Source organism: Herbiconiux sp. 11R-BC (assembly GCF_049472555.1).
In the GTDB taxonomy this organism is placed as follows: Bacteria; Actinomycetota; Actinomycetes; order Actinomycetales; family Microbacteriaceae; genus Herbiconiux.
The window spans coordinates 170,886-226,039 of the sequence record NZ_JBCEBO010000007.1 but is presented as its reverse complement, the minus strand read 5'-3'; the positions used below and the strand labels follow the sequence as shown (position 1 = coordinate 226,039).

Here is a 55,154-nt window from a genome sequence, read left to right as displayed (position 1 = left end):
GCGGCGCGCATGTAGGCGGCCAGGGCCACGGGGTCGTTCACCGCGAAGGCTCCGCGCGTCACCGGGTCGAGCGGGCGCCCGGATGCACGCTCCCACTCGGCGAGGAACGCCGGCATGCCGCCCCGCTCGAGCGCGGCGAGGCTGCCGGGGAAGAACACCCGGTCGAAGGCGCCGTGCCCGGTGCCGGGCGCGCCCGCGATGCTCGTGAGCGAGAGCACGCGCTCCGGATGTGCGGCGGCGAGCGAGAAGGCCACGCGGCCACCGAGGGAGTAGCCGGCCACGTGCGCCGACGCGATGCCGAGGGCGTCGAGCACGGCGAGCACGTCGCCGAGGAACAACGGCATCGAATAGACAGCAGAATCATGCGGCTTGCCGCTGCGCCCGTGTCCACGGAAATCGAGGGTGACCACGGTGTGTTCGGCCTGCAGGGCCTTGACGTAGCCGAACCCGCGCCAGACGGCTTGCGAGAGGGCGGTGCCGTGCAGCAGCACGACGGCGGGGCCGGTGCCGGATGCGCGGAAGGCGATCGGCGTACCGTCGGCGGGGTTGGAGGCGGTGTCCATCTCCTCCACGCTAGCGCGCTCCGTCTAATGCCAGAGCACCGCGATTGGATTCTTGATTGGCCTGCCGATAGCCGTCATGCTGGAGGCTGATCCCAACCAATTACCGATTGGCTCTTTTTCTGAAGGGCCAATGTCGACGCATGGAGGTGCGCTCATGATGATCCTGCTGGTCGTTCTCGGAATCGCGGCTGTGGTCGGCATCGTCGGAACGATCCTCTCCGTGCGCCAGGACGGCTACCGCAAGGTGCCCGAGCGCCCGGCCGAGCGGCGCGATCACACGCCCGGCCGGTAGCCGAGTGATGAGTTACTACGCAAATGCGTGGGACCGAGGCGTATAAGGCTTCGGTCCCACGCATTTGCGTAGTTACTCGGGGCGCTCGGCTAGAGGCCCTGGGCCAGACGGTAATAGGCCTGGTTCCAGCGCACCTCGTTGGCGAAGCCCTTCAGGGTCGTCTCGGCGTCGATCGTGAGCAGCTCGGTCTTCGCGATCGCCGCGAAGTCCTCGAACACCTCGATGCCGACGGCGGTCGACATCACCGTGTGGTGCGCGGCGCCGGCGGTGAGCCAGGCGCCCGCCGACACGGCGAAGGAGGGCTCGGGGCGCCAGACGGCCCGGCCCACCGGGAGCTTGGGCAGCGCGGCGCGCGGCTCGACCACCTCGACCACGTTCGCCACCAGGCGGAAGCGGTCGCGCATGTCGCTGAGCGCGACGACGACGGCGGGGCCGGGGTCGGCCGTGAAGACCAGGCGCACCGGGTCGTCCTTGCCGCCGATGCCGAGCGGGTGCACCTCGAGCGACGCGCGTGCGGTGGTGAGCGAGGGGCTCACCTCGAGCATGTGTGCGCCCAGGATGGTCTCGGCGCCCTCGACGAGGTCGTAGGTGTAGTCCTCCATCAGCGACGCGCCGCCGGGGAGCCCGGCGCCCATCACGTTGGCGGCCCGCACGAGGATGGCGGTCTTCCAGTCGCCCTCGGCGCCGAAGCCGTAGCCCTCGGCCATCAGGCGCTGCACGGCCAGTCCGGGCAGCTGCTTGAGCGTGCCGAGGTCCTCGAAGCTCGTCGTGAAGGCGCCGAAGCCGCCCTCCTCGAGGAAGGAGCGGAGGCCGAGTTCGATCGCCGCGCCGTCGCGCAGCGACTGGTGGCGGTCGCCGCCCTTCCGCAGCTCGGGAACCACGTCGTAGAGCTCCTCGTACTCGGCGACCAGCGCATCCACTGCCGCGGTGTCGCTCTCGAACGCCTCGACGGCCGAGGCCAGTTCGTTGACGCCCCAGGTGTTCACCTGCACTCCGAAGCGCAGCTCGGCCTCGGTCTTGTCGCCCTCGGTCACCGCCACGTACCGCATGTTGTCGCCGAAGCGGGCGAGCTTGAGGGTCTTGACGGCCTGCCAGCCCGCGGCGGCGCGCGCCCAGTCGGCCACGCGGCCCTGCACGACCGGGTTGGAGGCGTGCCCCACCACGGTCTTGCGGGCGACGCCGAGACGGGTCTGGATGTAGCCGAACTCCCGGTCGCCGTGCGCGGCCTGGTTGAGGTTCATGAAGTCGAAGTCGATGTCGGCGTAGGGCAGCTCGACGTTCGCCTGCGTGTGCAGGTGCAGGAGCGGCTTCGTGAGCGCGTCGAGGCCGGCGATCCACATCTTCGCGGGGCTGAAGGTGTGCATCCAGGCGATGACGCCGATCACCTTGTCGTCGGCGTTCACGTCGAGGGCCGCGCGGCGGATCGACTCCGAGTCCTTCAGCACGGGCTTCCAGACGATCTTCACCGGGATGACGGATGCGCCGTCGAGCGTCGCGACGATCTGCTGCGACTGCTCGGCGACCTGCCGGAGGGTCTCCTCGCCGTAGAGGTTCTGGCTGCCGGTGAAGAACCAGATCTCGTAGGGGTCGAGGGAGGTGCTGAGACGGGTCATGCGAGGGATCCTGTCGGGTCTTGTCCGTAGACGTTCTGATAGCGGTTGAAGAGGGAATCGATGGCCGTGGGCTCGATGGGCTGCGGGCCGCCGAGGAGACGCGAGAAGAGCACGGTGCGGGCCACGTCCTCGACCATGACGGCGGCCTTCACGGCGTCGCGCGCATCCTTGCCGATGGTGAACGGGCCGTGGTTCTTCATGAGCACGGCGCGCGAGCGGTGCCCGCTCAGGGTCTCGACGATGCCGCGGCCGATGGAGTCGTCGCCGATGATGGCGAAGGGGCCGAGCGGCACCTCGCCGCCGAACTCGTCGGCCATGGCGGTGGTGACGCAGGGGATCGACTCGCCGCGGGCCGCCCAGGCGACGGCGTAGGGGGAGTGGGTGTGCACCACGCCGCCCACCTCGGGCATGTGCCGGTAGACATAGGCGTGCGCGGCGGTGTCGCTCGAGGGCGAGCGCTCGGAGCCGGGCGTGCCGGCCACCACGGCGCCGTCGAGGGTGCAGAGGATCATGTTCTCGGGCGCCAGCTCGTCGTAGGACACGCCGGAGGGCTTGATCACGAAGAGCTCGGCGCCGGGAACGCGGCCTGAGATGTTGCCGCCCGTCCACACCACGAGGCCGTAGCGCACGAGCTCGGCGTGCAGGGCCGAGACCTCGGCGCGCACGCGGTCGATGGCGGCGGCGAGCTCGGGGGTGGGCTCGAAGGCGGCGATGGATGCGGTGCTCGCGCCGGGCGCGGACGCCGGCGGGGACATCGGTGTGTCGAGATCGTCGTGTGGGGTCACGCGGTGGCTCCTCGGGGTGGTGTCGTTCGGTGGTCGGTTCGTGGTCACTGGGTGCGTCCGGTGCGGAGGCTTCGGCCGCTGGGTGGGTAGCGGGTGGCGGGTGGCGGCTCGCGTGCGAGTCGCGTGCCTCCTACAACGCCTCGACGGCGGCGCGCTCGACGGCGAGTCCGGCGTCGTACCGCTCGAGGTAGGCGGCGAAGCCGGCGACATCGGCCGGGTCAGCCTCGGCGGTCTCGAACCCGGCGTCGCCGAACACGCGGTCACGGAGGTACTCGCCGAGGCCGAGCTCGAGGCCGGCCGCTCGCGAGGCGGTGTAAGACGCCAGCACGGCGACGCCCCACGGTCCGCCTTCGGAGGCGGTCGCCGCGACCGACACCGGGGCGTCGAGAGCCCCGGCGAGAAAGCGCTGGGCCACACCCGCCGTGCGGAACAGGCCGCCGTGGGCGAACATCCGGTCGAGCCGAACGCCCTCGCCGGCGAGCACCCGCATGCCGAGCGCGAGGGTGCCGAACACGCCGTAGAGCTGCGCGCGCATGAAGTTGGCGAGCGTGAAGGAGCTCTCGGGGGTGCGCACGAAGAGCGGACGGCCCTCGGTGAGCCCCGCGATGGGCTCACCGGCCAGGTGGTTGTAGGCCAGCAGGCCGCCGACATCCGCGTCGCCCGCGAGGGCCTCGCGGAAGAGCACGTCGAATACGGCGTCGGTGTTGCCGGCGGTCTCGGCGGCGGCCGTTCTCGGAGCCGACGCGGCCGCGAAACGCCCGAACAGCCCGGCCCACGCGGCGAGCTCGCTCGCGCCGTTGTTGCAGTGCACCATGGCCACCGGGTCGCCGGCGGGGGTCGTGACGAGGTCGAGTTCGTGGTGCACCTGGGCGAGCGGGCCCTCGAGCACCACCATGGCGAAGATGCTCGTGCCGGCGCTCACGTTGCCGGTGCGCGGGGCGACCGAGCAGGTGGCCACCATGCCGGTTCCGGCGTCGCCCTCGGGCGGGCAGAGCACCGTGCCGGGGCGCAGTGCTCCGCTCGGGTCGAGTAGGGCGGCACCCTCGGCGGTGAGCGTGCCCGCCGTCTCGCCCGCCACGAGCACCCGGGGGAGCAGTTCTGCGACGGGGGAGGGGAGCGCGGTCTCGGCGACGAGTGCGTCGTAGCGGGCGAGCATCCCGGCGTCGTAGTCGTTCGTGCCGGAGTCGATCGGGAACATGCCCGAGGCGTCGCCGACGCCCAGCACCTTCTCGCCGGTGAGGCGCCAGTGCACGTAGCCGGCGAGCGTGGTGACGAAGGCGATCGAGGGAACGTGGGGCTCCTGGTCGATCACGGCCTGGTGCAGGTGCGCGATCGACCAGCGGAGCGGGATGTTCACGCCCAGCAGCGCGCTGAGCTCCGCGGCAGCAGGACCGGTGCTGGTGTTGCGCCAGGTGCGGAAGGGTGCGAGCAGTTCGCCGCCCTCGTCGAAGGCGAGGTAGCCGTGCATCATGGCCGAGACGCCGAGGGCGCCGTAGCTCACCGGGCGCACTCCGTGGCGCCGCTCGGCGTCGTCGGCGAGGGCGGCGTGGGCGGCTTGGAGGCCGGTCCAGGCGTCGTCGAGGGAGTAGGTCCAGAGGCGGTCGACGAACTCGTTCTCCCACTCGTGGCTGCCGACGGCGAGAACGATCTCGGGGTGCTCGGCGTCGACGAGGCAGGCTTTGATGCGGGTGGAGCCGAGCTCGATGCCGAGCGCGGTGCGTCCGGCGAGGATGGCCTCCCGCGCGGCGTCGGCACTGGTCGACGGGGCGGGGGCGGCGGTCGGCTCGCTCATGGTGCAGGGACTCCTTCGGCTCTAATGTGATCGCTCACATCGCGGCCGAGTCTACGGCAAACCGCGGCTGCGCGAAAGCGCCCGCTCCCTCGGGGCGCGGCTCAGGAGAACCGCCCGTTCTCAGGAGCCCGCCGACTGACGACGGTCGTCAGGCCCCGAGGATCCGCGGAAGGGGCGCCGCCGTCGAGGCGCGCATCACGAGCACCGGTTCCACCGAGGGGGCCGCATCGGCTCCGTCGAGCAGCAGAGCGAGCGCGCGGCGCCCGGCCTCGGCGAAGTCCTGCCGCACGGTCGTGAGCGGAGGAAGGTAGTGCCGTGCCTCGGGGGTGTCGTCGAAGCCGACCACGCTCAATTCCTCGGGAACCCGGATGCCCGCATCCTGAGCGGCGTGCAGCAGCCCGAGTGCCATCTGGTCGTTGGCGGCGAACACGGCGGTGGCCCCCGCGGCGAACAGCGTGCTCGCGGCGGTGTAGCCGGAGTCGGAGCTCCAGTCGCCCGCGGTGATCTCGACCGGCGACAGCCCGCGCGCGGCGAGCTCGGCCTCGAAGCCGGCGAGGCGCGAGGTGGCGTCGATCCAGTCCGAGGGTCCGGCGAGGTGCCCGATGCGCGTGTGCCCCAGCTCGGCGAGATGCGCGGTGGCCAGGCGCGCCCCGAGGTGCTGGTCGATGGCCACCGCGTCGCCGTCGGTGACCCCGGCCGCACCGGCGTGCTCCAGCGCCTGCAGCGTCACGAACGGAACCCCGAAGGAGTGCGCCGCGAGCGTGGCGAGCACCTGTGGCTGCGGCGCCACGATCACGATGCCCTCCACCGACAGCGCCACGAGATGCTCCACGGCCTCATCGATCGAGGCCTGCTCCACGCCGTCGGCGTTCGCGATGTTCACGCTGTACCCCCGCGCCCGCGCCGCCGCCTCGATGGCCGCCACGCTCGACGCGGGCCCGTACTCGCCGCCAGCCGTCGACAGGATGCCGATGATGCGCGAGCGGCTCGTCACCAGTGCACGGGCGGCCAGGTTGGGCCGGTACTGCAGGGCCTGCATGGCGTCGAGCACCTTCTGCCGGGTCGCCGGGCGGACACTCGGATGGTCGTTCAGCACTCGCGACACCGTCTGGTGCGAGACCCCCGCCGCCTTCGCCACGTCGAACACGCTCGCGGCGCGCGCCTTGCCGGGCTCGGGCATCCGTTCGACCATCACGCTCCGATTATGGCCGCCGCACACGCGAGCGGCCTCCCCGAGCCCAGGTCGGAGGCGCCCCACCGCCGCGCCGAGGGCGCCGGGACCGCCCGGATCGGGCTGCTCGGAGGCACGCACCTCGGCGCCGCCCCCGCAGTCAGAGCGACCGGATGCGCCCCGCCGCCTCCACGAGAACGTCCTCCGACCCGGCGTAGATGCCGTCGCGCCGCGGCCAGTGGCTGATGACGTCGGTGAAGCCGAGGTCGGCGGCGCGCCCGGCCAGGTCTTCGAGGGCGGACGCGCTCTCGAAGGAGAACCGCTGCCCGGAGTCGAGCGAGAGATAGCGGTCGATGGTCGCGGGGTGCCGCCCGGCGGCGACCGCAGCGTCGTCGAGCCGGGACTGCAGGCCGGCCACCGCTCGCCACCAGCTCTCGGCGTCGCTCTCCTCGCCCGCCGTAGTCACCCAGCCTTGGCCCTTCTGTGCCACGAGGGCGAGTCCCTTCGGGCCGTTCGCGGCGATCACGAACGGCATCCGCGGCGACTGGGCCGGCGCGCCCACCATGCGCGCATCCTTGGCCCTGTACCACTCGCCCTCGAAGCCGATGCCTGAGCCTCCGGGTGTCTCGAAGCGCAGCAGCTCGTCGAGCGCCCCCACGAACTCGCTGAACCGCTCGTGCCGCTGCCGCGGCGAGAGCTCCGGCTGCCCCAGCGTGTAGGCGTCGAAGCCGGTGCCCCCGGAGCCGACGCCCAGCAGCATCCGTCCGCCCGAGATCTCGTCGACGGTCGCGAGCTCCTTGGCGAAGGGGACAGGGTGCCGGAAGTTCGGCGACGCCACGAAGGTGCCGAGCCGGATGCGCGAGGTCACGATCGCCGCGGCCGTCAGCGTGGGCACGGTCGCGCCCCACGGCTCGCCGGCGAGCGAGCGCCACGACAGGTGGTCGTAGGTCCACGCGTGGTCGAAGCCGAGTTCCTCGGCGAGCATCCACTTGCGGCGGGCCTCCGGCCAGGGGTCTTGGGGCAGGATGACGACTCCGTAGCGCATGCCGCCAGTCTGCCACCCCCTCCCGCGCGTGCCGAGGAGCAGCGGATGCGCGTCAGGCCCGCCTGGCCTCGGTCTCGTCGAGCGCGAGGTCGTCTTCGAGCTCCTCCTCGCGCTCGGTCGCCGACGCCGGGCCAGGCGACTCCGGCGACTCCAGCGACTCCGGCGAGTCGGGCGACGCCGGGGCGGTCGACTCCGGCGGCGCGGGAGACTCCGCGCCGCGGCCGATTTCCGCGAGCGAGAGCGATCCCGTGAGTGTCTCGGCTCCGGATGCGCCGAACACGAGCCGGGGCCGCAACCGGCCGTGCGCACCCAGCTCGACGCGCATCCCGCGCCAGCGCACGAGGTAGAACACCCCAGCGCCGAACGCCACGAATCCGGCCAGCGCGGCCACCCCCAGGCCCCAGCGCGGCCCGAAGGTGTTCGCGACCGCCCCGAGCAGGGGAGCGCCGATCGGGGTGCCGCCCATGAAGATGGCCATGTAGAGCGCCATCACGCGGCCGCGCATCCGCTGATCGGTGGTGGTCTGCACGGTGCCGTTCGCCGTGGTGATCATCACCTGGCCGGCGAACCCGATGAACACGAGTGCCACCGCGAACAGCGCGAGCGTGGGCGACACCGCGGCCGCGAGTGCGCTCACGCCGAAGCCCGCGCAGGCGAGGAAGATCAGCCGCACCCTCGGCTTGTCCCGGCTCGCCGAGAGCAGGGCGCCCGCCACCGACCCGACCGCCATCACGGAGGTGAGCAGTCCGAAACCGGCCGAGTCGAGCCCGAACACCGAGGTCGACATCGTCGACACGAAGATCTGGTAGTTGAAGCCGAAGGTACCGATGATGAACACGATCACGAAGAGCATCACGAGGTCGGGCCGGCCGCGCACGTACCGGAACCCCGCCAGGAGCTGGCCCTTCGCCCGCGGCGACCGCGCCATCACCACGAGCGCCGACCGCCGGATGAACAGCAGCGACACCACGACCGCCGCGAACGACCCCGCGTTGAGCAGGAACACCCAGCCCGCGCCGATCACGGCCACGAGCAGCCCCGCCACGGCCGGACCGATGGTGCGGGCGGCGTTGAACGAGGCCGAGTTGAGGGCCACGGCGTTCGACACGTTCGCGCCCGACACGAGTTCGGCCACGAAGGTCTGCCGCACCGGCGCGTCGATGGCGGAGGCGATGCCGAGCAGCAGCGCGAAGACGTAGACGATCCAGAGCTGGGCGAGCCCCGAGAGCACGATGACGCCGAGCCCGAGGCCGAGCACGCCCATCGAGATCTGGGTCACGAGCAGGGTGCGGCGCCGGTCGAAGCGATCGGCGATGAGCCCCGACACCGGCACGAGCAGCAGCTGCGGGCCGAGCTGCAGCGCGGTGGTGATGCCGAGCGCCACGGCGTCGTGGTCGCTCAGCTCGGTGAGCACGATCCAGTCCTGAGCCGTGCGCTGCATCCAGGTGCCCACGTTCGAGACCAGGGCGCCGGCGAACCAGATGCGGTAGTTGAGGCTCGAGAGCGAGCGGAACATCGCGCTCACTGGTCGGCCATCCGGCGCAGGATGCCCGCGGCCCCCTCGAGCACGGCGAGCTCGTCGGCATCGAGCGCGGCCAGGCGCTGGTCGAGCCAGGCGTCCCGGCGCCGGCGGGTCTCGAGCACGACGCGGCGGCCGGCATCCGTGAGCTCGACGAGCACGAGCCGGCGGTCGTCCTCGCTCTTCGTGCGCGTGACGTAGCCGGCGGACTCGAGGATGTTCAGGGTGCGGTTCATCGACGGGGGCGTCACGCGCTCGTGGGCGCTCAAGGCGGCCGGCGTGAGGGCGCCGCGCCGCAGCAGCGCGCCGAGCACGCCCGACTGCGCATCGCTCAGCTCGTCGTCGGCCTTCTCCCGCCTCAGGCGCCGGGAGAGGCGGAGAGTGGCCGCGCGCAGTTCAGCGCTGAGGCTGGTTTCGGTTCGCTGATCGGTCACGATAGTTAGCATACGCTCATTAGCTTTGCTAATGAAATGGCGACGTCTCAAAGGCGGCTGCCCCGGGCATCCGCCGCAGCACGCCCGACGCACAGCCCGGTGCGGTTAAACTGGGTGCACGATGGCTACTTTTGGAAACCTCTCGGACAGGCTCGCCGAAACCTTCAAGAACCTCCGCACGAAGGGAAAGCTGAGCCCGGCGGATGTCGACTCGACCGTTCGCGAGATCCGTCGCGCCCTGCTCGACGCCGACGTCGCGCTGGATGTGGTGAAGGACTTCACCGGCAAGGTGCGCGAGCGGGCGCTCGGCGACGAGGTGAACAAGGCGCTCAACCCCGCACAGCAGGTGGTGCAGATCGTCAACGAGGAGCTCGTGCAGATCCTCGGCGGCACCCAGCGCCGGCTCGAGTTCGCGAAGAAGCCGCCGACCGTCATCATGCTCGCCGGCCTCCAGGGAGCCGGTAAGACGACGCTCGCGGGCAAGCTCGCGAAGTGGCTCGCGAAGGACAACCACACCCCGCTGCTCGTGGCGGCCGACCTCCAGCGCCCCAACGCGGTGAACCAGCTGCAGGTCGTGGGCGGCCAGGCCGGCGTCCCGGTCTACGCGCCGGAGCCCGGCAACGGGGTGGGCAACCCCGTCCGCGTGGCGAAGGACAGCATCAAGTACGCCGTCGACAAGCAGTACGACACCGTCATCATCGACACGGCCGGCCGTCTCGGCGTCGACGCCGACATGATGAAGCAGGCCGCCGACATCCGCAAGGCCGTCGACCCCGACGAGGTGCTCTTCGTGATCGACGCGATGATCGGTCAGGATGCCGTGGCCACGGCCCGCGCCTTCCAGGAGGGCGTCGACTTCACCGGTGTCGTGCTCACCAAGCTCGACGGCGACGCCCGCGGTGGTGCGGCGCTCTCGGTGGCCTCGGTCACCGGCCGGCCGATCATCTTCGCCTCGACGGGGGAGACGCTCGACGACTTCGAGCCGTTCTACCCCGACCGCATGGCGTCGCGCATCCTCGACCTCGGTGACATCCTCTCGCTCATCGAGCAGGCCCAGGAGGCCTTCGACGAAGACGAGGCGCGCAAGGTCGCCGAGAAGTTCGCGACCGACAGCTTCACGCTCGACGACTTCCTCAAGCAGATGCAGCAGCTGCGCAACATGGGCTCCATCAAGAAGATGATGGGCATGCTCCCTGGCGCCGGCGGCCTCAAGCAGCAGCTCGACAACTTCGACGAGAAGGAGATCGTGCGCACCGAGGCGATCATCCAGTCGATGACCAAGGCCGAGCGCACCAACCCCAAGCTCCTCAACGGCTCGCGCCGCCTGCGGATCGCCAAGGGTTCCGGAATGACCGTCACCGACGTCAACTCGCTCGTGCAGCGCTTCGAGCAGGCCTCGAAGATGATGAAGACCGTGGCCAAGGGCGGCGTGCCGAACGTGCCCGGCATGGGTCCCATTCCGGGCGCCGGCTTCGGCGGGGGCCGCGGCAAGCCGCAGGCCAAGAAGAAGCAGGGCTCCCGTTCGGGCAACCCGGCCAAGCGCGCGGCCGAGAACGCGGCGCGGGCGAGCGGCGAGAAGCCGGCCGTCACCGCCGGTTCCGGCGGGGGAGCGGGCTTCGGCCTCGGCTCCAAGGCACCGAGCGGGCAGCCGAACCCGAGCCCCGAAGAGCTCGAGGCGTTGCAGCGTTTCCTGCGCTAGAACGGCGCAGCACGTCGAAAAGGCCCGCCCCCGTCCGAGACGGGAGGCGGGCCTTTCCGGTGAGGTCAGCGCATGCGCTCGGCCGATCAGCGCTCGATCTTGTCGAGGTGCAGCATCGCGGCGAGGTTCTTGTCGAGCTCCTCGTCGGTGAAGACTTTCTTCCAGTCCTCCTTGATGATGGCGCCGTGGCCGTAGTCCATCGCGATCAGGCAGGCGTCGCTGAACGGGTTGTCGCCCTTCAGCGTGTTCGCGAGCGCCACCTGGGTGTGCCCGAGCAGGATGGCGCGGGCAGCCGGCTCCGGAACGCCCATGGTGTTCACGGCCTCGTCGAGCGACTCCTTCAGCAGGGCGCCGATCATGCAGGCGATGGTCTCCACGAGGGTGGGCTCGAGCTGCGCGAGCTGCTTGACGGTGGTCCAGTGCACGTCGCCGACGGGGGCGAAGATGGCGCGCACGACCTGCTCGACCTGGGCCTTCTTGGTCTCGTCGTCGCTCTCGATCGCGGCGATCGCATCCTGGAGCGCGGCGATGCCGCCGAAGGTGTCGGCGTACTCTTCGGGCGTGTGACGCTCGACGAACACCGAGGGGTGACAGGGGTGCGTGACGGCTTGGATGACGTCGTCGCGGCGGGTGAGGAGGCCGGCGTAGGCGGCGGCCGGGTCGAGCGTCAGCACGATCGAGCCCGACTTCATCTGCGGCACCACGTCGGCCGACACGGCCTTGAGCGCGAGGTCGGGAACCGCGAGCACCACGACGTCGGCGTCGCGTACGGCGTCGGGCGTCTCGGTGAGGGTGCGGCCGGTGGCGGTCACTCGCTCCTGGCCGGCGGGCGAGTTCTCGCTGTAGTACACGGTGTAGTCGGTCTTGACGAGGTTGTTGGACACGCGCATGCCCATCTTCCCGCCTGCGCCGATGACCGCGATGGTGAGGGTGTCAGTTGACGTCGACATGGTTGCTCCTTAGGTAGTCGAGGTTGTGGGTGTTCCAGTCGTTCTCCAGCCGGATGGTCTCCTCCAGGGAGTCGCCCAGCGGAAGCCAGTGTTCGATCACGAGGTTGATGCCGCGTTCTTCGGGCCGTACGGTCTTCACGAGGTGTTCGAAGTCGAGTAGCCCGGTGCCGAGCGCCGCGCCTTCGAGGGTGAAGCCCACCCAGCCGCCACGACGGGTGAACGCGAAGTCCTTCACGTGCACGTTGGCTGTGTAGGGGGCGCAGCGGTCGATCACGTCGACCGGGTTCTCCAGGGCGGCGACGGTGTTGGCGGGGTCGAGGCAGATGCCGAGCCGCGGATGCGCGAGCTGCTCGACGAGTCCCACCAGCGCCGTCGACGACACCTGCTCGTAGGTCTCGAGGGCGAGTGTGACCCCGGCGTCGTCGAACGCGCCGAGCATCTCGCCGAGCTGCTGCTCGGCCTCGGCGAGGGTGGGCCGGGAGGCGGGGGAGTACAGCATCGAGCGCAGCAGTGGGGCGCCGAGCGCCTCCGCGATGCCGAGGTAACGGCGCAGGTGCTCGGGCGAGACGCCCTTCGTGCCTACTTCGAGCACGATGTCGAGCTCCTCGGCCAGCTCCGCCAGTCGGGCGAGCTCGGCGGCGCTGAACTCCTCGATCGGCGCGTAGTCGCAGATCTGGAACAGCGGCACGCCGAGCTCGTGCGTGCGGCGCAGCATGTCGAAGGCGTCGAGCCGGTGCAGGCCGGGCTGCTCGCCCGCGAGCTCGGAGTGCTGCCAGAAGAAGGCGTAGGTGCTGAGGCCGATCATGCGCGGGCCCCCGCTTCGGCGAGCACACGTTCGAGCGCGGCAGGGTCGTGCGCGAAGCGGCCGAGGAACAGGCCGTCGACCTCGGGGCCGAGCTCGGAGAGGAGGCCGGGGCCGGCGCTGCCGCCGTAGATCACGGCGCTGCCCGGCCGATCGGCCACGGCGGCATGCAGAAGGGCGCACACGGCGGTGACGTAGGCGGGCTCCGCGGGTTCGGCGGCGCCGATCGCCCACACCGGCTCGTAGGCCACGATCACGGGCCCGTCCGCCGCGCCGGCCAGAGCCGATGCGATCTGCCGTCGGCATTCGGCGGCGGCCGCGGCCGGTTCGGTGCGCATCCGCTCGCCCACACAGAGAACGGGAGTCAGCCCGTTACGGAGGGCTGCGGCGGTCTTCAGCGCCACGGTCTCGTCGGTCTCGCCGAACAGTGAGCGGCGCTCGGCATGACCGACCTCGGCCAGGCGCACGCCGATCTCGGCCAGCTCGGGGCCGCCCACTTCGCCGGTGAAGGCGCCCGTGTCGGCGGCTGCGACATCCTGTGCCCCCACGAGCACCCGAGAGCCCTCGAGCGCGCGGACGCTCGAGGCCAGCGAGAGGTAGCCGGGGATGACGAACAGCTGCACCCGGCCCTCGGCCACCGCCGGGGTCGCGTGGGCGATCTCGCCGACCCGCTCGACCCAGGCGGCGGTCTGCGCGTGCCCGAAGTACATCTTCAGGCTCACGCCGACGAGGGTGGGGGAGCTCATCAGCAGGAGCCCGTGGTCTCGTACTCGCTCAGCACGGCGACCTTCTCGGCGCTCGCGCTCTTCTCGTCGAAGCGGTAGCTGAGCCACTCGCGCACGAGGCGGCGGGCGAGCTCGATACCGATCACGCGCTGGCCCATGGTGAGCACCTGCGCGTTGTTGGAGAGGATGAGGCGCTCCACCGAGAAGCTGTCGTGCGCCACTGAGGCGCGGATGCCCGCGACCTTGCCCGCGGCCATCGCCACCCCGATGCCGGTGCCGCAGAACAGCAGCGCGCGGTCGGCGGCACCGGCGGCGATGAGCTCGCCCGCGGTCACTCCGACGCGAGGGTAGGGCGTGTGCCCGTCGGCGTCGACGCCGACGTCGGTGACCGACTCGACGAGGTCGCTGGCGAGGAGGTCCGTCTTCAGGATCTCCTTGTAGTCGTAGCCGGCGTCATCCGATCCGATGACGATGCGGAGCTTGTCCATTCTCTATTCCTCCTCTTCTCCGCCGGTCAGCACCGGCGCGATCGCGTGCGCGATCAGTGCGAACGAGTACGCTCCGGGATCGGGCGTGCCCAGGCTCTTCTCCGCGTGGGGGCGAGCGCGGCCCATCAGCGGCAGCAGTTCGGCGGTGGCCTCCGCGGCGGCGCTCGCGGCGTCCGCGGCGAGCGTCCAGGCTTCGGCGAGCGGATGCCCGGCCGCGACCCCGGCGGCCAGGGTCTCGCCGAAGGGCACGAGGGCGTCGACCATGGTCTTGTCGCCGGGCTGCGCCTTGCCGAAGGCCATGATGGCCTCGACCGCGTCGGTGACGCCGGCGCTCACGGTGGTGCCGGTGGGCGCATCCGTGTCGCCGAGCCGACCGCCGAGAGCGGCGAGAGCAGCGCCCCAGAGCGCGCCCGAGGTACCGCCGGCCTTGTTGGCCCAGGCGTCTCCGGCGAGGCTCAGGGTGGTCTGGATGCCCGCCCCGGCATGCACGGCGGCGCTCGCTGCGGCGGCACCCGCCCGGGCGCCGCGTTGCATGCCGATGCCGTGGTCGCCGTCTCCGGCGATCGCGTCGATGCGGCCGAGCTCCTCGACCTTCTCGTCGACCACGGTCACGATCGCGGCCAGCGCGCGTTCGGCCACCCGTGCGGCGGCCTGCGAGACCTCGCTCGCCTCGGGGATCGGCACCTCGTCGGTGCGCGCGATCTCCGCCGCGTCGAGCTGCTCGGTGGGGGCGACGGAGCCCTTGCGGTAGGCGGGGGTGTCGGCCGGTGCGCGCCAGAAGCCCTCGAGCTCCTCGTCGAGCCAGAACAGCGTGAGCGAGAGTCCCGCCATGTCGAAGCTCGTCACGAGCTCGCCCACCTCGGGGTCGACCACCTCGAGGCCGGCGGCCTCCAGCAGGCGGGCGACGCTGCGGTAGACCACGAAGAGTTCCTCGTACTTCACTGAGCCGAGGCCGTTCAGGATGACGCCCACCCGGTGGCCGGCAGCCTCCTCGACGCCCTCCGGTAGTTCGGCGAGCAGGGCGCTGACGAGCTGGGTGGCCAGCTCGTCGGCGGTCGGAACGCCGGTCTCGTCGATGCCGGGCTCGCCGTGGATACCCATGCCCACCGCCATCCGCCCCTCGGGCACGGAGAACAGCGGATGCTCGGCGCCGGGCAGCGTGCAGCCGCTGAACGCCACGCCGAAGGAGCGGGTGCGCTCGTTCGCGAGGGTCGCCACGCGCACCACCTCGTCGAGCGGGTAGCCCGCCTCGGCGGCCCCGGCGGCGGCCTTGAACACCGTGAAGTCGCCCGCGATGCCGCGGCGCTTGTGCTTCTCGGCCACCGGGGCGCTCGAGATGTCGTCGGTCACCACCACCGTGCGGGTGGGGATGCCGGCGGCGTTCAGCTTCTCCTCGGCGCGGCTGAAGTGCAGCACGTCGCCGGCGTAGTTGCCGTAGCTCAGCAGCACGCCGGCGCCGCGCTCGGCCGCAGTGACCACCGACTCGACCTGCTGCGCCGAGGGCGAGGCGAAGAGGTTGCCCATGGCCGCGCCGTGAGCGAGGCCCGCACCGACGATGCCGCCGAAAGCCGGGTAGTGGCCCGAGCCGCCGCCGATCACCAGGGCGACCTGACCGTCGGGGGTGCGGGTGCTCCGCACCACGCCGCCGGCGACCCGGCGCACATGGTTGCGGTTGGCGGCCACGAAGCCGTCGATCATCTCGTCGGCGAAGTCGGCCGGGTCGTTGTACAAGCGCGTCATGATGGAACTCCTTGGGTCAGTGCAGGACGACGGTGTCCGGGGCGTCGAGGCCGGAGACCCGGCCGCGGCGGGCGAGCAGCACCATGAGCACGGCCGAGAGCAGCATGAAGAAGCCCACGATCGCCATCGGCACGATGTACTGCGGGGTGCCGTCGGCGTTCTTGGTCCAGTCGGCGACGGCGCCCGTGATGTAGGGCGCGCCGAAGCCGGCGATGTTGCCCACGGTGTTGATGAGCGCTACACCGGCCGCTGCGGCGACTCCGGTGAGGAACTGGGTGGGCAGCGTCCAGAAGTTCGGCAGCACCGCGAAGATGGCCATCGCCGTGATCGCGATGATGGCGATCGTCGCGACCGGCGACCCGGCGAGCAGCGCGAACGGGATGGTCAGCGCGGCGACGACCGCGGGGCCCGCGATGTGCCAGGTCTTGAGTCCTCGGCGGCTGACATCCTTCGTCCAGAACCACAGCGCGATGGCCGCGGGGATGTAGGGGATGGCCGTGATGAGGCCCTTCTGGAACACGTCGTACTTCACGCCGTAGAGCTCCTGGAAGCCCGAGATGATGGTGGGAAGGAAGAAGGCGAGCGTGTAGAGGCCGTAGATGAAGCCGAAGTAGATGAACGCGAGCGTCCAGACCCGGCCGCTCGAGAAGGCCTGCTTGAACCCGCCGCGCTTCTTGCCGCCGGAGCTCGTGAGGTTGAGCGACTCGGTCTTCACCTTCTCGTTCTCGAGTTCGGTGGTGAGCCACTGCTGCTCCTCCGGGGTGAGCCACTTCGCGTCGGTGGGCTTGTCCTTGAGGTAGAACCAGGCGACCACGCCGATGACGATCGCGGGGATGCCCACGCCGAGGAACATGACGCGCCAGCCCTCGAGGCCGAACAGGCCGTGTGCCCCGATGAGGAGTCCGGCGAGCGGGGCGCCGACCACGGTGGTGAGGGGCTGCGCCAAGTAGAAGAGGGCGAGGATCTTGCCGCGGTGGCGGGCGGGCACCCAGAGGCTGAGGAAGAGGATGGCGCCGGGGAAGAACCCGGCCTCGGCCACGCCGAGCAGGAAGCGGAGCACTGCCAGCTGCTCGAAGTTGCCCACCCAGGTGAACAGAACCGCGACGATGCCCCAGCTCACCATGATGCGAGCGAGCCAGCGGCGGGCGCCGAAGCGGGCCAGCGCCAGGTTCGAGGGCACCTCGAGCAGGATGTAGCCGATGAAGAACACGCCCGAGGCGAAGCCGACCTGCGTGACGCTGAGCGCCAGATCGTCGTTCATGCCGTTCGGCGCGGCGAAGCCGATGGCCGAACGGTCGAGGTAGTTGATGAAGAACATGAGAGCGACGAACGGCACGAGTCGCCAGGCGACTTTGCGGATCGTCGACTTCTCGACGGCGGAAACGGTGGTTTCCGCGCTGGTGGTGACAGACACGAGAACTCCTTTGTCAGTGTTGGCGGGCGACGCTGATCGACGATCATGACGAGGCGATGACGAGAACCTATCAACCGGTTGACCAATTTACAAGCGGCGCCGGGACATCGCCGAAGTTGATAGCGTGATCGCGTGCCCGCCTATCCCGGATCCGCGTCGCAAGACATGAGCGCCGCCATCGGCAGCGTGCCGATCGGCACGGCCGTGAGCGCCGTCGCGAAGCGGCTGCTCGACTACTTCACGAGCGGCGAGATCGAGCCGGGCACGCGGCTGCCGCCCGAGCGGCAGCTGGCGGCCTCGCTCGGCATCGGCCGCTCGGCGGTGCGCGAGGCGCTCGCCGCCCTCGAGATCCTCGGCATCGTCGACGTGCGACCCGGGTCAGGAACCTACCTGCGCAGCACCGCCTCCGAGCTGCTGCCCGAGACTCTCAACTGGGGACTCATGCTCGCTGCTCCCCGCACCGAGGAGCTCATCGCCGTGCGCGGCGAGCTCGAGGTGTTCGCGGCGCGCACCGCCGCCGTGACCATCACGGAGGAGCAGCTGCGCAAGTTGCACGAGCACCTCGTGGCCATGCGGGAGAACCTCTCCGTGCGCACGCGCTTCATCGAGGCCGACCTCAAGTTCCACCTGCAGATCGCCCAGGCGGCGGGCAACCACGTGCTCGCCGACCTGCTGCAGAGCATCCGCTCACTGTTGCGCATCTGGGTGGAGCGCGGGCTCGAGGCCGACGAGGATGCGCGGCGCGCGTTCGAAGAGCACGAACGCGTCTACGAGGCCTTGCGCACGCGGGATCCGGCGGTGGTCGAGCAGGCGATGCGCCAGCACATGGACACGGCTGGTGAGCGCTTGCGCCGCACGGTCGGAGAGGGCCGCCCCGCGGTCGGCGAGGCCGCCGCAGAAGCTTAGGCTTGGCGTATGACCTTCTCCTCTGCTTCGCGCCCCGTGCGCGTGGGCGTGCAGATCGCGCCCCAGCACTCGTCTTACGGCACCATCCGCGACACCCTCGCCGAGCTCGAAGACCTCGGCGTCGACATCGCCTTCAACTGGGACCACTTCTACCCGCTCTCCGGGGAGCCCGACGGCCTGCACTTCGAGGGCTGGACGATGCTCGCCGCCTGGGCGGAGCAGACCTCCCGCATCCAGTTCGGCCCGCTCGTGACCTGCAACAGCTACCGCAACCCCGACCTGCTCGCCGACATGGCCCGCACCGTCGACCACATCTCCGCCAAGGACGGCGCCGAGGGCCGCCTGGTGTTCGGTATCGGCTCGGGCTGGTTCGAGCGCGACTACGACGAGTACGGCTACGAGTTCGGCACGGCCGGGCAGCGGCTGGATGCGCTCTCCGAGGCCCTGCCCCGCATCGAGGCCCGCTGGGCGAAACTGAACCCGACGCCCACGCGCGACATCCCGGTGCTCATCGGTGGCGGCGGCGAGAAGAAGACGCTGCGCATCGTCGCCGAGCACGCCGACATCTGGCACTCGTTCAGCGACGTCGAGACGCTCACCCGCAAGCTCGCCGTGCTCCGGGAGTGGACCGACAAGGTCGGCCGCGACTTCTCCGAGATCGAGATCTCGACGGGCGTCGCCGGCGCCGACGGCACGCGCCAGCCGGCGCTCGAGCAGCAGCTCGAACTCGGCGTCACCCTCTTCACCCTCGGCGTCACCGGCCCCGACATCGACATGCAGGCCGTCCGCGACCTCGTCAAGTGGCGCGACAGTATCTAGCTGCCTCCGGGGCCGTGCTTCGCGCGGCCCCTCCGGGTCGCGCCGGTCCCTGCCCGGCGCGACGCGACATGTGACGGTTCGGTCGCTGGCGCGGCCGAGCCGTCACCTTGGGTCGGCGAGTACGGCCCGCGGCATGCAATTTCGTGCCGTGCGATGGGGCAGGCGCATGCCTGATCCTTCGCGCCCGGCTAATTGAGCCCGTGCCTCAGCTCCCGGGCCAGCGATGCCACCACCGCCCGCAGGCTCCCGCCGTTGGCCTCGGCCACGCGGAGCTGGCGCTGGTAGCTTGCCCCGTGCTCGAGGATCAGGTTCACCTGGTCGAGTTCGGCCGCGCAGCCCAGCCGCTCGGCGACCGGGGCGAGGCGTTCGAGCTCGCCGGCCACGGCATCCGTCACCAGCTGTTCGTCGCCCGCGGAGTTCAGGATGATCTCGGCGTCCATGCCGTAGCGGGCCGCGCGCCACTTGTTCTCGCGCACGAACCACGGCTGCATCGTGGGCAGCTCCTCGCCGTCGTCGAGGCGCTGCGACATGTCGTCCACCAGGCACTGGATGAGTGCGGCGACCGCCCCGATCTCCTCCGGACTCGAGAGCCCGTCGCACGCCCGCATCTCCACGGTGCCCCACTGCGGGCTCGGCCGGATGTCCCAGCGCACCTCGGTGTGGTCGCTGATGACGCCGGTCTTGAGGAGGTCGTCGACGTACTCCTCGTAGTTCGCCCAGCTGCCGAACTGGTAGGGCAGCCCGGCGGTCGGGAGCTGCTGGAACATCAGCGCCCGGTTGCTCGCATAGCCGGTGTTGACACCGCCCCAGAACGGGCTCGAAGCGCTCAGGGCCTGCAGATGCGGGTAGTAGTTGAGCAGCGAGTTGACGATCGGCAGCGCCTTCTCGCGGTCGTCGATGCCGACGTGCACGTGGATGCCCCAGATCATCATGTTGCGACCCCACCACTGGGTGCGGTCGATGAGCTTGTGGTAGCGCTCCTTGTCGGTCACCTGCTGGTCGAACCATTGCCCGAAGGGGTGCGATCCGGCGCAGATCAGCTCCACGTCGAGCGGGTCGGTGACCGCGCGCACCTCGGCGAGCTGCGCCTGCAGATCGGCGACGGCGTCACCCACGCGATGATGCACGCGTGTGACGAGCTCGACGGTGTTGAGCAGCAGCTCACCGGTGATCTGCGGATGCTCGGAGCCGTCATCCTGCCGCAGAGCGTTCATGACGTCGTCGGCCACCGACACCAGATCACCCGAGCTCTGCTCCACCAGCGCGACCTCCCACTCGATGCCGAGGGTCGAGCGTTCGGAGGGGGCGAAGGAGATCTCCATCGAGTGCCTTTCGGGAAATTACCGCTTTGCCAGCAATATCTGTCAGAATAGCCAGTCGAGTCCTGCCCCGCCCGACCCTCTAATCAGGCGGGCAGATTCCCTTAGAGCTTTTGCCGAGTGTGCCCCCACGCTCACGGCTGTCAGTTCGCCCACCTTTACATCACACAGGAGAATTGTGGCTGTCAAAATCCGTCTGAAGCGTCTCGGCAAGATCCGTGCGCCCTACTACCGCATCGTCGTCGCCGACTCGCGCACCAAGCGCGACGGTCGAGTGATCGAGGAGATCGGTCTCTACCACCCCACCGAGGAGCCCTCGGTCATCAAGGTCGACTCCGAGCGTGCGCAGTACTGGCTCGGCGTCGGCGCGCAACCGACCGAGCAGGTCACCGCGCTCCTGAAGCTCACGGGCGACTGGGGCAAGTTCAAGGGTGACAAGGACGCGGTCTCCACCGTTCGCGTCAAGGGCGAGAAGGAAGCCTTCGTCGCCGACGAGAAGAAGAAGCCGGTGCTCAAGCCCAAGGCCGAGCCGAAGGCCGCTCCGGTCGAGGTCGAAGCTGAAGCCGCTGCCGACGCCGAGGCTGCTGCCGCGACCGACACCGAGGCGAACGAGGCGGCCGTCGAGGCTGCCGAAGACGCCGCCGACAAGGCCTGACGTTGCTCGCTCCTGCTCTTGAACACCTCGTCAAGGGGATTGTCGACAATCCCACCGAGGTTCGTGTCGTCACGAAGAGCTCGCCGCGCGGCGAGGTCCTCGAGGTGCGTGTGCACCCCGATGACCTCGGCCGCGTGATCGGCCGTTCCGGTCGCACCGCCAAGGCGTTGCGCACCCTCGTCTCCGCGCTGGCCGATGGCAAGCGCGTTCGTGTAGACGTGGTGGACACCGATTTCTGAGAACAACAAGACCCAGCTCCGGGTCGGGCGGCTCACGAAGGCCCACGGCCTGAAGGGTGCAATCAAGCTGGAGCTGTTCACCGACGACCCGGAACGACGCTTCGTTCCGGGCGCGGTGTTCACCCTCCAGGTCCCGACCTCCTCGCCGTGGCACGGCAAGTCGCTCGAGCTCTCCGAACTCCGGTGGTACAACGGGCACCCGGTCGGCTTCTTCAAAGACGTCGCCGACCGCTCGGCGGCCGAGACCCTCATCAAGGCGATCCTCTGGATCGACCTCGACGACGAGGCGTCCGACGAAGAAGACGCCTGGTACGACCACCAGCTGGTCGGCATGAAGGTCGTGCGCGACGGCGAGACGGTCGGCACGGTCAAGCTCGTCGAGCACATGCCCGCTCAAGACCTGCTGATCGTCAAGACCGCCGCCGGCGAGGTGATGGTGCCCTTCGTGAAGGAGATCGTCCCCTCGGTCGACATCGCAGCGGGCGTGGTGACAGTGACACCGCCCGCCGGGCTCTTCGAGGAACTCCCCGACGACCCCGACGACGAGCAGCCGCCCATCGCCTCAGAGGCGGCCCCGCCCGCCTCTGCCGCTCCTCCCGCCGAATAACTACGTAAATCAAGAGGACCGACCCCGTATACGGGTCGGTCCTCTTCGTTTCAGTAGTAACTCATCACTTGACTGGTGAGCATGACTCACCTGAACGAGATTCTCGCCTCCCTCGGAGGCATCGCATCGAACGACCAGCTCGCAAGCCGTGGAGTTCCTGCGACTGTGCTGAACAGCGCGGTGGCACGCGGTTCCCTCATCCGCCTCCGACGGGGCTGGGTCGCTCTTCCGGAGGCGCCGGCCGATCTGGTGCGCGCGGTGCGTGTGGGCGGCCGCATCTCTTGCCTGTCCGTGCTGAAGCGCGAGGGTCTCTGGTGCGCGACCGATCGGCGCCTCCACATCCGCGTCCCCGCGAATGCCCAGAACCTCGCCTCGCCGTTCGACCGGTCGGTCCCACTGGGACGCCCCGAGCGCTTCGGCCTCGTCGCTCACCGCTCCCACCGGGCCTTCGATCTGCCCGAGCCCGAGGGCCCCGTCGACTCTTTCGAGTGGGCGCTCCTTCACTCCGTCACCTGCCAGAGCAGGATGGATGCCATCGCCACCCTCGACTCCGCGCTCAAGAAGAATCGGATCACCCCGAGCGGCCTCGAATTCCTCTGCGCCGGTCTTCCCGCGAAATACCGCGCCTACCTCGCTCTCACCGTTCCGAACTCCGCCTCCGGGCTCGAGACGAAGGCGCGCCTGGGGCTCCGCCGCTACGGCATTCCGGTGCAGCCGCAGGTGAAGATCCGCGGTGTCGGCGATGTCGACCTGCTCGTGGGGGAGCGTCTCGTCGTCGAGACCGACGGTCGCGAATGGCACACCAAGCCGGAGGCCTACGCCGAAGACCGCCGCCGCGACCTCGCCCTGGCCGAGCTGGGCTACCTCGTCCTGCGCCTCAGCTACGAGCAGGTGATGAACGAGTGGCCGCGCATCATCGCGGTCATCCGTGCCCTCGTCGCGCGCGAGGAGCACCGGTGGGCGGCGCGCCATCGCCGCGCAGGTCTCGGCACGGGCGCCGAGCTCGGAGATGACCGCGGTTAGGCTGGGGGGATGCGCATCGACGTCGTGACGATCTTTCCCGAGTTCTTCGACGTGCTCGACATCTCGCTGCTCGGCAAGGCCCGGCAGACCGGCATCCTCGACGTCACCGCGCACAACCTCCGGGAGTTCACGCACGACCGGCACCGCACCGTCGACGACACGCCCTACGGCGGCGGCGCCGGCATGGTCATGAAGCCCGAGCCGTGGGGAGAGGCGCTCGATGCCATCCTCGGTGGCGGGCCCGAGGCATCCGGAACCGGCCCCGGGGCCGACGTCCCCGAATCCGCGGCCGGGCCCGTCGTGATCTTCCCCTCGCCCGCCGGCACCGTGTTCACGCAGAAGATGGCGCGCGAACTCTCCCGGCGTGAGCACCTGGTCTTCGGATGCGGTCGTTACGAGGGCATCGACCAGCGCGTCTTCGACCACGCCGCGACCCGCGCCGAGGTGCGCCTCGTGAGCATCGGCGACTACGTGCTGAACGGCGGCGAGGTCGCCGTGATGGCCATGATCGAGGCGATCGGGCGGCTGATCCCGGGCGTCGTCGGCAACCCCGAGAGCCTCGTCGAGGAGTCGCACGAGGACGGCCTGCTCGAGTACCCGAGCTATACCAAGCCCGCCGAATGGCGTGGGCTCGAGGTGCCGCCGATCCTGCTCAGCGGCAACCACAAGGCCATCGACACCTGGCGCCACGAGCAGCAGCTCGCGCGCACCCGCCGCGTGCGACCCGACCTGCTGCCGCCCGAGAGCGACTAACTCCCGGATGCGCGGGGCAGGTCCCCGGCTCAGCTGCGGGCGGTGAGAACCAGCGGCCCGTCTTCGGTGATGGCCACCGTGTGCTCCATGTGGGCGCCCACCGAGCCGTCGGCGGAGCGGAGCGTCCAGCCGTCCTTGTCGGTGTAGATCTTGTCGGTGGTCTCGAGGAACCACGGCTCGATCGCGATCACGAGGCCGGCGCGCAGGGGAAGTCCGCGCCCGGCACGGCCCTGGTTCGGCACGTGCGGGTCGCCGTGCATCGTGCGGCCCACGCCGTGCCCGCCGAAGTCGGTGTTCACGCCGTAGCCGGCCGCGGTCGCGACGGCGCCGATCGCGGCCGAGATGTCGCCCAGCCGCCCGCCCGGCTGCGCGGCCGCGATGCCGGCGGCCAGAGCATCCGTCGTCACCTGGATGAGCCGGGTGTCTTCGTCGGAGCGAGGCGTGCCCACCACCACGGTGAGCGCCGAGTCGGCCACCCATCCGTTGACCGAGGCGGCGAAGTCGAGGCTCAGCACGTCGCCGTCGCGCAGGGCGTAGTCGTGGGGGAGGCCGTGCAGCACGGCGTCGTTGACGCTCGTGCAGAGCACCTTGCCGAAGGGGGAGGCGCCGAACGAGGGGTGGTAGTCGATGTAGCACGACTCGGCGCCGCGGGCCGTGATCATGTCGTGCGCGATCTTGTCGAGTTTCAGCAGGTTGACGCCGACGGCGGTGCGCTTGGCGAGTTCGGTGAGCACCTCGGCCACGAATCGGCCGGCGGGGCGCATCTGCTCGATCTCGGCGGGGGTCTTGAGCTCGATCACGTGATTCCTTCCCTCGAGCGCTTCAGGGCGCTCATGAAGACCCTACCGACCCGGGTCACAGCGAACATCCGGAGTCGCTGCATACTCTGGAGGGGTGTTGATCCGTCGGGCCTTCTTCTACTGGCAGTTCCCTGCCGCAGTGATCCTGCCCGCGTGGATCCTGGTGGGCTGGGGGGTCTTCGCCGCCACCGGCTGGCAGATCATCGGGCTCATCGTGGGCGTGATGATGCTCACGGTCGCGATGCTCGCGACGGCCGGTCTCATCTTCGCCCGCAAAGACGTGCGGGCCGAACGCGCCGTCTCGTGGCTGGATGTCGGTCTCCTCACCGTGCTGCACGCGCTCATCATCGCCGTCGGCTTCTTCACCTCGGCCACCGCACTGCTCGGCACGCTGTCGGTCGTGGCCGTGATCGCGCTGTTCTGGTCGGGCATCATCCAGCTCGTGATGGAGACGCGCCGACGGGTGCGCGCGGCGATGGCGGGCTTCGAGGCCCAGGCGCAGGCCACGCGCATCAACACCGCTCCGCGGAGCCCGCGCATCGACGGCGAGTACATCGTCATCGAGACGAGCGACCGGCAGTCGCCGCCCCGCGTCTGAGGGCTCTCGTGTGCGCTTTGCGCGCATCCGTCGATCTGTGGCACAATTGACCCTTGTGCCACAGCCAGGTTCTGCCACAGGGGAACCAGCAACTCGCGGGCACTCCCTTTCTTGACAACGAAGCCGTGCTCGACCTGTGGCGGGTGCAGATTGCGAACTACACATGCACATCCTCGACAACGTCGATGCAGCGTCGCTCAAGAGCGACATCCCCGACTTCCGCGCCGGTGACACCGTCAAGGTGCACGTGAACATCATCGAGGGTACGCGCTCGCGTATCCAGGTGTTCCAGGGCGTCGTCATCGCCCGCAAGAACGAGGGCGTCCGCGAGACCTTCACGGTCCGCAAGGTCAGCTTCCAGGTCGGCGTCGAGCGTACCTTCCCGGTGCACTCGCCGGTCATCGACCACATCGAGATCGTGACCCGCGGTGACGTCCGCCGCGCGAAGCTGTACTACCTCCGCAACCTGCGCGGCAAGAAGGCGAAGATCAAAGAGAAGCGCGACGCGTAAGTCTCCGCACCTTCGAATTCTCTGCGTGCCGAGCACGCCCCGAGAGTCATCCTGAGCTCCCGACCACTACAGTGGTTCGGGAGCTCAGGCGGTTAAATGACAGAAACATCTCTGCCCACACAGGGCGAGCCCACACAGGGCCAGCCCCTTCAGGGCGACCCCGCACAGGGCGGACGAACAGGCGATCAGCGTCCTCGTCGTTCGCGCAGCGCCTGGCTGTTCGCTCGCGATCTCTTGATCATCTTCGTGATCGCGCTGCTCGCCTCGGTGCTCATCAAGACGTTCCTGGTGCGCTCGTTCTACATCCCCTCGGGGTCGATGGAGAACACGCTGCAGATCGACGACCGCATCCTCGTCAACCAGCTGGAGCCGGGCCTCATGCCCCTCTCCCGCGGCGACGTCGTGGTGTTCAAAGACCCGGGAGGATGGTTGCCGCCGGCCGTGGAACCCACCAAGAACCCCGTGGCCGCCGCGCTCGACTGGGTGCTGCAGGGCGTCGGCCTCGCCGCCGACAACGCGAACGACCACCTCATCAAGCGCGTGATCGGCCTGCCGGGCGACCACGTGACCTGCTGCAACGCGTTGGGGCAGATGTCGGTGAACGGCGTCCCGCTCGACGAGAGCGCCTACCTGAAGCTCCCCGACGGGGTCTCCTCCGTCTCGCAGCAGCCTTTCGACATCACGGTGCCGGCGAACTCGCTCTGGGTGATGGGTGACAACCGCTACAACTCGGCCGACTCGCGCTTCAACCAGGACAAGCCGGGCAAGGGCTTCGTGCCCGTCTCGAACGTCGTGGGCCGCGCCATCCTGGTGACCTGGCCCGTCGACCACTGGACCTGGCTCGACAACTACGGCAGCGTCTTCAGCGGCATTCCGGATGAGCCGGCCGCAGCCTCGCCGGCGGCCACCCCGTCGGCCCTGGAGCCGCCGGGTGCCTCCGGAGCGGTGCCGTCTCCGGCGGTCGAGTCTCCGCTCGCGGCCCTGGCCGGTGCAGCCGGGTCCTCCGGTTCGCCCGGTTCCGGCAGCGTCGCGGGTTCGGGTTGATGGCTCCGGTCGCCGACCCGACGCTGCAGGTCGAGCGATCGCTTCTGCCCGGGCGCCAGGGTGTCATCATCGGGTGCGACGAGGTGGGCCGCGGTGCGCTGGCCGGCCCGGTCGCCGTCGGCGTGTGTGCGGTCGACGTGCGCGTCTCGTCGCGGGTACCGCACGGCCTCCGCGATTCGAAGATGCTCTCGGAGCCGCGGCGCGAGGAGCTCGCGCCGATCGCCCGCTCCTGGGCGCTGGCCCACGGCGTGGGCTACGCCTCGGCCGAGGAGATCGACACCCTCGGCATCTCCGCGTGCCTCGGTCTCGCGGGCAAGCGAGCCCTGGCCGAGCTGCACGCGGCCGGCATCGATGTGGCCGGGTCGACCATCCTTCTCGACGGCCAGTTCGACTGGCTCACCCCGGCTCTCGTGACGCCGCTGTCGGTGCGCACGCGCATCAAGGCCGACCGCGACTGTGCGTCGGTCGCGGCCGCCTCCGTCATCTCGAAGGTCGCGCGCGACCGGCTCATGATCGAGCATCACGAGGGCTTTCCCGACTACGGCTGGGTGCGTAACAAGGGCTACGCGAGCGAGGAGCACCGGGCGGCGATCGTCGCCCGCGGTGCCACGCGGCTGCACCGGCACACCTGGCTCACCAACATCGTCGCCGGCGGCGAGTGCATCGGTGCCCCTGCCGGTTCGCCCGGAGGTTCGCCCGTGGCGGACTCGGCGGATGAATCCGCAGCCTAGACTGGACACACGATGGACGAAGACGAATTCGAAGACTACGACCGAGAGGTCGAGCTGGCCCTCTACCGCGAGTATCGCGACGTGGTCTCGCAGTTCAAGTACGTGATCGAGACCGAGCGTCGCTTCTACCTCGCCAACGAGGTCGAACTCAACCGTCGTGACACCGAGCACGACTTCTACTTCGAACTCACCATGAACGACGTGTGGGTGTGGGACGTCTATCGCTCCGACCGCTTCGTGAAGTCGGTGCGGGTGCTGACCTTCAAAGACGTCAACGTCGAGGAGCTCTCGAGCAAGGACTTCGAGCTCCCGAAAGAGCTCGCGCTCGACGAGTAGCACTTCTCCACACCCCGCGGCTGCGCGCTAGTTCTCCACAGATCGCCGCTCCGGGCCGCACTGCCCGCCCGCCTCCCGCACGCTGGTCGCGGAGGTAGTGATGAAGGCGAAAGACGCACTGGGCCGCCGGGGTGAAGACCTCGCGGCGGCCTTTCTCGAGGTGGCCGGGTTCCGGGTGGTGGCGCGCAACTGGCGGTGCCCGCTCGGCGAGATCGACATCGTGGCGCATCACGACGGCACGGTGGTCGTCGTCGAGGTGAAGACGCGAACGACGGATGCCTTCGGGCACCCGTTCGAGGCCATCACCCCGGCGAAGCTGAAGCGCCTGCATCTGCTCTCGGCGGCGTGGGTCACGGCGCACGCCGATGCCGGCGAAGCTCGTCGACGGCCGCCAGTCCGCGTCGACGTGATCGGCATCCTGTGCCCGCCCGGCGGTGTGCCCGCCATCCAGCACCTGCGGGCGGTGAGCTGATGGTCGCGCGCACTCTCTCGGTGGCGCTGCTCGGCATGACCGGTGCGGTGGTGGAGGTCGAGGCCCACATCGCGAGCGCCATTCCCGGCTTCCAGATCATCGGGCTGCCCGACACCGCGTTGTCCGACGCGAAAGACCGCGTGAAGGCGGCGGCCGCGAACGACGGATGCGCATTGCCGGCCAAGAAGATCGTCGTCAACCTCTCGCCGGCCTCGCTCCCGAAGCACGGTTCGGCCTACGACCTGGCGATCGCCGTCGCGGTGCTCGCGGCCGACGGCGGCGTCTCCGCCGAGAACATCGCCACCGTGGTGCACCTCGGCGAGTTGAGCCTCGACGGGCGGGTGCGCCCGATGAGCGGGGTGCTTCCCGCGATCGTGGCGGCGCGCCAGGCGGGCTACACGCGCTTCGTGGTGCCGCGCGGCAACGAAGACGAGGCTCGGCTTGTTCCGGGCGTCGAGGTCGTGACGGTGCGATCGTTGCGCGATGCGCTCATCCACCACGGTGCAGAACTCGAACCGGTGCCCGTCGAGCCGCTGCTGCAGCCCGTGGCCGTGCCGCTCGCGGAGTCGGCCGGAGACCTGGCCGATGTCGCCGGCAACCCCGACGCGGTGGAGTCGTTGGTGGTCGCCGCTGCGGGTGGGCATCACCTCTTCCTGCTCGGGCCGCCCGGCGCCGGCAAGACGATGCTCGCCCAGCGGCTTCCGGGGCTCCTGCCCGACCTCGACCCGGAACAGGCGCTCATGGCCACTTCCGTCTCGTCGCTGGCCGGGCGCCCGCTCAGCGGTCTCGTCGTGCGGCCGCCGTGGGAGAGCCCCCACCACACCTCCTCGGCCGCGGCGCTGGTGGGTGGGGGCTCGAAGCTCATCCGGCCGGGAGCGGCAGCGCGGGCGGCGTTCGGTGTGCTCTTCCTCGACGAGGCTCCGGAGTTCCCCAGCTCGGTGCTGGACACCCTGCGGCAGCCGCTCGAGTCCGGAACCATCACGATCCACCGGGCTAACGCGATCGCGCACTTCCCCGGCCGATTCCAGCTCGTGATGGCGGCGAACCCCTGTCCGTGCGGCCAGTTCGGCACGAGCGACATCGCGTGCACCTGCACACCGATGGCGCGCCGTCGTTATCTCGCGCGTCTGTCAGGGCCGTTGCTCGACCGCGTCGACCTGCAGCTGCGGGTCAATCGGGTCACGACCGCCGAGATGCGCCTCACCGGCGACACGACCGAGCGCCCGAGCACGGCCGTGGCGCGCGCCCGGGTTGAGAACGCCCGAGCGGTGGCACGGCATCGGCTCACCGGCACACCGTGGAAGACGAATGCCGAAGTGCCCGGCGCCTGGTTCCGCTCGGGGGCGCGTCGTCTTCCGCCGGCCACGGTCGCCTCGATCGACCGTGCGCTCGAGCGGGGTTCCCTCACGATGCGCGGCTACGACCGGGTGCTGCGCGTGGCCTGGACCATCGCCGACCTCGACGGCGGGGATGCGGCGCCGACGGCCGATCACATCGGCTGGGCCCTCTACCTGAGACGGTCGGTGGCCGCATGAGCGTCTACGAGCTCGACCGGCGCCTGGTGCGCGAGCTGGTCGAATCCGTCAGCATCGCGGCCCGCGGAAGCGCCCGCGGCCCGGCCCGCCGCCGCCCACCCGCGCCCGCCGTCGCAACCCTGCCGGACCAGGGGGCCGCTTCTGTGCCGAAACCGGCCGGCGCTTCCTCTCCGCCCCTGGCCGGGGCTTCCGCGTCGAGCCCGGCCGGCGCCGCTGTATCGGGCACGAGCCATGCTGACGGATCGATCACGAACAGCGCTGCTGCGCCGAATTCGGCCGACGTCACGTCGCCGGGTGCGGTCGGAGCTCTGGCGTCGGCCAGGCGCTCGCTGGGTCGTGGGCCGACGCCCGAGGGCCCTGCGGCTCCGGCGACGGGAGGTGCGACCACAGCCGGGGGAGCACGAGTCGGAGATTCTCCGACGAGCGATCTCGACGACGACGCTGTGGCGCGATTGTTCGCGACCGCCACGTGGTCGGCGCTGGCGGAGCCCGGTGACGCGGTGGCGGGCGTCGTCGTGGCGGCCCTCGGGGCCGACCAGGCGCTGTCGATGCTGCTCGAGCAGCGCACCCCCCGAGAGTGGTGGCGTGCGTTGGGGGAGGAGTACCGGGCCGTCGTTTCCGAGGCTGATCTCGCTGCAGGCGTGGAACGGTGGCGGCCGCGGCTCTCGTCGCGCCTTGCGGTCGCCGCATTCCGCAGCGCGGCGAACTGCCGCGCGCGCCTGGTGACCCCGGGTGACGCCGAATGGCCTCGAGGCTTCGACGGGCTCGGCGCCCACGCTCCGCTGGCGCTCTGGGTACGCGGTGATGCCCGGGAGCTCTCGCACGCGGCCGGATCGATCGCGATCGTCGGTTCCCGCGACGCCACCACCTACGGTGAGCACGTCGCCACCGAGCTCGCCTCGGGACTCTCCGACCGTGGCTTCGCCGTGTTCTCGGGAGCGGCCTATGGAATCGACGGCATGGCGCATCGGGCGGCACTGGCGAGCCGCGAAACGACGGTCGCCTTCCTCGCCGGGGGAGTCGACCGCCTCTATCCGGCCGCCCACCACGACCTGCTCCTCCGGGTCGAGGCCACCGGAGCGATCGTGTCCGAGCTTCCCTGCGGCTCGGCGCCGACGAAGTGGCGCTTCCTGCACCAGAAAATCAATTTGTGTTAGTGGCGGTATTTGTCGGGGCAACGTTTATGAGTCTTCGCCTTAGCTGAGACGAGTGGGTACCCATCCGTATTGACACATATCCGACCCATTTGAGGGAATTAAGGGTCCATCTCACCCATCGCATGGTAGGGTTCCCATATGACGTCACTCGTGAACTACGAAGAGCTTGACCGTCAGATCGCGGTCACGCAAGAAGAAGTGGACGGTCTGAAGCAGAAGCTCCACGCCGCCCAGGTGCGCCTTGTCAACCTGTCGAACATCCGCGTCAACGCTCAGGCACTCGACGAGGCACCGGACCCTGACGTGACCTTCTTCCCGTCGATCCAGGGATTCATCGAAGCGGACGTCGTACGGGGCCTCGGCCAGGTCCGACAGGAGGCCGACGGCGTGGTCGTTCTCGGTGGGCAGTCCTCGCGGAAGCGGATTCGCTCGACCGAGATGGTGGCCGACGTGGTGAAGGAAGCGGACGTCCCGCTCACGCGAGACGAAATTTTTACGGCGTTTGAGAACACCTACGGATTCCCGGAAACGTGGACCAACCCTCGAAACGCGCTCAACAACGCCATCGCCCGCGCGACCGAAAAGGGCTTGATCGTCCAGGATGACGATGAATTCATATCTCGCGAGGCTGCGGAACGCCTCGTGGCGGATAAGGCACGAATGGAGAACGGCGATGCCTAGGTAGAGAATCGGGGACGCCCACGTGAAGCCTAGCTACAGGTGGCGTCCCCGCCGGGGCGAGATGATCTAGACCATCATCCGCTTCGCAGCCCCGTAGGGGTGCATTCCCGATAGGAACTATTCGGAGTATAGCTCTCGTAGCTTGATCCGCGGGAAGTGCAAGGGCCGGAGGTAGACTCTCCGGCCCTTGTGCATTCAATAAGCAAGGGAGCACGCTGCCGTGGTTAGGAAAAGCGAGCCCCCCGGCCCAATAACGAGGGTAGGGGCGGAGCCCGAATCCGTCTAGCCGCACAGCTATGCTCTCCACCAAGGGGGCATCGTGGAATTCGTCGTGACAATCATCCTCAGCGCTGCGGGCGTGATCGCCGCCATCGTTATTCCTCTTGCGATCTACAGGCGTCAAACTCCGCGCCATGAGCTTTGGTACGACTACTCAAGTCAATCTCTCACGCCGGTTGCTCCCTCCCCATTGGCAGGTCGCCTGAAAGTGGAGATCGATGGCCATCCAGTGGCGGAACCGTACACGTTGAATTTTCGGATCTGGTCAGTCGGTACAGCGGACGTGCGGTCCGACGCGTTTGACGCAGGATCGCCAATGGTGATTTCGCTGGGAGCCGTTGTGCTTGGCCAATACGCAAGCGTGTCGGCGGTAAACGCGGAATTGGTTAAGCACGAGGTGGGGACCGATCGGATTGTTATTCAGCCGTCCCTTATTCGTCGTGACACCGCGATGACCTTTCGCCTTATCGTCGATGGGAAGCCCGAAGTTTCCATAGTTTCGCCGCTAGCCGACGTGTCGCTAAACCACGCAGGGGAACTGGAGAAGCGCGACCACAAAGCATCGCTGTATTGGCGCTATCCGCTTGGTCTTGGATTGATTGCGGCGGTCATAGTTACGCCATTCATCCTTGGCTCACTGCAGGTCCCAGAGAATGTAATCGCTGGCATCGCCCCGTTGCCCATCGCCGCCACGTTGACCCTGTCAATACTGATCATGTTCGGAAATATCTGGACCACCCGATCTAGTCGGGCATACGCCGCTCGCGCGAAAGCCATTCGCAAGGTCAAGCGCGACAACGTAGCTACTGTCGACTAGAGAGCGACCGGCCACGCGTCACTCTTGAATATCGCGAGTCTCCAGCTGCATCTCGTCTTCGGGGAAGTTCCACGTGACCGAACGGACTGAGCCCGTCAAGTTTGGACTGTTGGGTACGTCGATGAGTGAGATTGGCGTCCCGGGGCCTAGCCGGTAATCCGAGACCGCCGTGATCGGCACGGCGCGCGTGCGCCGGAGGCGTTCGGAGAGGATTCGAGCGGCTGCGCCAGCCCCCGGGAAGGGCCGGTTGTAGGTCACAACGAGAGGGAGCCGAGAAGAGCCGGGCTTGCTCGCCGCGTCGTATGACCGGTGTTGAACTCCGCTGGAGTCGGTCCACTCGTAGATCACGAGCACTGACTCGACCACGGTTGACTCCATGTCGATCGTGTCGACGGCCTGTATGAGCGTGGACGCCCCGCTGAAGGTTGCGGACTCGGCAGTGGGTAGTGTGTTCTCGCGCAAGTGCCAGAGGCCGGTCTCGTCGCACCAGAGGCGTAGCCCGAGCTTCTGCACGAGTGGGGAAATGAAGTCCCACGCGGTTGTCCCGGTGCGCCATGGATTGTCTGCGCGGACGAAGGTGGAGCCTGCTGCCACGCCCGAGACCTCACCGAGTGATTCTCCGATATAACCAAGCACCCAGTTCACGATTTGCGGGGCCGTGGTGTAGCCGGTTGGCGCAAACAATTCGGGTGTGGTCGCGGACATGTGGGCATGATCGTGGAGCTTCGCATCCCTTGTCGCGAGGGTGACCGTGGTAAGACCGGTCTGTGGGTCGATTGAGCGTGAGCGAATGAGCATGCCGCTGAAATCGCGGACCACCTCACGGAAGGGTCCGGGCGAGTTCCACGGCTTCCAGCCGGACGGTGTAGTAGCGCCGTAGCTCGTGCGCAGGCGGAGTGTCATCGATCGGAGCGTGGAGGCCGGGTTGACCCCGGCAAAGTCCGTTATGTCCGTAGTGGGAAACTGAAGCGTTGCCTGGCCGTAGGGTGACCATGACTCATCGAGGGTGATGCGGGCAGTCGTCGGGCGTGCGACTGCCGGGAATGAGCCACCGAGTAGGGTCGCCTCGCACGAATGGCTAGTGATCTCTGCCGCGCCGATCACAGCGGCACCACCACCAGCGCGGTCTCCTGGAAGTCCACGGACACAACCCAGCGGCGCATGGTGCTTGGGTCGAGTTCGACAGACACGGACCCAACAACGGCGTAGCGCATCGCGAGCGCCGGGTGATCGGAGTCAAGGATTGTGAAAGCGGCTAGGCCGGTGTGCATTTGCGCTGCGAAGAGTGCGTCTGCCTCATTGAGGTAGAACAGGCGCAACGTTCCTCTCTTCGCTCCGCCAGTACGCAGCGTCACTGCGGGCTGAGCGGTATTCAGGAGCGGGTGCACGATGTTGCGGACTTCGTGGGTCCAGGAGTACCCGAGCACAAGGGGAGGGCTGGTGGCATCGCCGGAACTACTCGTGATCGTCACTGTCATTAGTCGGTTGGGCTTCCCGGGCGGAGGAGCACGCCAACGCCCACGTTGTAGGTCTTCTGGGTGAACTGTGCAAGTTGCCACTCAAAGTCACTGAAGTCGCCGGAAACCTTGATGGCCGGTCCCTGAATCTCCGACGGGATCTGCGCCTTCAGATTCGCGGTGTAACTGTCGGCTGCTGCCGCACCCAGGACACCCCAGTTCGCCGCTGTGCGCTGCTTCTGTTCAAGCGGCGCGTCTACGTACGCCTGAAGGAGCGGGGCGGCTTCGGGGCCTAGCGAGCGAATGTAGTTCAGCGCCTCCTCCGAGAGGGTTGCCGACGCCTGCACCATGTTCTCCTGGTAGGCGGCAATCGCCTGCACCTGCTTTTCGATCGCCGCGTTGTATTCGTCCAGGCTGACTATGCCGTCGTGGGTGTAGTCCTCCCACGCTTCGCCGGTCTCGGTGAGTGCGTCTTGCGTTTTGGTCGCGTACTCGTCAAGCGCTTCCGACTGAGCTTTGATGGCGTATCCGCCCGCATCGGCAAAGTTCTGTTCGGCCTTGGCTGCCTCGTCAGCGGCGGTTTTCGACTGTGAAAGATAGTTGTTGTAGTCAATCTGAGCGTTGATCTGCTCAGTTAGTTGCTTCGTTCGCTTGGACCCGGCGTCTGTGCTGTTGTCTAGCCCGTGAAGCTCATCCTCCATTGATCGCTGGAGGTCCTTGCCCCGCTGAATCAGGTCATCGAGGCCTTTGGAGTTGCCCGCGTAGGCGTCGGTTAGATCCTTGAATGAAGAGCCGGAATTGTCTGCGGCCTTTCGGAGGTCCTTCAGGCTGGCCTCTCCATCGTTTGCGCCGGTTGCGAGATCCTGAAGCCGCTGGCCGATGAAGTCGAGACTGACCTCGCCCTCCTTGCCTGTCTCGATTAGCTCGCTAGCGAGCGCGGACACCTTGGCCTGGAAGGCCTCGCTATTCGTACCTGCCTGGTCGAAGGCGGAACTCACCAGACCGATTCCTGCGGCGGCTGCGTAACCGGCAATGACACCGGCAGGGCCGAACCCTGAAAACGCGGTCGCTGCGACTGACTGGAAGCCGTCCGCGATGGACTGCGCCGAACCGTCGAAGCTCGAAGCAACCTCGTCCGCGTTCTGCCGGGCCTCCTCCTTGAACGTTTTCACGCTCTCCGAAGCCTCGGCTGAACCCTTCTTGACGCCCCTGCCGATTGAGTCGCCTGCATCTGAGCCTTCGCGTTTCGCGGTGTCGGCAATGTCCTTGAAGGAGCGTTCTAGCTTGTCGAGCGCGGCGGTGCCCTCTTTCGAACCGTCCTTGATCGAGTCCCCGAGCATGTCGCCGGTCTTGTCGGAGGCCCTGGTTACGTCGTCGAGTGAGTCCGCGACCTTCTCGAAGGCGTCCTCAACATCCCCGGCTCCGCGCTGAACGTCACGAACGTTCGAGAAGATGTCAATGCTGAATCCAGCCACTAGCTCTTCCCCTCAATGCCGTCCATGAATCGGCGGATGACAGTCTGAACCCAGAGAGATGCAATGCGGGGCAATAGGTCCGTCACCGTCGGCTCAATGACGTAGCCTCCGCGGCGGCGTGGGCGTAGCTGTGCGCTAGTGCGTCGAGTCACGGAGTACTTCTTTCCGTTCTTGCTGGTGGCCTCGTAGGTCGTCTTCTTTGCTACATCCGCGCCGTACTCGATCGCGTACCAGGTGTCAGCGGGCTTGAGACCACCGGAGAGCTTGCCTTGGAGGCTGGCGGATTTCAGCTTGATGTTCTGGTTTGACACTGACACTCGAGAACTGGCAACTAGCGCCTTGTGCTCTAGGCGGGTGCTGGCATGCTCCGCTAGTCCCTTGTTCCACTCCGGGGCAATCAGGTCTTTGGACCACTTGCGAATATCGGCCTGGAACTCCTTGCGGGCGCGGCGGACGCCGAGAATAGCGGCTTGCAATTCTCGGGATGAGCGGGCGTCAATGCGCAACAAGATGGCTCCAAGGAGAGGGGTCCCGGCGCGGCCAGAGGTACACACGGTCACCGCGCCGGGAGGTTGATTTACGCGTACGAATAGGCGGCAGTGGTCGTGGATTGGCCAGTCCCATTGGTGACCTTGACCGGCTTGGAGCCAGCGGCCTGAGCAGGGCTTGTCGCGTAGATAACCGAGTCCGATTCCACAAAGAAGGAAGTCGCGTTGGTTGTGCCGAACTGAACGGAAACCGCACCGATGAACTTGGACCCGGTGATCTTGACGAGGGTTCCTCCAGCGATGCCTCCCGTTGCGGGAGTCGCGGCGGAGACGGTTGGAATGACTGGCGTACCGGCGACGAGGACGGGCTTGCCCGTTATTCCGAGCGTGACGGTGGCCTCAGCGGTCGCGTTGCCCGCTCCGCCGATCGCGCCCGGCGTGATGATGAGATTGACGGAGAAGCTGGGACCGGTGCCGTTGCGAGGGCGGAAGACTGCGGCGACGGTCGCGCCTTCGTTGTTGAACAGGTACGCGCTCAGCGACCCCGCCGTGTCCCAGTCTTGGACAAAGCTAATTGAGGCGGTCCAGGTGGCAACGGATGTATCCGTGAAGGTGCCGGAGACTCCGCTCCACGTAATGGCGTTTGCGGACGGCGTGAAGGTCACGTTGGAAATGGCCTTTTCGTACTGGTCGGCTCCGATCTGGAGGACCGCATCCTTGAGGATGAGTGGGGTGAGTTGGATGATTGACACGGGCTACGCGTCCTTTCTGGTGACAATGGTGAGGGCGATGTCATAGGAGATGCCGGTGTCCGTGTAGACGGCTTTATCGGCAGTGCTCCAGGAGATGTAAGGCAGCGCATCCAGAGCCGCTAAAAGCGTCCCGGTGTGCTCGTCCAGGTCGTCCTCCGCCTTCTCGTCGACACCGGAAAGCGGGGTCGCGATGGTGACGGCGAAGGTGACCAGATGGGACCCCGTGACAATGCGGGGGTCCGGCTCAATACGCCGCTGGCGAATGAAGACCGTTGGCGCGGAGAGCACACCGGGGTCCCTTTCACTGGTGACGTACCGGTAGTTGCCAGGCAGAAGGGGCTTGAGCATGTCGGCTAGCTGCTGGCGTAGTGATGTCATGCGACCAGTGGCCTTCCGCGCTTTGGACGCAGGAGCGCCTGGACGCGCCACGTCATGGGAAAGGGTGTGATGGTGAACTCACCAGTCCCGAAGTCTCCAGATGGGTTAGCCCGGCTGGAGTTGTAGAGGTCCTTGACTTGTGCAAGCTGCGCAAGGCGGTAGTTCTGCGGAACACTTGGGAAGTACGTGATTCCGTCGTCCGTGGTGGTCGGCTTGAGCACCGGGGCGTATGCCTCGCACTGCTTGATTGCCGAATCGTTCAGCATGTCTAGGAGGTCGTCATCATCCGGGCAGTCTTCCCAGAGGTCGCGAATCTCGGCGTTGGTGAGCCACCCGTGATACTCGGGGTCGTAGAACATCTCGAATGCCATTGGTGTCACCTCCTGGTGAATGAGGGCGGCGGCGCGGGGTGAGAATTGAGGAAGAGCCCCCGCGCCGCCTAGGTCAGCTACGCGGTTGCCGCGGTGACCAGCTGGAGGGCTGCGGCGTCGTTGACATTGACGGCGAGGTAGCCGAAAGCTGCCTTGTCAACACCACCGCGGGCCAGGTCGAGAGCGTCGATGCGGACTGGAGCTCCGGGGAGCTCGAAGACCGTGACGGCCTCACGGGCACCGACCAGGACCTTGCCGGTTGCGAGCGATGCGGAGGGACGGATGGTGAATCCACCAAGCTCGCCGTCCTCTAGGCCTAGGGCTGCGGAAAGGTATCCAAGAACGTTGTTGCTCGGGGTCTTCAAGAGTTGCTTGTAAAGCGTTGGGTGGACCAGTGCGAAGTTGGGAAGGGTACCGGTAACCGAGATGGCTACGGCTCCGTCGATGATTGCGGACATAGCCGAACCGATGGTCTGACCCGTTGCGCCCGGAAGGGTGGTGAGAGCGTCACCAGCGAGCGCGGTAGCTCCGGCGATGGCTGCGGCGGCAACCTTGCCATCTGCCCACCGGGAGTAGTCCTCCGTCACGGCTGCGGCGTAGGACTCGAAGAAACCCTCTACCGGGAAGTCCACGAACTCGCGTGCGATGTCGTGACCGATGGCGTAGCGGACAGCCGAACCGGTGACGGGAGCAACGGTCAGGGTGTTGGAAGGTACGTTGCTTTTGTTGCCCGGCCAGTCAGCACCTCCAGCTGAGGGCTTCTGAGTCCACTTGAATCCGGCGAAGGTAAGGGAGGTGAGGTCCTTGTGGTTGAAGAGGGGGAGTACCTGCTGCCGATACGTCGTAGCGGACCAAATCTCACCAAGCCACTGAGGCGCGCCCGGGCCGGTAATGGTGTTGGCGATGCCACCGGCTCCGTCGTACTTGACATCGGAGAGAGCGGCGAACAGGGTTGCGCCGTTCTGACCGTTGAGCCGCGCGGCGAAGTCGGAATCTGACATGAGGCCAGAGGCGCGCTGAGCATAGAGGGTGTTTAGTTCAGCGAGGCCTAAACCGCGCTCTTCTGTCTTGACCGCACCAGCGGTCAGAGTGTTGGGGAGAGCCACGGGGGCGTCCTCACTTTCGGTGTCGGGTGTGAATTGGGTGGTGCTGTCGCCCGCGTGGACGGTGACGGTTTCGGGCATCTCGGAGGCCTCGATTGCGAGGTCGCCATCTACGGGTTGGAGAGGGGCCGGCGATGCGTCCGCCTCGGGGAGTTCCCCGGCATCGGCGGCTAGGAGAGTGGCGCTAGGGAATGCGCCCTTCTCGACTACGGCGGCTCCGAAGATGCGGCCCGCGAGTGCCTGACCGGCGCGGAGGACAATGCCCTTGGCTTCTACGCTCAACTTGGAGCGGGTGCCGTTGGCGAAGGCCTCTAGGGCTTCGTCTGCCTCTTCCGTGTTGGCGAACTTGAATGTGGCGTGGATGCCGTCTTCCTGCTCCGCTAGGAGGACAGCGCGGCCTACCGGGGCTTCCCGGTCGTGGCCTACGTTGAGGGTCACAACCTCGGGGTCACGCGGCAGGGTGAAGGCTCCGGCCTTGACCGTGAACCGTCCAAGGTTGGTGTTGCCCTCTTCTCCAAAGGGAACCAAGAGGCCGCTTACGGTGCGCTCTTCTACGTTGGCGAGAAGGGTGCCCGCCTCGATAAATACGTCTGTCATGCTCAGTCGGCCTCCGGGGCTGCGGTCGGGTTGGGAAGTGCGGCGTAGGCCTCGGTGAGGTCGAAGCGGACGCGGGTCCCGCGGGGCACGGCGTCATCCATCGAGAGGCGGGCCTCTATCGGCTGGAGCCAGAACTGGAGGTCGTCCAGCCACTTGGAGCGGGTGCCCTCCTGCGTCGAATACGTGAGTGACGCGGTGCTGAGGGAGCCGTCCAACATCTGCGTTGGGACGTTGAGGAATGAACCGATGTCGGTACGGAGCGCGTTGCGGCCCTCAATCAGGAGCGCGGGGTCCGTAAGTCCGTGAGTCTCTAGCTGGAGGCCCGCGGGGAGGAATCCAAGCGCGCCATCCTTGTCACGGCGGGCAACGCTCCACTGGCTGAGGAGGTCCGTGATTTCGTCCTGTTCAAGCTCGGTGATGGACTCACCGGACTCCTGGCGTAGGACCGTCAGCGGGATCGGGTTGCGGACCTTGGAAACCCAGGAGTTCTCAATGTCGCGGGCACCGCGGAGTGTGCGGTTTCCGATGTTGAGAAGGCCGTCAAAGGCGGAATTGATGAGGAGGTATGAGTCCTCGGGGACGGCCTTGGAGTCCACTAGGACTCGACCGTCTGTGATGGTCCACTGCTCCATCGGGCACCAGTTGGCCTTGGTGATCTGCCCGGCTGCGCCACGCTCAACCACGAGGAGCGAGAAGCCGAAGAAAATTAGGTCATCGAGAACCGCGGCGAGCCTTTCGTACGGGGTGACCTCGGTGTCGGTTCTGTAGAGCCACGTGGGTTGATTGGCTAGCGGGCCGTTGGCGTCAAGCGCTCGAAGAGGGAACCGGCAGACGGTCGAGACGATGAGGTTGCGCGCCTTGCTGACAGCCGGGATGGACATGGCTTCTTGCCGTGTCATGGGGTACTTGTCCATCTCGTCCGCGCCGAAGATTTCGGAGAGGACTACCTGGCTAAGGGCGTTGCTTTGGGACCAGGGAGACGCGACTGCAAAGTCAGTAGCGCCCTTACTCAGGTCGCGTGCACGTCGAAAAATCCCCATTTCTCAAGCGTGACTTTTCCTCAGAATGGTGATTCGGGCGCAAACGTAAAAGAGGCCCGGACTGCCCCTAGATGGCGGGGAAGTCCGGGCCTCGAAAGTGCTCCGGGTTTAGCTGGCGATCATGCGGGGGAGTGGTCGCTTGACCGGCTGAGCGTCGTAGGCGTGCAGTGCGAGGGCTGCGGCCTCAACGGTGGTGATGTCGTCGGCATCGAGTGCGCGCCCGAAGAGGACGGAGCCGCGGTGAGAGCGCCTGACCGTGGCCTTGATTCCGGCGTTCAGCTCGTCCTGATTCCAGTGACGGACGTTGCCCGTTTCAACCTCCGTCATGAACAAGGCCGTAGCGGTCAGCACGTCCTTATAGCCGCGAGGCTTGAGGAGCGGGCGAGGGTTCAGCCGCTTTAGGCGTTCCACGATGACCAAGACCTCTCCCTTGTTGTCGTGGACGATAGGGACCCTTTTCCTGGTAGCTAGCGCGCCCGCGTAATCCGTTAGCCAGTTGATGCCCGGTGCATTCTTCATGACTAGGACACACGCCTTGCTGTCCTGTCTCCAGGCCACGACGGCGGACGCGGATAGCCGGTCAGGGTGGACAGAGACGGCAAGGGCGGCGTTGGCTGGAGGCGTTGGGAACGCGCCCGGCTTGGCGTTGAGCATCCACTGCTCATAGTCGAATAGCTGGCCCGCCTGACCGACCATGCCAGGAATCGATAAGTATTCTCTGAGGTAAGACTGGGGGCGTTCGCGGTACTGCCTCCATCGGTCCTCGATGGTGTCCAGCGTGGTCAAGGTCCCGATGCCCGGATGCGCCTTGAGGGTCATCTCCCGCATGACTTCCCAGTCGGCGTAGTCCTCCGCGGTGACCGGCTCGGGAGCGCTGTACTCCACGATGCCGACGCGGGGCACCTCGGCCCGTCCGTCCTTGAGCGTGTCGAACAGGAGGTTGCCGTCTCGGTAGGCGGGCGCTGTCCCGGCAATGACCATCTGTCCATCGGGGCGCGTGTCTTGCGTGGCGCGAGCACCGGCCATGAGGTCTTCCCCAAGCTCGGGGCTGGCCTCTCCGCTTTCGTCAATCACCACCGCATCTAGGGCGTCTGATCTGAACGAATCACCTGACGGAGTGAGCACTGTAAACGCGGAGCCTGTCTCCGGCCAGTAGATGCCCTCACTACCCGCGGCAAGGCGAATCACAAACGGGCGCGTCTCGGGGTCCGGGTACAAGCGCGCGAGCGGTGCCGCGATGTCCTGACGGAATCGGGTGCGGGCCTTGGCTCCGGTGGTCGCCAGGGTGAAGCCAACTAGGTACTCCTCCCGCATCGCACACCGGCCCAACATGACGGCGACAATCGAAGTCGTCTTACTCGACCGGCGCGGGATGAGCACGCCAACGGTCGAGTTGACGGGGCGTCCGTCCTCGCGTTCCGCTCCGAGTGCGTCGCTGATTACGAGTTGCTGAGGGTGTAGTGGTTTACGCGGGGTGTTCAAGCCGAGAAGTCGCGCGCCCTCTAGGAACTCCTGCCGACTCCGTTTCGATCCGTTCAAATCGGATGCGAATCGGGGCGAAATTCCCGAGTCTCGGTGCGCCTCCCAGCCCTCCAAATCGAGAGGTTGAAACATCCTCACCGGAGAGAAAGATGTTTCTGTTGCCATGCTGGGGGTACTGCGGTATATTTCAAAAACGCCAGTTGAGCCATCTTCATTTACCATTTTGGCTCACCTCGATCGTCTTTGAGCGATCGTCCGAGTTGTTGCGCTCGACCTCGACGCCCGCCATCTGATCGGTTGCACTTCTTGTGTGCGGGCCACAGGTTCTCTGCTGTGTTGCGTCCGCCTTGAGCCAGCCCGATCAGGTGGTCAGTGTCCCAAGGTGCTAAGCCAATCGGCACGCCGCATCGTGAGCACGGCGCACCCGATCGCACCAGCGCCTCCATGACTGGACGCCAGCGCATGCGGTCTGCGGTGGTCCAGTGCTTTCGGTGGTGTGCGCTCACTTCTTCTTCCTGGCTTCTTCTCGCCGTCGGCTCTCCGCGGTGACGCACTCCTCGCACCGGCATCCGGCGAAGTTGTACGCCTCTCGACCGCCCGGCCTCACGCGCTTGCCTCGCCGGTCGAACTCGATGTGTTCGGTCATGAGTTGACCCTCGACCTGTAGGCCTTTTCGGCTGCGGAGCAGAGCGCACATCGACAGCCTCTAAGGCCGTATGTTGATCGCTTCCCGTGGATCAAGGGCGCAGTGGTGTTCACGCGCCACCACGCCTTGTAGCACCGGAAGCACATGGACCGGGCGTAGACGCTTCCGGTTCCGCAGTTGCAGAGCGTGAGGTCAACTCGTGTCGTCATGACTCACCCGCCTTGAGTGGAGAGTCGAAGTTTCGATGGCACTTGACGCAACGCGGCTCGTAGTGGGCGAGCTTGAGCGAGTAGGGCAGGACATGTAGGCCGTGGACGCCTCGCACCTCATCGGGGTCCGTGCCGTCGTAGCTCCACTCTTGAGCCTGCTCACCACAGTCCACACAGCGGTAGCCTGTCGCATGCCCATTGGCCTCGCGCACCCGCTGGTGCATGCGGACGTAGCCGGGCATCAGAGCGGCTTGGGCCTTCTGGCATCCACACGAGCGCTGTCGGTTCCACACCAGGGAGTCCGTGAGGACCGGCTTGACGTTCCCGCAGAGGTCGCACTGGCACAGCCACATCGAACGGGGCTTTCCGTTCGGACCTATCTTGTTAGGCGCGCGCTCGATCACCACGAGATGCCCGAAGCTCTGGCCTGTCAGGTTGTGTGTCATATATTCAGGGTGAGTGAATCTCGAAACCCTGATTTGGGTGACCCCGCACCCCGGAAGGTCTAATCCCTAGTGGTGGTGCGGATCGCTACGAATCCCGAAGTGCTCGGGGATTTTTTTCGGAGCCTCCGGACACCACCACCAGCACGGTAGTAGTCACTAGTCACATAGTTGTGCACTGCACCCCTTGGGTGTGCACTGTGTGACTACTGGACCAGTGACAAGTCCCTGCATCCCTTTGTTTATAAGGAAGTGGGACCCCTCGGCCAGTAGTCACTCCACTAGTCACTAGTCATTCGTGACTACTGGCGACTACCACTGAGATTCAGATCGAAGACAGTTTTCCCTGACCTCTGGCCCACTCTCGAATCCCTGAGAAGCCCGGGATTCCGGGGCTGTCCGACCTTGACACTTTGCGGGACTGGCTTAGTCAGCCAAATAGCCCCTGCCCTCCGGCCCGACCATTGGATTACCGGCAAATGTCCGGCAGAGAAGAGGCCATCGTGGCATATGTACTAACTGACTATCAGGAGGTCACTCGACCCCTGGTAGGCATCTTTCAACTCCGAGACGGTTGGGAGGCGCACCAGATCATCGGGGTAGGTGTCTTCCGTGACATGCACCCCGACGCCCGCGGGAGCGAGAACGTCCCGGCCCCCGTGTTCGCGATGGACCTGACCGATGGCGGGGCGTGGATTCACGATTACAAGACGGAGGTGGCTGAGTCCCACCTTCCCCAGTACGTCGTGCAAGATGCGGAACTCTATGAAGCTGTCTGGCTCGGAGCGGTCCCGGTGGACATGGACGACACGGGCCGTTGGTTCGTCATCGGCGGTGACTCCGAGTGAGCGCCACCGAGATTGACCAGGCCCTAGAACAAGTGGTGGCCGGTTGGCTCCTGACGCTGGCGGAGGCTGATCTACATGACTGAGCCGGATGAGGAAGTCGAGGCCCTGAACGTGGACATCCACCGCCGCGCGCTGGAGTGGGCGGCCAGCCAGCGGGCCAGCGGGAAGAAGGTGGACTACACCTCTCCCGAGTGGACAGCCAGCGCGATGGCGACGCAGGAGGAGGTTGAGGCCGCAACGACTGAGGAGAACCTGGAGAAGCTGCGCGAAGATGTGGCGGCTCTCGATGCCGCTGATCTTGAGGGGGCGATCAAGGCTCAGGTTAAGAAGCTCTATGTGCTGGAAGAGGCCAAGCGCCGCCATGAGGGTGTCAAAGAGGAGGCCATCCTCCTTGTGCCAGAGTCGGATGTCCTGGACCGCCCCGCGCCGAAGTGGTGGATCGAGGGCCTGATCCAGAAGGGCACGGTTGCCGTGTTCGCTGGAGAGGCAGGCATCGGTAAGACCTTTACATCGATCCACTTCTCTCGATGCGTGGCAACCGGCCTGCCTTTCTTCCATCGGCAGGTGTCCAAGGGCACGGTCCTGTATGTGGTGGCCGAGGGTGCGTCCGCTTTCGGCAACCGGATTCGTGCGTGGGACTCCTACCACCACATCACCCCGGCATCCGGCGCAATCAACTACGTGGAGGCCGGAGTGAACCTCTCCGATCCAGCCAGCCTCAAGGCTCTTGAGGCTGTGCTTGATGACCTCCAGCCGGACCTCATCATCCTTGACACGTTCAGTCAGCTAGCCGCGATCGACAATGAGAATGACGCGGCCCAGGTCGCCAAGGTCTTCCGAGTCGCCAAGCAACTCAGGGACCACAAGGACGGCTCAACGGTGATCCTGGTGCATCACGTGAACAAGGGTGCTGGTGGTGTTCGTGGCTCCTCGGTCATTCGGTCCAACGCTGACACGGTGATCGTTGCCAAATCCGGCAAGGGTGAGGACTTCTACCTCACCACCGAGATTGGACAGGACGGCAAGCAAAAGGATGGAGCACCGCTCAAGCTCGAAGGCTTCCACCTGATCGACCACAACGGAAGCGCCGTGGTCACGATGTCAGAGCCGGATGCGGACCCGGACCTAGTTAGCCTCCGGGACCTCTTCTCCGATCGGCTCACGCACACCAAGGCGGAGGCACAGCGCGCCGCGGGACACCCCAAGGCCGACAGCCGGGACAAGGGCTATCAGGCCTGGAACCGGAAGTGGAGGAAGTGGACCGCTCCGGACACCGCAATCCTGGTGCCCGGTGACGAGAAAGACACATGGGCGCTACTCGAACTAGCGAGATGACTTCCGAGATAGGGAGTGGTCTAGTGACGTTTATATAAACCGTCACCAGATCTAGTGACACAGTGAGGCCCCTCAGGGGTCCACTTCCGAGATGACTTCGGAGATGGAAACCTCTGTCACACCTGTCCCTGAGCGGGAAGTTAGCAAAATCCATGTACAACAACCGGCTTTTCCGCCGCGTTCCCGTGGCTGGCAGTTTGCTGAGAATCAATCAAACTATTATATAAACTGATTGATTGTCAACTAATTTCGATGCAACGCTTTGGACATGACGAAATCGAATCCTGACCCCAAGCCCACACCCGACCCCGAGCCGCTGATTGGCGTGGTGATGCCGCCCCGCCCATCCCCGAAAGGGCAACCTGCCCGTGACCTCCTCGCGGAAGCCGACGCCTTCCTGGACCAGTCCGTCAAAGTCGGTGGCAAGTGGAAGAAGCTCCGAGACTTCACCGCGGAGGACTGCGAAGCAAAAGCGCGCGAGCTGCGACTAGAGGCCAATGCGGAATTGATGGCCGCGGACCTCTTCCAGACCGCAGCGAACTCCAGGGCCTAGACCTCTTCGAACACCACTCGTTCGAAGTTGTTCCGGCCCTTATTCACGATGATTCGGAACGTGGAGCGCACAGCCTCGCGTTGCTTGTCCAGGCCCAATGCTGACCAGTAGGCGGGCCACGCTGCCAGCGCTTCCTCCTCCTCCGGCCCCCACGGACGCTCATCCCTGAGCGCCCACCATTCGCCGCGCACGGCCTCCACGAGTCCCCCTCGGCTGGCGGCTGCGCGCTCGGCATTGATCCGTTGTTGGATGGCATCCGCGCGTTTGCTGATGTCCCCAAGTTGCTTCCGGATGAGCGCCATATCCGCGCCGTCCATCATCGCCACCTCCTGCACCTGCGCACGCTGGCGGGCGATGGCGGCTGACTCACTGAGGAGCGCTGTCAGGTCAGCACTAACCGCGTTCTCCTCGGCCTCGGGATGCTCGACAACCCACATGAAAACCTCTTCCGCAATCCGGGCATCGAGTACGGAGGAAGTGATGTAGACGTGATTCGTGGCGGCGCTACAGATATAGCCGTTGGTGTGCTGGAGCTTGGCACCGCACACTCCGCACGTGGCAATGCCGGTGGCAACCCACTTGACGGCTGAGCCGGGTGAGGTCTTCCGGGCTGGGTCAGTCAGGATCGCGCCGACCTCATCGAAGAGGTCTCCGGGCACCAGGGGAGTGACCGCGGTGGACGGCAGGAATACACCCTTGTGCTTGACCATGCCCTTGTAGGCGGCATTGGTCAGCATTTCGCGGAGTCGCACCGGGCGAATGTTCATGGTGATTGCCGTGCTCCGAATCGAGCCACCGGCCTTGATCTGGTCGAAGGCCCAACGGACCAACTTTGCCTCATCCTCGCGAGGCGTCATGTTGTCGGATTCATAGCCGTAGCGCCTCCGCCCGGGGACCGGCTTGCCCTGAGCCACCCGGGCGTCGTTGGCGCGCTTCTGGCGCTCACCCTTCCGGCGAGTCTCGAAGCGGGCAATACCGGTCAGCATCGTTGCCCTGAATTCGCCGTCTGCTGTGGTGAGGTCAATCTCTCCGTCCACGGTCAGCACTGCTACCCCGGTAGCCGTGAGGGATACCAGGTCAGGCATCGACCGGAGGAGCCGGTCAATGTCCACGGCTACGACAACATCGAACTTCCCGGCCTCGGCGTCTGCCAGCATCGCGGCCCAGCGCGTACCGATGCTGCGGTCTTTGCTGGCGCTGGTGTCGTTGTCTCGATAGTCTCCGGCTACGGTCCAGCCGCGGGCTTCAATCAGCTTGCGGGTGCGGGACACTTGGCGGTCGATGCCCTCGGCCACGTCCTCAGACTGGCGGGCATAAATGGCCGCGCGCTTGACATTTTCACTCACAACTATATCGTACGGTTCTGCCAGCGCAACCGGCTGATCGCGGCCGCCAGCGACGCCACCGTGGTGGTCGAGGCGGGCCGGCGGTCCGGTTCGCTCAATACCGCGGGCCATGCGGCAGCGCTGGGCCGTCCGCTCGGAGCGGTTCCCGGCCCGGTCACGAGCGTCACCTCGGCGGGTTGCCATCGGCTGCTGCGGGAGTTCGATGCCGTGTGCGTCACCTCGGCGGCGGATGTCGTCGAACTCGTGCTCGGTCCCTCCGATCTCGTCGAGCGATCCTGGGCGGAACAACCGCCGGAGCGAGGTGCCGACTTCACACGGGTGCTCGATGCGCTGAGCCGGCGATCGGCTCGGACGGTCGCGGAGCTGGCGAAGATCAGCGGGATGTCGTCGCGGTCGGTGGCGGTCACGCTGGGCGCGCTGTCGCTGGAGGGTGCGGTGACGGAGTCTCCGACGGGATGGCGGCGCTCGTGATGTCTCCCACGATTCCGAAACTGTTCGGCCGGCGTTGGCGCACGCCGGGCTGTGTGCCTGTGCGAGTCTGCGAAACTGGGACGCATGTCTCAGTACGGCGAGCCCCTGCACACGATCGTCCACATCAGCGACACCCATTTCCTGGCCGACAAGAAGCCTCTGCATGGAGCGATCGACACGGATGCGACGCTCACCCGAGCGCTCCGCCAGCTCGAAGCGTCTGGCATGCGCCCCGAACTCCTGGTGTTCACGGGAGACATCGCCGACCTGGGCGAAGACGATGCCTACCAGCGCATCCGCTCGATCGTCGACCCGGCGGCGGAACGCCTGGGCGCCCGCGTGCTGTGGGTCATGGGCAATCACGACGACCGGGGCCGGCTTCGCACCCAGCTCCTCGACGAGGCGGCGGCGACCGAACCCGTGGTGTCGAGCTTCCGGCTCGGCGGTCTGCGGGTCATCGCGCTCGACTCGACCGTTCCGGGCTTCCACCACGGGGAGCTGTCGGCCTCGCAGCTCGACTGGCTGCGCGCCGAGCTCGCCGAGCCCGCGCCCGAGGGCACGATCGTCGCGCTGCACCACCCGCCGGTGCCGACCACCATTCCGCTGATGCCGATCCTCGAGCTCCAGCGGCAGTCCGATCTCGCCGAGGTCATCGCGGGCAGCGACGTGCGGGCGATCCTCGGCGGCCACCTGCACTACTCCACCATGAGCATGTTCGCGGGCGTGCAGGTCTCGGTCGCCGCAGCGACCTGCTACACGATGGACGTCGCTGCGGCGCGAGGCCGCCTCACCGGCCTCGGCGGCGGACAGTCGTTCAACATCGTGCATGTCTACGATGACCGCATCGTGCACTCGACGGTGCCGATCGGCGATTTCCCGGTGGTCTCCGGCTTCGACAACGAGTTCGTCGACCGGGTGTACGCCCTCTCCGAGCCCGAACAGCGCGAGGCCTTCTCCCGCCAGCAGCCGCCCATCAGCCAGCCCCTCCCGCCCACCGAGTAGCGGTCCACCGCCGTTCGCTCGCCCGAGGCCGCCCATCAGCGGGCCTCTTCCGTCTACCGTGTAGTCCGAGACTTCTCCCGACAGAGGCCGCCCATCAGCCGGCCTCTTCCGTTTACCGCTTAGCGCGAGTCTTCTTCCATCAGCCAGCTCCTCCCTCCCACCGAGTAGCGGCCCGCCGCCGTTCGCTCGCTCGAGGCCGCCCATCAGTCAGCCTCTTCCGCTCACTGGGTAGCGCGGGCCTTCTCCCATCAGGCCACCCCCTCCCACCGACTAGCGTTACACCGCCGTTCGCTCACGCGTAGTGGGCGACTCCGGCCAGGCGCCGTGGCTGGTCCGTCGTCGAGTTGTCGAGCGCGGGGAGTCACTCCGTGCGGTCCCGTTCTCTTCGGCGACGCGTCGCGTCCGCGAGGCCAGTCGCGGGGCCGGCCGGCATGGCTCCACGACACAGCGGCGGGCCGGCGCTGGGCGCGGCGCGGCGGCCTGGTGAGGCGGGGCGGGGCATGCTGGGGGCATGAGGATCTCGGAGGCGCGGGCGGAGTACGAGCGCTACCTGCGGCTCGAACGAGGGTATTCCGACCACACGGTGCGGTCTTACGGCTCCGATCTCGCCGATCTCGACGCCTTCGCCGCGCAGCGCGGTGTCGCCGAGGTGAGCGGACTCGAGCTCGAGCTCTACCGGGACTGGCTCTGGGCAGCCTCCCAGCGGGAGCTCGCGAAGTCGACCCTCGCGCGACGCGCGGCCTCGGTGAAGACGTTCTCGGCGTGGCTGCGCCGCAGCGGGTTCGTCGAGGTCGACGCCGCGACCCGCATGCGCGCGCCCCGGCCTGATCGCACTCTCCCTCGTGTGCTCTCGGGCGACTCGATGGCCTCCGTGCTCGAGGGGCTGCAGGCGGCAGCCACCGAGGGCGACGGCGAACCGGTTCCGGTGCGCGACCTCGCCCTCGTCGAGCTGCTCTACGCCTCGGCTCTCCGCGTGTCCGAACTCGTGGGCATCGACCTCGACGACCTCGATCTCGACCGCCGCACCGTTCGCGTCGTCGGCAAGGGCGCGAAAGAACGCGTCGTGCCCTTCGGCGGCCCGGCCCACCTCGCGCTCGCCGACTACCTCGCGCGAGCGCGCCCGCTGCTGCTCGCCCGCCGCTCCGGCGACTCGTCGACGCCGGCCCTCTTCCTCGGCGCCCGCGGTGGACGGCTCGGAACCCGCGCGGTCTACGAACTCGTGGCCCAGCTGCTCTCGGCGGTGCCCGGGGGCGGCCCCGCCGGGCCGCATGCCTTCCGTCACACGGCGGCCACCCATCTCCTCGACGGCGGCGCCGACCTGCGCGCAGTTCAGGAGATGCTCGGGCACGCCAGCCTCGGCACGACCCAGATCTACACCCACGTGACCGTCGAGCGCCTGCGCGCCTCGTACCAGGCGGCGCACCCCCGCGCCTGAGCTGGGCGGCCGCGGCGGATCGTCGCCCGAGCGATCCCGGCACCGATGCGGTGCCGAGCGGCAGCAGCACGGCTCGTGGGATCTCGCCCACGAGGCCGCGCGGATTCACGTACCGGCCGTCGCGGCGAACGCCGAAATGCACGCATCCGGAGCAGTGTCCGCCGCCCGACACGACGCCGAGCACCTGTCCGGGCGCCACCGGGTCGCCCACCGCGACCGAAGGCGCGACCGGTTCGAGGGAGGAGCGCAGGCCACCGGGGTGGTCGACGGACACGAGCGTGCGGCTGCCCACCGGCCCGGCGAACACCACGATCCCTTCGGACGGGGCCAGCACGGGCGTGCCGACGGCGGCCCGAAGGTCTGTGCCGCGGTGCCCCGCGGCATAGTCCGACGCCGGTGCGACGAACTCCGCCACGACCTGCGCCGGTGCGTCGACCGGCCATCGCCACCGAGCTGAGGCCCCGGCGGCCCGTGCGCCTCCTCCGTCGGCATCGCCGGCACCGCCGGCCCCGATCGAGCCCGCGCTGGCGGGCGCACCCCCGGCGGCAGAGATGATCGCGACGGCAGCCATGACCACCAGTACGTGCGCTGCGAGTGAGCGGAGGAATTCCATGGCGCCACCCTGCCGTGCCGCGCAGCCGTGCGGCCCGTCAGATCAGCGATTGTGCAAGAACCGTGCCAGGATCAGAACGGTGGAGGAGTAGAGGACATCGTCTTCCTCCACGGTGATCACGCAAGAGAACACGCAGCACGAAGCACCACCTGCACAGGTACTAAGGAGTACGCCATGTCCGCCACCGATTCCGGACGCTCCCGCTCGAGCGTCGAAGACCCGAACGTCGCGAAGAAGCTCCGTCGCAAGGTCATCGCCCTCTCCATCGCGGCAGCCCTCGGTGGCTTCCTCTTCGGTTTCGACTCGTCCGTGATCAACGGCGCGGTCAAGGCCATCGAATCGAACTTCAACCTCGGCGACCTGCCTCTGCTCAGCGGCTTCACCGTCGCATCCGCTCTGCTCGGCTGCGCGATCGGCGCCTACTTCGCCGGACGCATCGCCGACCGCATCGGCCGCATCCCGGTGATGCTCATCGGCGCGGGGCTCTTCCTCGTCAGCTCCATCGGCTCGGGCTTCGCCTTCGCCGTGTGGGACCTCATCCTCTGGCGCGTCATCGGCGGTCTCGGCATCGGCATCGCGAGCGTCATCGCGCCGGCCTACATCGCCGAGATCGCACCGAAGGCCGTGCGCGGCGGCCTCGCCAGCCTGCAGCAGCTCGCCATCACCCTCGGTATCTTCGCCGCCCTGCTCTCCGACACCCTGCTGCAGGCCGCGGCCGGCGGGGCCGACCAGCCGCTCTGGTTCGGCGCCGACGCCTGGCGCTGGATGTTCGTGGCCTGCGCCGTCCCGGCCATCGTCTACGGCCTGCTGGCCTGGCGACTGCCCGAGTCGCCTCGCTACCTCGCCGGCAAGAACCGCAACGACGACGCCCGCGACGTGCTCACGAGCGTGATGCCGCAGGACGAGGTCGACTCGGCGCTCGCAGAGATCGAGCAGTCCCTCAAGGAGGACCGCGAGAACGCCCGCACGGCCAGCCTCCGCGGCAAGATGTTCGGCCTGCTCCCCGTGGTCTGGGTGGGCATCCTGCTGTCGATGTTCCAGCAGCTCGTGGGCATCAACGTGATCTTCTACTACTCCACGAGCCTGTGGAGCTCCGTGGGCTTCGACACCGGCAACTCGAGCACGAGCTTCACCATCTCGGTCGTGACGAGCATCATCAACGTGGCGGTCACCTTCGTGGCCATCTACTTCGTCGACAAGGTGGGCCGCCGCCCGCTGCTGCTGACCGGATCCGCCGGCATGGTGGTCTCGCTCGGTGCGATGGCTGTCGCGTTCTCGCAGGCCGTGGTGGTCGACGGCGCCCCGCAGCTGCCCGGTGCGTGGGGCCCGATCGCCCTCGTCGGCGCCAACCTCTTCGTCATCTTCTTCGGCGCCACCTGGGGCCCGATCGTCTGGGTGCTGCTCGGCGAGATCTTCCCGAACCGCATCCGCGGCAAGGCGCTCGGCATCGCGGCGGCCGCGCAGTGGCTCACGAACTTCGCCATCACCGAGACCTTCCCGGCGCTGTCGGGCTTCTCGCTGGCCTTCACCTACGGGCTGTACACCTTCTTCGCCCTGGTGAGCTTCGTGTTCGTGTTCTTCGCGGTGCCCGAGACGAAGGGCCGCTCGCTCGAGAGTATGGACAGCCTGAAGGTCGTCCGCAAGCGCGATCGCGAAGTGCAGCCGCAGTAAGAGCGGTGTTATGATTCTCGGAGCACCCCGCATGCCGGGGTGACTACGCGTGCCCATTCGGCCACCACATCCCTTCGGTCCTCCTCGAAAGAGGGGTTCAGGATGCGTGCCGGGCACCAGGATCCGCGGCCACCGTCGCGGAGAAACCGAGAATGGCAATCCCCGAACCCCGGTTCGGCGTGCGCCGAGAACAGGAGAACGGCCATGGCCGTCGTAACCATCCGCCAGCTGCTCGACAGCGGCGTGCACTTCGGGCACCAGACCCGCCGCTGGAACCCGAAGATGAAGCGATTCATCTTCACCGAGCGCTCCGGCATCTACATCATCGACCTGCAGCAGTCGCTGGGCTACATCGACAAGGCCTACGACTTCGTCAAGGAGACCGTCGCGCACGGCGGCACCATCCTCTTCGTCGGCACGAAGAAGCAGGCCCAGGAGTCCATCGCCGAGCAGGCGACCCGCGTCGGCCAGCCCTACGTGAACCAGCGCTGGCTCGGTGGCCTCCTCACCAACTTCCAGACGGTCTCCAAGCGCCTCGCTCGCATGAAGGAGCTCGAGGAACTCGACTTCGAAGACACCTCGAAGAGCGGCTTCACCAAGAAAGAGCTGCTCATCAAGAAGCGCGAGCTCGACAAGCTGCACAAGTCGCTCGGCGGAATCCGCAACCTCACCAAGACGCCGTCGGCGCTGTGGGTCGTGGACACCAAGAAGGAGCACCTCGCGATCGACGAGGCCAAGAAGCTGGGCATCCCGGTCATCGGCATCCTCGACACCAACTGCGACCCCGACGAGGTCACCTACCCCATCCCGGGCAACGACGACGCGATCCGCTCCGTCGCCCTGCTGACCCGCATCGTGGCCGACGCCGCCGCCGAGGGCCTCATCCAGCGCCACCAGAAGCCCGAAGAGGGCGACGCCCCCGCCGAGCCCCTGGCCGAGTGGGAGCGCGAGCTCCTGCAGGCTTCGGAGAACCCGCAGTCGGAGGCCGAGAAGATCGAGGCCGTCGACGGTGAGATCTCGGGCGAGGTGAACACCGAGGCCGTTGCCGAGGTCATCGCCGCCGAGACGCCCGTCGAGGAGAACGACGCCGACGCGCAGGCCGAGGCCGACCTCGCTGCGATCACCGACGAGACCCTGGTCGTCGAGCACCACGTGGTGAGCGACGCCGACGCCGAGGCGAAGCTCGAGGCCGAGGCCACCGAGGCCGAGAAGGCTCCCGCCGCCGAGTAGTCGCCCGCCGTTCACACGTGGACGGCATGCTGACACCGACACCAACTTTTCAAGGAGTTTGAACAAACATGGCAACAATCAGCCTGGCTGATGTCAAGGCGCTGCGCGAGCAGCTCGGAACCGGCATGGTCGACACCAAGAACGCCCTCGTCGAGGCCGACGGCGACATGGAGAAGGCCGTCGAGATCCTGCGTCTCAAGGGTGCGAAGGGCAACGCAAAGCGTGCCGACCGCTCCACGAGCGAGGGCCTCGTCGCCGCCAAGCAGGGCGACGGCGCCGCGACGCTGATCGAGCTCGCCTGCGAGACCGACTTCGTCGCCAAGGGCGACAAGTTCATCGCTCTCGCCGACGGCGTGCTCGACGCGGCCTTCGCGGCCGGCGCCACGACGGTGGAAGAGGCCCTGGCCGCTCCCGCCGGCGACAAGACCGTGGCCGACCTCATCAACGACGAGGCCGCCATCCTGGGCGAGAAGATCGAGCTCCGCCGCATCGTCCGTCTCACGGGCGACGCGTTCGAGATCTACCTGCACAAGACCTCCAAGGACCTGCCCCCGCAGGTCGGCGTGGTCGTCGCCTACTCCGGTTCCGACGCCGAGACCGCTCGCTCCATCGCGCAGCACATCTCGTTCGCCGACCCGCAGTACCTCTCCCGCGAAGACGTGCCCGCCGAGGCCGTCGAGAAGGAGCGCGCGATCGTGACCGAGATCTCGAAGAACGAGGGCAAGCCCGAAGCGGCTCTCCCGAAGATCGTCGAGGGTCGCGTGCAGGCCTACTTCAAGCAGGTCGCCCTGCTCGAGCAGGACTACGCGAAGGACAACAAGCTGTCCGTCGCGAAGGTGCTCGCGGATGCCGGCATCACGGTGACCGGATTCGCCCGCTTCAAGGTCGGCGCGTAATACTGTAGAGAACACGAGAAAGGGCTCGGGTCGATTGACCCGGGCCCTTTTCTCTGCCCGCGGCGGGTGCGCGGGGACGATAACCTGATGACGGGTACGACGAAGGGACGCATGACGGATGTCTGAGCCGGACGAGAAGCGCAGAGTTCTACTGAAACTGTCCGGAGAGGCGTTCGGGGGAGGCTCCCTCGGGGTGAATCCCGACGTCGTCAGCAGCCTGGCCCGCGAGATCGCCGAGGCCGCGCGCGAGGTCGAGGTCGCGATCGTGGTCGGCGGCGGCAACTTCTTCCGTGGCGCCGAGCTGTCGCAGCGCGGCATGGACCGCGGGCGTGCCGACTACATGGGCATGCTCGGAACGGTGATGAACGCGCTGGCCCTGCAGGACTTCCTCGAGCAGGCCGGTGCTGAAACGCGTGTGCAGTCCGCCATCTCGATGACCCAGGTGGCCGAGCCCTACATCCCGCGCCGCGCCATCCGTCACCTCGAGAAGGGCCGTGTCGTGATCTTCGGCGCCGGGGCGGGGCTGCCCTACTTCTCCACCGACACCGTCGCCGCCCAGCGTGCGCTCGAGATCCATGCCGTCGAGGTGCTCGTGGCCAAGAACGGTGTCGATGGCGTCTACTCGGCCGACCCTCGTGTGGTGGCCGATGCCGTGAAGCTCGACAAGCTGACCTACAACGAGGCCCTCCAGCAAGGACTCAAGGTGGTCGACTCGACCGCGTTCAGCCTCTGCATGGACAACGGGATGCCCATGCACGTCTTCGGCATGGAGCCGGCCGGCAACGTGGCCCGGGCCATCCGGGGCGATCGCATCGGCACGCTGGTGGCGACGAGCCACTGAACAGGAGCCTGCGGGCACCACTGACTACACTGGACACCACAGATCCACCGAAGGAGTTCCCCGTGATTGCGGATGTACTGGCCGACGCGACCGAGCGCATGAACAAAGCCGTCGAGGTGGCGAAAGACGATTTCTCCACCGTGCGCACCGGGCGGGCG

At 67.4% G+C, this 55,154-nt stretch carries 59 protein-coding genes and 2 pseudogenes (2 of these 61 cut by a window edge); 30 read left to right on the top strand and 31 right to left on the bottom strand.

Annotated elements, in window-relative coordinates:
• Nucleotides 1-563, bottom strand: partial view of an alpha/beta fold hydrolase gene (locus VD659_RS16435; RefSeq protein WP_423262112.1) — the 5' portion only. 220 nt of this gene lie to the left of the window's left edge; the window shows 563 of its 783 coding nt (coding positions 1-563); its start codon is at nucleotides 561-563; the stop codon falls past the left edge of the window.
• Nucleotides 564-717: 154 nt separating this feature from the next.
• Between VD659_RS16435 and VD659_RS16430 the strand changes: the two genes are divergently transcribed.
• Nucleotides 718-855 (top strand): hypothetical protein, encoded by a 138-nt coding sequence (locus VD659_RS16430; protein WP_423262111.1) that lies wholly within the window; start codon nucleotides 718-720, stop codon nucleotides 853-855.
• A gap of 89 nt (nucleotides 856-944) precedes the next feature.
• Here VD659_RS16430 and araA read toward each other — a convergent pair whose 3' ends face one another.
• The 7 genes from araA to VD659_RS16395 form a co-directional block, all read right to left on the bottom strand.
• Nucleotides 945-2,468, bottom strand: a complete 1,524-nt coding sequence (gene araA / locus VD659_RS16425; RefSeq protein ID WP_423262110.1) for an L-arabinose isomerase — start codon at nucleotides 2,466-2,468, stop codon at nucleotides 945-947.
• Complete coding sequence (locus VD659_RS16420; RefSeq protein WP_423262141.1) at nucleotides 2,465-3,223, bottom strand: L-ribulose-5-phosphate 4-epimerase; 759 nt, start codon at nucleotides 3,221-3,223, stop codon at nucleotides 2,465-2,467. The genes araA and VD659_RS16420 overlap by 4 nt, the downstream gene beginning before the upstream one ends.
• 160 nt (nucleotides 3,224-3,383) lie before the next feature.
• Nucleotides 3,384-5,045 carry a xylulokinase gene (locus VD659_RS16415; RefSeq protein WP_423262109.1) on the bottom strand — a complete coding sequence of 554 codons (1,662 nt, stop codon included), beginning with the start codon at nucleotides 5,043-5,045 and terminating at the stop codon, nucleotides 3,384-3,386.
• A 148-nt stretch (nucleotides 5,046-5,193) separates the two neighbouring features.
• Nucleotides 5,194-6,237, bottom strand: coding sequence for a LacI family DNA-binding transcriptional regulator (locus VD659_RS16410; protein WP_423262140.1), 1,044 nt, complete (start codon nucleotides 6,235-6,237; stop codon nucleotides 5,194-5,196).
• Nucleotides 6,238-6,376: 139 nt separating this feature from the next.
• Nucleotides 6,377-7,261 (bottom strand): LLM class flavin-dependent oxidoreductase, encoded by an 885-nt coding sequence (locus tag VD659_RS16405; RefSeq protein ID WP_423262108.1) that lies wholly within the window; start codon nucleotides 7,259-7,261, stop codon nucleotides 6,377-6,379.
• 52 nt (nucleotides 7,262-7,313) lie between these two features.
• Nucleotides 7,314-8,786 (bottom strand): MFS transporter, encoded by a 1,473-nt coding sequence (locus tag VD659_RS16400; protein ID WP_423262107.1) that lies wholly within the window; start codon nucleotides 8,784-8,786, stop codon nucleotides 7,314-7,316.
• Complete coding sequence (locus tag VD659_RS16395; protein ID WP_423262106.1) at nucleotides 8,783-9,214, bottom strand: MarR family winged helix-turn-helix transcriptional regulator; 432 nt, start codon at nucleotides 9,212-9,214, stop codon at nucleotides 8,783-8,785. Before VD659_RS16395 ends, VD659_RS16400 begins: the two co-directional genes overlap by 4 nt.
• A gap of 121 nt (nucleotides 9,215-9,335) precedes the next feature.
• On the opposite strand from VD659_RS16395, the gene ffh reads away from it, so the two are divergent.
• A complete protein-coding gene (gene ffh, locus VD659_RS16390) occupies nucleotides 9,336-10,913 on the top strand; it encodes a signal recognition particle protein (protein ID WP_423262105.1) in 1,578 nt (525 codons plus the stop codon).
• An 86-nt stretch (nucleotides 10,914-10,999) separates the two neighbouring features.
• On the opposite strand, the gene VD659_RS16385 is transcribed toward ffh, so the two are convergent.
• From VD659_RS16385 to VD659_RS16360, 6 genes are read right to left on the bottom strand one after another with little or no spacing between them, the layout of a single operon-like run.
• Complete coding sequence (locus tag VD659_RS16385) at nucleotides 11,000-11,863, bottom strand: phosphogluconate dehydrogenase C-terminal domain-containing protein (protein WP_137837557.1); 864 nt, start codon at nucleotides 11,861-11,863, stop codon at nucleotides 11,000-11,002.
• Nucleotides 11,847-12,668, bottom strand: a complete 822-nt coding sequence (locus tag VD659_RS16380; protein ID WP_423262104.1) for a sugar phosphate isomerase/epimerase family protein — start codon at nucleotides 12,666-12,668, stop codon at nucleotides 11,847-11,849. The genes VD659_RS16385 and VD659_RS16380 overlap by 17 nt, the downstream gene beginning before the upstream one ends.
• A complete protein-coding gene (locus VD659_RS16375; RefSeq protein ID WP_423262103.1) occupies nucleotides 12,665-13,411 on the bottom strand; it encodes a triose-phosphate isomerase family protein in 747 nt (248 codons plus the stop codon). The genes VD659_RS16380 and VD659_RS16375 overlap by 4 nt, the downstream gene beginning before the upstream one ends.
• The gene (locus VD659_RS16370; RefSeq protein WP_423262102.1) at nucleotides 13,411-13,878 is read right to left on the bottom strand and encodes a ribose-5-phosphate isomerase; all 468 of its coding nucleotides are present in this window, start codon (nucleotides 13,876-13,878) and stop codon (nucleotides 13,411-13,413) included. The genes VD659_RS16375 and VD659_RS16370 overlap by 1 nt, the downstream gene beginning before the upstream one ends.
• A gap of 3 nt (nucleotides 13,879-13,881) precedes the next feature.
• Nucleotides 13,882-15,618: a dihydroxyacetone kinase family protein gene (locus VD659_RS16365; RefSeq protein WP_423262101.1), complete on the bottom strand. Its 1,737-nt coding sequence runs from the start codon at nucleotides 15,616-15,618 to the stop codon at nucleotides 13,882-13,884.
• A gap of 16 nt (nucleotides 15,619-15,634) precedes the next feature.
• Nucleotides 15,635-17,032, bottom strand: a complete 1,398-nt coding sequence (locus VD659_RS16360) for an MFS transporter (protein WP_423262100.1) — start codon at nucleotides 17,030-17,032, stop codon at nucleotides 15,635-15,637.
• Nucleotides 17,033-17,164: 132 nt separating this feature from the next.
• Between VD659_RS16360 and VD659_RS16355 the strand changes: the two genes are divergently transcribed.
• Nucleotides 17,165-17,938: a FadR/GntR family transcriptional regulator gene (locus VD659_RS16355; RefSeq protein ID WP_423262099.1), complete on the top strand. Its 774-nt coding sequence runs from the start codon at nucleotides 17,165-17,167 to the stop codon at nucleotides 17,936-17,938.
• A gap of 9 nt (nucleotides 17,939-17,947) precedes the next feature.
• On the top strand, nucleotides 17,948-18,757 hold the full coding sequence (locus VD659_RS16350) for an LLM class F420-dependent oxidoreductase (protein ID WP_423262098.1): 810 nt from the start codon (nucleotides 17,948-17,950) through the stop codon (nucleotides 18,755-18,757).
• 188 nt (nucleotides 18,758-18,945) lie between these two features.
• Here the strand turns inward: VD659_RS16350 and VD659_RS16345 are convergent, their stop codons facing one another.
• A complete protein-coding gene (locus tag VD659_RS16345) occupies nucleotides 18,946-20,079 on the bottom strand; it encodes a glutamate--cysteine ligase (RefSeq protein WP_423262097.1) in 1,134 nt (377 codons plus the stop codon).
• A gap of 175 nt (nucleotides 20,080-20,254) precedes the next feature.
• On the opposite strand from VD659_RS16345, the gene rpsP reads away from it, so the two are divergent.
• The 5 genes from rpsP (at nucleotide 20,255) to trmD (ending at nucleotide 23,353) form a co-directional block, all read left to right on the top strand.
• Nucleotides 20,255-20,731, top strand: coding sequence for a 30S ribosomal protein S16 (gene rpsP / locus VD659_RS16340; protein ID WP_423262096.1), 477 nt, complete (start codon nucleotides 20,255-20,257; stop codon nucleotides 20,729-20,731).
• 2 nt (nucleotides 20,732-20,733) lie between these two features.
• On the top strand, nucleotides 20,734-20,970 hold the full coding sequence (locus tag VD659_RS16335) for an RNA-binding protein (RefSeq protein WP_137837565.1): 237 nt from the start codon (nucleotides 20,734-20,736) through the stop codon (nucleotides 20,968-20,970).
• The gene (gene rimM, locus VD659_RS16330; RefSeq protein WP_423262139.1) at nucleotides 20,963-21,577 is read left to right on the top strand and encodes a ribosome maturation factor RimM; all 615 of its coding nucleotides are present in this window, start codon (nucleotides 20,963-20,965) and stop codon (nucleotides 21,575-21,577) included. The genes VD659_RS16335 and rimM overlap by 8 nt, the downstream gene beginning before the upstream one ends.
• 81 nt (nucleotides 21,578-21,658) lie before the next feature.
• On the top strand, nucleotides 21,659-22,600 hold the full coding sequence (locus VD659_RS16325; protein ID WP_423262095.1) for a DUF559 domain-containing protein: 942 nt from the start codon (nucleotides 21,659-21,661) through the stop codon (nucleotides 22,598-22,600).
• Nucleotides 22,601-22,609: 9 nt separating this feature from the next.
• A complete protein-coding gene (trmD, locus tag VD659_RS16320; RefSeq protein WP_423262094.1) occupies nucleotides 22,610-23,353 on the top strand; it encodes a tRNA (guanosine(37)-N1)-methyltransferase TrmD in 744 nt (247 codons plus the stop codon).
• Between the two features lie 29 nt (nucleotides 23,354-23,382).
• On the opposite strand, the gene map is transcribed toward trmD, so the two are convergent.
• Entirely contained in the window at nucleotides 23,383-24,153 is a 771-nt protein-coding gene (map, locus tag VD659_RS16315) for a type I methionyl aminopeptidase (protein WP_423262093.1), read from the bottom strand.
• A gap of 94 nt (nucleotides 24,154-24,247) precedes the next feature.
• Between map and VD659_RS16310 the strand changes: the two genes are divergently transcribed.
• From VD659_RS16310 to VD659_RS16265, 10 genes and pseudogenes are all read left to right on the top strand, one after another.
• On the top strand, nucleotides 24,248-24,751 hold the full coding sequence (locus VD659_RS16310) for a hypothetical protein (RefSeq protein ID WP_137837570.1): 504 nt from the start codon (nucleotides 24,248-24,250) through the stop codon (nucleotides 24,749-24,751).
• Nucleotides 24,752-24,914: 163 nt separating this feature from the next.
• Nucleotides 24,915-25,262: a 50S ribosomal protein L19 gene (gene rplS / locus VD659_RS16305; RefSeq protein ID WP_137837571.1), complete on the top strand. Its 348-nt coding sequence runs from the start codon at nucleotides 24,915-24,917 to the stop codon at nucleotides 25,260-25,262.
• A 96-nt stretch (nucleotides 25,263-25,358) separates the two neighbouring features.
• Nucleotides 25,359-26,144 (top strand): annotated as a pseudogene (gene lepB / locus VD659_RS16300) (signal peptidase I); the annotation flags it as partial.
• 161 nt (nucleotides 26,145-26,305) lie between these two features.
• The gene (locus tag VD659_RS16295) at nucleotides 26,306-27,037 is read left to right on the top strand and encodes a ribonuclease HII (protein WP_423262092.1); all 732 of its coding nucleotides are present in this window, start codon (nucleotides 26,306-26,308) and stop codon (nucleotides 27,035-27,037) included.
• A 12-nt stretch (nucleotides 27,038-27,049) separates the two neighbouring features.
• Nucleotides 27,050-27,373 (top strand): DUF2469 domain-containing protein, encoded by a 324-nt coding sequence (locus VD659_RS16290; protein ID WP_137837574.1) that lies wholly within the window; start codon nucleotides 27,050-27,052, stop codon nucleotides 27,371-27,373.
• A gap of 100 nt (nucleotides 27,374-27,473) precedes the next feature.
• A complete protein-coding gene (locus VD659_RS16285) occupies nucleotides 27,474-27,845 on the top strand; it encodes a YraN family protein (protein ID WP_423262091.1) in 372 nt (123 codons plus the stop codon).
• A complete protein-coding gene (locus VD659_RS16280; protein WP_423262138.1) occupies nucleotides 27,842-29,380 on the top strand; it encodes a YifB family Mg chelatase-like AAA ATPase in 1,539 nt (512 codons plus the stop codon). Before VD659_RS16285 ends, VD659_RS16280 begins: the two co-directional genes overlap by 4 nt.
• Complete coding sequence (locus tag VD659_RS16275) at nucleotides 29,377-30,537, top strand: DNA-processing protein DprA (protein WP_423262090.1); 1,161 nt, start codon at nucleotides 29,377-29,379, stop codon at nucleotides 30,535-30,537. The genes VD659_RS16280 and VD659_RS16275 overlap by 4 nt, the downstream gene beginning before the upstream one ends.
• 138 nt (nucleotides 30,538-30,675) lie before the next feature.
• Nucleotides 30,676-31,218 carry a hypothetical protein gene (locus VD659_RS16270; protein ID WP_423262089.1) on the top strand — a complete coding sequence of 181 codons (543 nt, stop codon included), beginning with the start codon at nucleotides 30,676-30,678 and terminating at the stop codon, nucleotides 31,216-31,218.
• Between the two features lie 319 nt (nucleotides 31,219-31,537).
• A complete protein-coding gene (locus tag VD659_RS16265; RefSeq protein WP_423262088.1) occupies nucleotides 31,538-32,314 on the top strand; it encodes a hypothetical protein in 777 nt (258 codons plus the stop codon).
• Between the two features lie 18 nt (nucleotides 32,315-32,332).
• Here the strand turns inward: VD659_RS16265 and VD659_RS16260 are convergent, their stop codons facing one another.
• From VD659_RS16260 to VD659_RS16200, 13 genes are all read right to left on the bottom strand, one after another.
• Nucleotides 32,333-33,217 (bottom strand): hypothetical protein, encoded by an 885-nt coding sequence (locus VD659_RS16260; protein ID WP_423262087.1) that lies wholly within the window; start codon nucleotides 33,215-33,217, stop codon nucleotides 32,333-32,335.
• A 197-nt stretch (nucleotides 33,218-33,414) separates the two neighbouring features.
• Nucleotides 33,415-33,786 carry a hypothetical protein gene (locus VD659_RS16255; RefSeq protein WP_423262086.1) on the bottom strand — a complete coding sequence of 124 codons (372 nt, stop codon included), beginning with the start codon at nucleotides 33,784-33,786 and terminating at the stop codon, nucleotides 33,415-33,417.
• Nucleotides 33,787-33,791: 5 nt separating this feature from the next.
• Nucleotides 33,792-35,246, bottom strand: coding sequence for a hypothetical protein (locus VD659_RS16250; RefSeq protein ID WP_423262085.1), 1,455 nt, complete (start codon nucleotides 35,244-35,246; stop codon nucleotides 33,792-33,794).
• Nucleotides 35,246-35,755: a hypothetical protein gene (locus VD659_RS16245; RefSeq protein ID WP_423262084.1), complete on the bottom strand. Its 510-nt coding sequence runs from the start codon at nucleotides 35,753-35,755 to the stop codon at nucleotides 35,246-35,248. The genes VD659_RS16250 and VD659_RS16245 overlap by 1 nt, the downstream gene beginning before the upstream one ends.
• 68 nt (nucleotides 35,756-35,823) lie before the next feature.
• Nucleotides 35,824-36,486: an IPT/TIG domain-containing protein gene (locus tag VD659_RS16240; RefSeq protein WP_423262083.1), complete on the bottom strand. Its 663-nt coding sequence runs from the start codon at nucleotides 36,484-36,486 to the stop codon at nucleotides 35,824-35,826.
• Nucleotides 36,487-36,489: 3 nt separating this feature from the next.
• The gene (locus VD659_RS16235; protein WP_423262082.1) at nucleotides 36,490-36,864 is read right to left on the bottom strand and encodes a hypothetical protein; all 375 of its coding nucleotides are present in this window, start codon (nucleotides 36,862-36,864) and stop codon (nucleotides 36,490-36,492) included.
• Nucleotides 36,861-37,235: a hypothetical protein gene (locus tag VD659_RS16230; RefSeq protein ID WP_423262081.1), complete on the bottom strand. Its 375-nt coding sequence runs from the start codon at nucleotides 37,233-37,235 to the stop codon at nucleotides 36,861-36,863. The genes VD659_RS16235 and VD659_RS16230 overlap by 4 nt, the downstream gene beginning before the upstream one ends.
• A 77-nt stretch (nucleotides 37,236-37,312) precedes the next feature.
• Nucleotides 37,313-38,935 (bottom strand): hypothetical protein, encoded by a 1,623-nt coding sequence (locus VD659_RS16225; RefSeq protein ID WP_423262080.1) that lies wholly within the window; start codon nucleotides 38,933-38,935, stop codon nucleotides 37,313-37,315.
• Between the two features lie 2 nt (nucleotides 38,936-38,937).
• The gene (locus VD659_RS16220; RefSeq protein WP_423262079.1) at nucleotides 38,938-39,816 is read right to left on the bottom strand and encodes a hypothetical protein; all 879 of its coding nucleotides are present in this window, start codon (nucleotides 39,814-39,816) and stop codon (nucleotides 38,938-38,940) included.
• 267 nt (nucleotides 39,817-40,083) lie between these two features.
• Entirely contained in the window at nucleotides 40,084-41,355 is a 1,272-nt protein-coding gene (locus VD659_RS16215; RefSeq protein ID WP_423262078.1) for a hypothetical protein, read from the bottom strand.
• 317 nt (nucleotides 41,356-41,672) lie between these two features.
• Nucleotides 41,673-41,903, bottom strand: a complete 231-nt coding sequence (locus VD659_RS16210) for an HNH endonuclease (protein WP_423262137.1) — start codon at nucleotides 41,901-41,903, stop codon at nucleotides 41,673-41,675.
• Between the two features lie 56 nt (nucleotides 41,904-41,959).
• Nucleotides 41,960-42,103, bottom strand: coding sequence for a hypothetical protein (locus VD659_RS16205; RefSeq protein ID WP_423262077.1), 144 nt, complete (start codon nucleotides 42,101-42,103; stop codon nucleotides 41,960-41,962).
• 205 nt (nucleotides 42,104-42,308) lie between these two features.
• Nucleotides 42,309-42,758 (bottom strand): hypothetical protein, encoded by a 450-nt coding sequence (locus VD659_RS16200; RefSeq protein WP_423262076.1) that lies wholly within the window; start codon nucleotides 42,756-42,758, stop codon nucleotides 42,309-42,311.
• Between the two features lie 476 nt (nucleotides 42,759-43,234).
• Between VD659_RS16200 and VD659_RS16195 the strand changes: the two genes are divergently transcribed.
• The 3 genes from VD659_RS16195 to VD659_RS16185 all read left to right on the top strand — a co-directional run bounded on the left by VD659_RS16195 (nucleotide 43,235) and on the right by VD659_RS16185 (nucleotide 45,491).
• A complete protein-coding gene (locus VD659_RS16195; RefSeq protein WP_423262075.1) occupies nucleotides 43,235-43,603 on the top strand; it encodes a hypothetical protein in 369 nt (122 codons plus the stop codon).
• Between the two features lie 75 nt (nucleotides 43,604-43,678).
• Nucleotides 43,679-44,938 (top strand): AAA family ATPase, encoded by a 1,260-nt coding sequence (locus tag VD659_RS16190; RefSeq protein WP_423262074.1) that lies wholly within the window; start codon nucleotides 43,679-43,681, stop codon nucleotides 44,936-44,938.
• Between the two features lie 268 nt (nucleotides 44,939-45,206).
• Complete coding sequence (locus VD659_RS16185; RefSeq protein WP_423262073.1) at nucleotides 45,207-45,491, top strand: hypothetical protein; 285 nt, start codon at nucleotides 45,207-45,209, stop codon at nucleotides 45,489-45,491.
• Here the strand turns inward: VD659_RS16185 and VD659_RS16180 are convergent.
• Entirely contained in the window at nucleotides 45,488-46,786 is a 1,299-nt protein-coding gene (locus VD659_RS16180) for a recombinase family protein (protein ID WP_423262072.1), read from the bottom strand. The genes VD659_RS16185 and VD659_RS16180 overlap by 4 nt on opposite strands.
• Here VD659_RS16180 and VD659_RS16175 point away from each other — a divergent pair.
• From VD659_RS16175 to VD659_RS16165, 3 genes are all read left to right on the top strand, one after another.
• Nucleotides 46,763-47,308: a DNA-processing protein DprA gene (locus tag VD659_RS16175; RefSeq protein WP_423262071.1), complete on the top strand. Its 546-nt coding sequence runs from the start codon at nucleotides 46,763-46,765 to the stop codon at nucleotides 47,306-47,308. The genes VD659_RS16180 and VD659_RS16175 overlap by 24 nt on opposite strands.
• An 84-nt stretch (nucleotides 47,309-47,392) precedes the next feature.
• Nucleotides 47,393-48,310 (top strand): phosphodiesterase, encoded by a 918-nt coding sequence (locus tag VD659_RS16170; RefSeq protein WP_423262070.1) that lies wholly within the window; start codon nucleotides 47,393-47,395, stop codon nucleotides 48,308-48,310.
• Between the two features lie 511 nt (nucleotides 48,311-48,821).
• Nucleotides 48,822-49,745, top strand: coding sequence for a tyrosine recombinase XerC (locus tag VD659_RS16165; RefSeq protein ID WP_423262069.1), 924 nt, complete (start codon nucleotides 48,822-48,824; stop codon nucleotides 49,743-49,745).
• Nucleotides 49,746-49,857: 112 nt separating this feature from the next.
• Here the strand turns inward: VD659_RS16165 and VD659_RS16160 are convergent.
• Nucleotides 49,858-50,316, bottom strand: a pseudogene (locus tag VD659_RS16160) (murein hydrolase activator EnvC family protein); the annotation flags it as partial.
• Nucleotides 50,317-50,385: 69 nt separating this feature from the next.
• Here VD659_RS16160 and VD659_RS16155 point away from each other — a divergent pair.
• From VD659_RS16155 to frr, 5 genes are all read left to right on the top strand, one after another.
• Nucleotides 50,386-52,029 carry a sugar porter family MFS transporter gene (locus VD659_RS16155; protein ID WP_423262068.1) on the top strand — a complete coding sequence of 548 codons (1,644 nt, stop codon included), beginning with the start codon at nucleotides 50,386-50,388 and terminating at the stop codon, nucleotides 52,027-52,029.
• A gap of 204 nt (nucleotides 52,030-52,233) precedes the next feature.
• Nucleotides 52,234-53,259, top strand: a complete 1,026-nt coding sequence (gene rpsB / locus VD659_RS16150; protein ID WP_423262067.1) for a 30S ribosomal protein S2 — start codon at nucleotides 52,234-52,236, stop codon at nucleotides 53,257-53,259.
• Between the two features lie 68 nt (nucleotides 53,260-53,327).
• Nucleotides 53,328-54,155 (top strand): translation elongation factor Ts, encoded by an 828-nt coding sequence (gene tsf / locus VD659_RS16145; protein WP_137837581.1) that lies wholly within the window; start codon nucleotides 53,328-53,330, stop codon nucleotides 54,153-54,155.
• 118 nt (nucleotides 54,156-54,273) lie between these two features.
• Nucleotides 54,274-54,996 (top strand): UMP kinase, encoded by a 723-nt coding sequence (pyrH, locus tag VD659_RS16140; RefSeq protein ID WP_137837582.1) that lies wholly within the window; start codon nucleotides 54,274-54,276, stop codon nucleotides 54,994-54,996.
• Nucleotides 54,997-55,058: 62 nt separating this feature from the next.
• On the top strand, nucleotides 55,059-55,154 hold the 5' end (the start) of the coding sequence (gene frr / locus VD659_RS16135; RefSeq protein ID WP_137837583.1) for a ribosome recycling factor. 459 nt of this gene lie beyond the right edge of the window; 96 of the gene's 555 nt are visible here — the first part of the coding sequence; the start codon lies at nucleotides 55,059-55,061; its stop codon lies off the right edge, out of view.

Bases quoted from the DNA above. Each gene is read 5' to 3' on its own strand.
- tsf (WP_137837581.1), top strand. From the start codon at position 53,328: ATGGCAACAATCAGCCTGGCTGATGTCAAGGCGCTGCGCGAGCAGCTC.
- VD659_RS16420 (WP_423262141.1), bottom strand. From the start codon at position 3,223: ATGTCCCCGCCGGCGTCCGCGCCCGGCGCGAGCACCGCATCCATCGCC.
- VD659_RS16290 (WP_137837574.1), top strand. From the start codon at position 27,050: ATGGACGAAGACGAATTCGAAGACTACGACCGAGAGGTCGAGCTGGCC.
- VD659_RS16275 (WP_423262090.1), top strand. From the start codon at position 29,377: ATGAGCGTCTACGAGCTCGACCGGCGCCTGGTGCGCGAGCTGGTCGAA.
- VD659_RS16380 (WP_423262104.1), bottom strand. From the start codon at position 12,668: ATGATCGGCCTCAGCACCTACGCCTTCTTCTGGCAGCACTCCGAGCTC.
- VD659_RS16220 (WP_423262079.1), bottom strand. From the start codon at position 39,816: ATGTCCATCCCGGCTGTCAGCAAGGCGCGCAACCTCATCGTCTCGACC.
- VD659_RS16430 (WP_423262111.1), top strand. From the start codon at position 718: ATGATGATCCTGCTGGTCGTTCTCGGAATCGCGGCTGTGGTCGGCATC.
- trmD (WP_423262094.1), top strand. From the start codon at position 22,610: ATGCGCATCGACGTCGTGACGATCTTTCCCGAGTTCTTCGACGTGCTC.
- rpsB (WP_423262067.1), top strand. From the start codon at position 52,234: ATGGCCGTCGTAACCATCCGCCAGCTGCTCGACAGCGGCGTGCACTTC.
- rplS (WP_137837571.1), top strand. From the start codon at position 24,915: ATGCACATCCTCGACAACGTCGATGCAGCGTCGCTCAAGAGCGACATC.
- VD659_RS16225 (WP_423262080.1), bottom strand. From the start codon at position 38,935: ATGACAGACGTATTTATCGAGGCGGGCACCCTTCTCGCCAACGTAGAA.
- VD659_RS16205 (WP_423262077.1), bottom strand. From the start codon at position 42,103: ATGACCGAACACATCGAGTTCGACCGGCGAGGCAAGCGCGTGAGGCCG.
- VD659_RS16295 (WP_423262092.1), top strand. From the start codon at position 26,306: ATGGCTCCGGTCGCCGACCCGACGCTGCAGGTCGAGCGATCGCTTCTG.
- VD659_RS16230 (WP_423262081.1), bottom strand. From the start codon at position 37,235: ATGGCATTCGAGATGTTCTACGACCCCGAGTATCACGGGTGGCTCACC.
- VD659_RS16410 (WP_423262140.1), bottom strand. From the start codon at position 6,237: ATGGTCGAACGGATGCCCGAGCCCGGCAAGGCGCGCGCCGCGAGCGTG.
- VD659_RS16285 (WP_423262091.1), top strand. From the start codon at position 27,474: ATGAAGGCGAAAGACGCACTGGGCCGCCGGGGTGAAGACCTCGCGGCG.
- VD659_RS16405 (WP_423262108.1), bottom strand. From the start codon at position 7,261: ATGCGCTACGGAGTCGTCATCCTGCCCCAAGACCCCTGGCCGGAGGCC.
- VD659_RS16200 (WP_423262076.1), bottom strand. From the start codon at position 42,758: ATGACACACAACCTGACAGGCCAGAGCTTCGGGCATCTCGTGGTGATC.
- VD659_RS16210 (WP_423262137.1), bottom strand. From the start codon at position 41,903: ATGGAGGCGCTGGTGCGATCGGGTGCGCCGTGCTCACGATGCGGCGTG.
- VD659_RS16350 (WP_423262098.1), top strand. From the start codon at position 17,948: ATGACCTTCTCCTCTGCTTCGCGCCCCGTGCGCGTGGGCGTGCAGATC.
- VD659_RS16385 (WP_137837557.1), bottom strand. From the start codon at position 11,863: ATGTCGACGTCAACTGACACCCTCACCATCGCGGTCATCGGCGCAGGC.
- VD659_RS16365 (WP_423262101.1), bottom strand. From the start codon at position 15,618: ATGACGCGCTTGTACAACGACCCGGCCGACTTCGCCGACGAGATGATC.
- pyrH (WP_137837582.1), top strand. From the start codon at position 54,274: ATGTCTGAGCCGGACGAGAAGCGCAGAGTTCTACTGAAACTGTCCGGA.
- VD659_RS16185 (WP_423262073.1), top strand. From the start codon at position 45,207: ATGACGAAATCGAATCCTGACCCCAAGCCCACACCCGACCCCGAGCCG.
- VD659_RS16270 (WP_423262089.1), top strand. From the start codon at position 30,676: ATGACGTCACTCGTGAACTACGAAGAGCTTGACCGTCAGATCGCGGTC.
- VD659_RS16260 (WP_423262087.1), bottom strand. From the start codon at position 33,217: ATGACACTCCGCCTGCGCACGAGCTACGGCGCTACTACACCGTCCGGC.
- VD659_RS16415 (WP_423262109.1), bottom strand. From the start codon at position 5,045: ATGAGCGAGCCGACCGCCGCCCCCGCCCCGTCGACCAGTGCCGACGCC.
- VD659_RS16345 (WP_423262097.1), bottom strand. From the start codon at position 20,079: ATGGAGATCTCCTTCGCCCCCTCCGAACGCTCGACCCTCGGCATCGAG.
- VD659_RS16375 (WP_423262103.1), bottom strand. From the start codon at position 13,411: ATGAGCTCCCCCACCCTCGTCGGCGTGAGCCTGAAGATGTACTTCGGG.
- araA (WP_423262110.1), bottom strand. From the start codon at position 2,468: ATGACCCGTCTCAGCACCTCCCTCGACCCCTACGAGATCTGGTTCTTC.
- VD659_RS16370 (WP_423262102.1), bottom strand. From the start codon at position 13,878: ATGGACAAGCTCCGCATCGTCATCGGATCGGATGACGCCGGCTACGAC.
- VD659_RS16165 (WP_423262069.1), top strand. From the start codon at position 48,822: ATGAGGATCTCGGAGGCGCGGGCGGAGTACGAGCGCTACCTGCGGCTC.
- VD659_RS16190 (WP_423262074.1), top strand. From the start codon at position 43,679: ATGACTGAGCCGGATGAGGAAGTCGAGGCCCTGAACGTGGACATCCAC.
- VD659_RS16235 (WP_423262082.1), bottom strand. From the start codon at position 36,864: ATGACATCACTACGCCAGCAGCTAGCCGACATGCTCAAGCCCCTTCTG.
- VD659_RS16325 (WP_423262095.1), top strand. From the start codon at position 21,659: ATGACTCACCTGAACGAGATTCTCGCCTCCCTCGGAGGCATCGCATCG.
- VD659_RS16170 (WP_423262070.1), top strand. From the start codon at position 47,393: ATGTCTCAGTACGGCGAGCCCCTGCACACGATCGTCCACATCAGCGAC.
- VD659_RS16195 (WP_423262075.1), top strand. From the start codon at position 43,235: ATGTCCGGCAGAGAAGAGGCCATCGTGGCATATGTACTAACTGACTAT.
- ffh (WP_423262105.1), top strand. From the start codon at position 9,336: ATGGCTACTTTTGGAAACCTCTCGGACAGGCTCGCCGAAACCTTCAAG.